Genomic DNA, 56,791 nt, shown 5'->3' with positions numbered 1-56,791 from the left:
GCAAGCATCTGCTCAAATTTATTCCTTTCAGCTTTTACGGTTTCTGCCTGCTGTGCCGCCTGGTTATATTTATAATACTGGAAACCTATGCCAAACATAAGTATAACTGCTGCCGCCCAGCCAATGTAACCGGATGTGCCACTGCGTTTTTCCATTTGTACAACCCCGTTGTGTTTTTCTATAAGCTTTTTCTTTATACGGTTATAATTGGCAGCAGAAAGGTGCGGCGATGCACTGTAGGAAAGGTTGATTACAGCCTTTTCTATAGCTAAAATCTCCTCCTGTACTGCCGGGTTAGCCTGTGCCATTTCCTGTATCTTACTATTTTCATTTTCCGGCAGGAGCCCGAAAACATAAAGCTCCAGCGTTCCTGATTCTATTAATTCCTCACTATTCATTTTACCTGTAATATTGTCCTAAGTTCTTTAATGCAGTTCCTGTTTTGTGTTTTTACTGTTCCCAGTGGTATTTCCAATTCTTCAGATGCTTCCTGCTGCGTGTAGCCTTTAAAAAACAAAAGGTCTATAAGCTGTATGCATTTGGGCTTAAGTTTTTTTATGAACTCTTTTATTCCTATGGCATCAATCCTGTTTATAACGGTACTATTGCTATCCAGAATATGTACGAAGTTATCAGATGACAGGTTTTTACGGCTGTTATTGTGGCTTTTGGAACGCAGCCTGTCTATAGAAGCATTGCGTGCTATATTTAAAATCCATGTAAAGAACCTGCCTTTGCTTTCATTATAGCTGTCCACATTTTTCCATATTTTTACAAATACTTCCTGCAAAACGTCTTCTGCTTCTTCCTTGTCCCTTATCAGGTTATAAATTATGCCATACAGGTTTTTGGCATACATATCATAAAGCAGGGTAAAGGCTTTCTCGTCTTTTTTGTAGATTTGCGGCAGTAACTCTTCCTGTGTCATGGTTAGGTTTTAGTTTCCCTAATTTAATAAAACATTTTTAACGGCAATACCTAAAATGAAAAATACTAACAACTCAGCATACCTTGAATACCTTGAAGGTTTTATAACAGAAAACAGGAAACAGGCTTTTTTACAGGTACTTTCAAGCAGGACAAAACATTTTACCGTAGCAATAGAGGATATTTTCCAGTTGCACAATACCAGTGCCGTTATGCGGACATGCGAGGTTTTTGGCATACAGGAGCTGCACGTTATAGAGGAGAAGTATGGTAAAAAAATAGATAAGGAAATAGCACTTGGTGCCCAAAAATGGGTTGATGCTTACCGGTATGACACTACTACTGCCTGTATTGAAACATTAAAAAAACAGGGATATAAGATTATTGCCACATCACCCCACCATAACTCTGCGCCTATAGACGATTTTGATATTAAGCAGCGTTCGGCTTTATTTTTCGGTACTGAAAAAATGGGCTTGTCGCAGGAGGTTTTACAACAGGCAGATGGCTTTTTGCATATACCCATGGCAGGTTTTACCGAAAGCCTTAATATATCCTCATCTGCTGCCATAGTGATACAAAATTTAACCAACAGGCTGCGTAAATCAGATATTGAATGGCAACTGACAGCGGAAGAAATTTTGGAAAAGCGTATTGACTGGGCCAGGAAATCAATTAAGGATATTGATTTTATAACCCGTAAGTACCTTGAAGGGGAAAAGGTTTAATCCCGGTTAAGTACTTTATATTCTTCATAACACCCGCTTATGGCATCCATAATCTGGAGGTCATTTGCTGTATTTATAAAGTCTTCCGAATAGTTACAGCGTTCCAGCAGCTGTACAATTTCGTCTTTGGAAACACCCAGCAATGCGGCAAGGGTTTCCCTGTCAAATTTGGAAGCCAGTGCGTTGCGTACAGTATCATCTTTTTTCATTTCCCTCAGCCTGCGCATTTCATTAGATTTTCTGCCGAAAATATTGTGCAGTAAGTCAGCAGGATTTAGTACTGAGCTGACAAGGCGCTTAAAGGCGTTAGGCGAGTTTTCGCCGCCTTCATAACCCTGTGGCAAACCGGATATACTATAGCGGTAATTTTCTTTTACAGGATTAAGTTTGGAGTCTATTGGTAAAAAACCTGTAAGCTCATACTTATTGATGACTATTTCCTCAAGTGTATAAGCACGTTGTGTTAAAGGTATTTTTGTTTGGGTTTTAAATTTAACCCAGTCATTTGTTACCCTTACTTTTAAGGATTGGTAACCTATAAAAGAAATATGAAGGGTATCATTAGGAGATGCTTCAAGGGTAAAGTTTCCCCTGTTATCGGTAACGGTTCCCTTAACTTTATTGATGTTTATTATATTAACCCCGGCAATGGGCAGTAATGTGCCATCATCTATAATTGTTCCCTTAACACTTTCAGGTTCTGAACTCTGCGCGAAGGAAAATGCCGTAATAAAAAGCAATAAAAAAACTACAAAATACCTCATTGAAAACTTATGTGATGTAAAAGTAATAAACAAACGTGATATTTTGTAGTTAGTATGCACTATAAATAAAATATTTACAAATTAGCTCCTTCTGGGCCTTCTTTCCCTTGAGCCGCCACTTTTTGAGTCGCTTCTTCTTGGCGAACGGTCAAAAGAATTATCCTTTCTTCTTCCGCCTCCAAATGAGTCGCCCCTGCGCTCGCCTTTACCACTGCTTCTGCCATTGTGGTCCCTGCGGCGGTTATTGGCACTTCCGTCATTTTTAGAAATTTCAACATTTATCCTGCGCCCTTCAAGGTGCAGGCTGTTAAGTGTATCTAATACCATTTGTGCATGTTCGCCATCGGTATTAAAAAAGGAGAATCCCTCTTTAACATCCACTTTAAAAATATCATCGCGGCCAAGGCCAAGCGTATCCCTAAGAAAATCCTTAAGGCTCATCCAGTCAAAGTTATCACGCGAACCGATGTTTATAAAGTAACGCACTGCGCTGCCACTGCTAAATTCGCGCTTATCGCCGCCTTTTTCGGCTGAAATATCCTTGTTCTTTTTGTAGTAGTTGATAAACCTGTTAAACTCTACCGAAACCATTTTTTTGATAAGTTCCTCTTTGCTAAGGTCTTTCATTACTTCATAAATGGCAGGAAGGTAAGAGTCTATTTCGTGGTCTATTTCCACATCCTTTATCTTGTTGGCAAGGTGGAAAAGCTGTATCTCACAAATTTCTATACCGGAAGGAATATTTTTTTCTTCAAACTTCTGCTTTATAACCTTTTCAATAGCATGTATTTTTCGAAGCTCGCTCTTGGTTATAATAACTATTGATGTACCCAGTTTACCTGCACGGCCTGTACGCCCGCTGCGGTGGTTGTAGGTTTCAATTTCGTCAGGCAGCTGGTAGTTTATAACGTGTGTTACATTATCAACATCTATACCCCTTGCAGCCACATCGGTTGCTACAAGCATCTGTATCTGCCTGCTGCGGAAAGACTTCATTACTGCATCACGCTGCGCCTGTGAAAGGTCGCCATGAAGTGCAGCGGCGTTATAGCCATTTTCAATAAGTTTTTCTGCAACAGCCTGTGTATCCCTTTTTGTACGGCAAAATACCACCGAGAAAATATCAGGATTGGCATCAGCAAGGCGTTTTAAGGCTTCATAACGGTCGCGTGCATTTACAAGGTAAAACTCATGCGATACTGTTGATGAACCTGAATTTTTATGGCCAACCGTTATTTCAAGCGGCTTCCTCATAAATTCGCGGGCTATCCTTGCCACTTCCTGTGGCATGGTAGCCGAGAAAAGCCATGTGCTTTTTTCATTTGGGGTTGTAGATAATATTGAAACAATATCATCATAAAAGCCCATGTTAAGCATTTCATCCGCCTCATCAAGTACGCAAAAATCTATACGCGAAATATCTACAAGCCTGCGGTTTATCATGTCCTGCATCCTTCCCGGTGTAGCAACAATAATCTGTGCGCCGCGCTTTATATCCTTAGCCTGTTCTGTAATGCTTGCACCACCATAAACAGCTACTGTATTAAGCCCTTTAACGTATTTTGAGTATAATTTTATTTCGTTTGTAATCTGCAGGCAAAGTTCACGTGTAGGAGATAATATAAGTGCCTGTGTATTCCTGTTTTCAGGATCTATTTTTTGTATCAGCGGAAAACCGAAAGCTGCCGTTTTGCCTGTTCCTGTTTGTGCCAGTGCAACTATATCGGTATCTTTTTCAAGTAATAGGGGAATCGCTTTTTCCTGTACTTCCGAAGGGGTTTCAAACCCCAGGTCGTTTATCGCCTTCACAAGCGGTTCGCTTAATCCTAATTGTTCAAATTTGTTCATATATAATTTTAAAATAGGTGCAAAGGTACTGATTATTAACGAGATTAGCTAATAGCGGTTTGCAGATTTATTTTAAAGTTATAAATTGGAAATCAGTGGGTTACTTTTTAAGGAACTGTATAAGCTGCGCAACAGCCCTGCCACGGTGGCTTAACAATGCTTTTTCTTCAAGCGGAATTTGTGCAAAAGTAAGGGTTTTCCCACCAGGGCAAAATACAGGGTCGTAGCCAAAACCTTTATCTCCTGCCCTATAATTGGTTATTTTTCCCTCTACTATCCCGGTAAAAAGGTGCTGACTGCCATCAAGGTTTAGGGTAATTACGGTTTTAAACCTTGCATTGCGGTTATCTTTTCCTTCAAGCTCATGCAGCAGCTTGTTTATGTTAGCATTTGCATCTTTAGCTTCACCGGCATACCTTGCCGAATATACACCGGGAGCGCCATTAAGGGCTTCTACCTCAAGGCCGGTATCATCTGCAAAGCAGTTATAGCCATAATTTTTGGTTACATAGTCAGCTTTTAATATGGCATTGCCTTCTATGGTTTCTGCGGTTTCAGGTATCTCTTCAAAACAGCCGATATCTTCCAGGCTCAGTAACTCAATTTCCGGAGGAAGCTGGTGCTTTATTTCAATTATCTTATTTTTATTATTCGAGGCAAAAACAAGTTTCATAGTTATATCCTGTAAGGGTCTCTTTCTTCTTTGCTGCAAAGGGAGTCCGTTAGGTCTGCAATTACAGCCCATCGCATATTGTGGCCATTTCGTACCCGTATTGCGGTTATTATTACAGTAACAAACTCAACAATATTTAAAAGGATAATAATAAACAGGTAGATGCCATAAAATAGTGTAGGCTGCCTGTCGCTGATTATTATTCCCAATGTCCACCCAAAAGCTACAGAGTTGAAAGGAACCATAATAGCCTGTGCAAGTATTGCCTGTATGCAGTGCCACCTGACAAAATATGATGATTTCCTTTGGGCCATGTAATAGCCGACAGATGCAATAACGTTGATTATAGGTAAAGGCAAACCTGCTATTACCGAAACCACACACATTAAGTAGCTGTTTGACGCGCTTTCATACTCATAAGGGTAAATATCCCTCTCTACAGGTTTTTGTATATATTCCATATCCAGTTTATCAACACTATTGCTATTAAAGGTGCTGCTACCCATTTTTTTAACAGCCAGATTTCAGCAGCTCTGTAATTAGTATATAAGGTGCTTTTTCCTGATGTTATATCAAAAAAAAGCCAAAGGGGTACGGCAATCATAATTGCTGTAATAACCAGCCCGAGCGGATTAATAAGCATTGCTTTTGCAATATCGCCCTGTACTATTGAAAGTACAGAGCGTGTACTGCCACATGAAGGGCAGGCTATACCGGTAGCGTTTTTAAAAACGCAGGGTGTAAACGCAGCGGGTTGTTTGTAAGTGTAAATACCATAAACCAGCCAGCCGTATCCGGCTGTTACTGCAATTCCCAAAAGCAGGTATAGCCTGTTCCTTGTCATGCTATATTATAAATACTGTTGTAGTTTTTCCATGTTTTTCTGGCGGGTTGCATCCATAATCAGGAACCAGTCCACAATGGCCCAAATACCAAGTCCACCGCAGGTTAATAATTTACCTACACCAAGCCCGGTATCGCCAATCATAAAACGGTCAATCCCTAAACCGCCTGCAAGCAATGAAACAACTAAAACAGTGGTAGGGTCTTTTAAATCAACAGACTGTATCATTCCCCATTTAGAATCATCAAGAAGCAATAAGCGCTCCCTGATATAATTTACATGATGCCCCTGAAAATATTTGGCGTTTGCCATTAGGTACATGTCAACTTTTTGTGCGTCCATTTTTGTAAATGTTTTTGGTTAATAATCGGTAAATCTATAAAAATAATTTAATGTTTCATAAGATTTAATATGTGGAATAAGCATATTTTTAACCTGAATACTGCTTATTGTTCTGCATAAACAGGCAATATGGATAAAAATTACAGGCAATTACTGTTTAATGCTAAGGTAATGTTATGCGTATTGTAAAAAATTATTATGAGAAAAGTATTTTAATAGTTACTTTTGGGGCGTTTTTAAAACAAACATTGAATATGGTAAAAGATCTATTTGAAAGGATCCAGAAAAATAAGGGACCTTTAGGGAAGTGGGCATCGCAGGCAGAAGGATATTATGTTTTCCCCAAGCTGGAAGGGCCTTTGTCAAACAGGATGATGTTTCATGGAAAAGAGGTTATTAACTGGAGTATAAATGATTATCTTGGGCTGGCTAACCATCCTGAAATAAGGAAGGCCGATGCCGAGGCAGCACAGGAATATGGTGCTGCATACCCAATGGGGGCCAGGATGATGAGCGGGCATACTTCATGGCACGAAAAACTGGAGCAGGAGCTTGCTTCATTTGTGCAGAAGGAAGCAGCCTACCTTTTAAATTTTGGCTACCAGGGCATGGTATCTATAATTGATGCGCTTGTTTCTAAAAACGATATAATTGTTTATGATGTTGATTCGCATGCCTGTATTATAGATGGTGTACGCCTGCATATGGGAAAACGCTTTACCTATAAGCATAATCATGTGGAAAGCCTTGAAAAAAACCTTGAGCGTGCAGTGAACATGGCAGAAACAACCGGAGGCGGTATCCTTGTAATTACCGAGGGTGTTTTTGGTATGCGCGGGCAGCAGGGTAAATTAAAGGAAATTGTAGCCTTAAAGGAGAAATATAACTTCAGGCTTTTGGTTGACGATGCACACGGCTTTGGAACTTTGGGTAAAACCGGTGCCGGGGCAGGAGAGGAGCAGGGATGCCAGGATGGTATTGATGTGTACTTTTCAACATTTGCAAAATCAATGGCCAGCATAGGTGCGTTTGTTGCTGCGGATAAAGATATTATTGATTTCCTTAAATATAACCTGCGTTCGCAGATGTTTGCAAAGGCATTGCCAATGATACTGGTTAAAGGGGCCTTAAAACGCCTTGAAATGTTAAGGACTATGCCTGAGCTTAAAAATAAACTTTGGGAAAATGTAAATGCACTGCAAAGCGGGCTTAAGCAAAGAGGTTTTAATATAGGTGACACCAATACCTGTGTTACTCCGGTTTACCTTGAGGGCAGTATCCCTGAAGCTATGGTAATGGTTAACGATTTAAGGGAAAACTATAATATATTCCTTTCTATAGTTGTATATCCTGTAATACCTAAAGGGATAATATTGCTTAGGATGATACCTACAGCCAGCCATACTATGGAAGATATAAATGAAACCCTTGCAGCTTATGAGGCAATACGCGAAAAACTGCAAAATGGTACCTACAAGAAAATTGCAGAGCAGACTACAGTTGATGTTTCTGCCGAGTAAAATATATGTTGTAAGTAAAAAGCCCGCTTAAAGCGGGCTTTTTTTATAAATCTTTTTTATAGGTTTTCCTGCGTTTGTGTATAACAGGGTTAAAGTTTTTCCAAAGGTTGTTCATAGCATAGTTTTCTTCAAGTTCCGGTGTCCTTATGCAGTTCCTTACTTTATTTTTAGTAAAAACCTTATAATATTCATCAAAAATAATTGCGGTTACACCCTTGTTTTGGTATTCGGGGTCCACACCTATAAGGTAAAAGGTTACATCTTTACTGTTTTTTTTAGCCCTGAGCAAATGGATAAAACCAAAGGGGAATAATTTACCTTTTGCCTTTATTAAGGCTTCTGCAAACGAAGGCATTACTATGGTAAAAGCTACAACATTGCCATTTTCATCTTCAACAAACTTTATATATTCAGGGTTGATAAGCCCTATATATTTATTTTTAAAATATTCCTTTTGCGAATCGGAAACTGCCACAAACGACGAAAGCCTTTCATACGACTTATTGAAAAGGTCAAACATTTTATCAACGTAAGGCATGACTTCCCTGGTTGAATTGAAATTAACAGCACGCAGGTTATACCTTTTCTTTATCATTTCACTGGCGCGCTGAAAAGGTTTTGGGTCAACATCATTCATGGTAAATATGCTTTCCCTGTATTCCTTTTCTACAGTTAAGCCCAGCTTTTCAAAATGTTCTTTATAATAAGGAAAGTTATACCATGTAACGGCTGTACCTATCCTGTCAAACCCTTCGGTAAGCACTCCTACCTTGTCAAGGTTGGAAAAGCCCATTGGGCCTTCCATATATTCCAGATTGTTTTCCCTTCCAAAATCGGCTGCCTTTTCCAAAAGTGCCTTTGTAACCTCAATATCATCAATTACATCAAACCAGCCAAAACGCACTTTTTTCAACCCCTGGCTTTTAACTTCCTGCCAGTTGATTATGGCTGCTGTTTTGCCTACCATTTTATTATGCCGCCATGCGGTATAAAACTTAACCTCCGCATTTTCAAAAGCGGGATTTTTAGTTTTATCAAAGGTTTCAAACTCTTCGCTTATTAATGGCGGAACCCAATAGGGATTAGCTTTGTATAACTCAAAAGGAAATTTTATAAATTCTTTTAATTCACTTTTGGTTATGGCTTCTTTTATTGTAATCATTGTTTAATCTTCTGAAGGGGTTTCCATATCATCAAGGCGTTTTTTGCGCCTTTCTCTTAATTCTTTCCTTCGTTTGGCTTTTTTATCTTTTTCCTTCTCCTGTTGTTGTTTCAGTTCTTCTTCCCTGTCACCTTCGCCAAACAGGACAATATCCTTATAATTGGCATCAAACCGCCAGGATATGCCTATACCGCCGTACAGGATAGAAGGCGTGGTTTTAAAATTGGTGCTTACAGAGGCATCAATCTGTAAATTGCTGTTTAAAAGATGGGCTGCACCTATGCGGCCGATACCATCGGCATAAAAATCACTCTTATAGCCCTGGAATTCCAAAAAGCCTGACCACCTTTCATTAAAACCCCTTGTAAGGGTAGAGATGAGGCCGATGCTTGGATAGTCTGTTAGGAATTTATCGGCAATAATATTATTAACCCATACCCATTTGCCAAAATGATTTTGCGTAATAAGCATAAATTTTGGGCTTATCCTGTCGGTTTTAAAAGTATAGGGGTTGTCATTCATTAAAAAGTTACCACCCACATATGCCGAAACAGCGGGTATTATTGACCTCCATTTAAACTTTCGGTTGGCTTTCCAGCTATAAATATTAATCTCCGGCTTATAATTTTTATCGGGGTCAAAAATCAGGTATTTTGCACCTATGGTAAATTGCCTGAAATCATTACGGTTAAAGGTTTCCAGAGCGTTGCTGTACTGGTCAAACTGATATTGCATATCAGCAATAAGCTCAAGTTCTTCCAATATAAGGCCATAACGCAGTGTAAGGTCAAAGCCCATACCTTTTGCTTCATAGTTCAGTACATCATGTTCTTCCATTATGCCATAAGTGCCTGCTTCAATCTGCGCCACGGTTTTACCCACAGCAAATGCCGACATTGATTCTCCCGGCCTGTTGGAATTAATCTGGTCAGTATATTGTGCCGAAGCTGCGGCAGTGCCCAGGAATACTAAAGGAAAAATTTTTTTCAGGAAAGTCATGTTTGGCTTGCTTATTGACGTTATTAGTCCAAAAATACTATATTTTATTATTATTTATGCCCGCTATTTTAAATTTTAAGGGCTATATTTTTTAATTTTGGAAAAAATTACGATATGGAAACGGCGTCATTTACAGGTGTACTGAAAACAATAGCAATATTATTCCTTATATATTATGCAGTTAAGTTTTTATTCAGGCTGCTGGCACCTGTTATTGTACAGCAGGTGGTAAAAAAAGCAGAGCAAAGCTTTCATCAGCAGCAGCAGTATAACCAACAGCAATATAACACCCAAAACAATTACAGCCAACCGGCACAAAAGCCGCAGGAAAAGAAAAAAGTTGGTGAATATATAGACTTTGAGGAAATAGAATAGTAGAATCCTGCCATATAAGCAGGATTTTTATTTTAAGGTGGAATTGTAAAAACGGCAATTGCAGTCTTATAGAAATTAAGTATCTTCACGGCGTTTATACAAAAGCTAAACGCCTAAAGTATTTATGAAAAACCTGAATAAAATTTATCCGCAGTTTCTTGCAATAATTGGCTTTGTACTTGTTTCACTTATTTATTTTTACCCTGTACTTCAGGGCAAAAAAATATACCAGTCAGACATTGCCCAATACACGGGAATGGCAAAGGAGCAAAATGATTTCCGTAGTGAAACAGGGGAGGAGCCTTACTGGACAAATAGTGCTTTTGGCGGTATGCCCACCTATCAGCTTGGCGCCAATTACCCGCACAATTATATAAAATCATTAGATTCGGTACTGCGTTTTTTACCACGTCCAGCCGATTATTTATTCCTGTACTTTTTAGGCTTTTTCATTTTACTTAGGGTCCTCAGGGTTGATAATCTCAAAGCGTTTTTTGGTGCGCTAGCGTTTGGCTTTTCAACCTATCTTATAATAATACTTGGAGTAGGGCATAATGCAAAGGCGCACGCCATAGCTTATATGCCAATGGTAGTGGCGGGAGTAATAATGGTATTCCGAAAAAATTATATTGCCGGCGGGCTGTTAACCCTCCTGGCTGCTGCACTGGAAATAAATGCCAACCATTTCCAGATGACTTATTACCTGTTATTGCTGCTGCTTGTTTTAGGTATTTATTTTATTGTTTGTATAATAAAAAATAAAGAGTACAAACACCTTGGTATTTCAATAGGTATTTTTGCTGTTGCTGCCATACTGGCAGTGGGCGCAAACGCTACCGGGCTTATGGCCACTGCTGAATATGCAGAAATAAGCAACCGAGGCAAAAGTGAACTGACTTTTAATCCGGATGGCTCACCAAATACTACGGAAGCCTCCATGGAATATGATTATATTACAGAGTATAGCTATGGTATTGCTGAAAGCCTTAACCTGATAGCCCCAAGGCTTTTTGGTGGCGGGGCGAGGGAAAATGTAGGGAAGGATTCTGCTTTGTATGAGTTTATACTTTCGCAGGGTGCAACACCGCATGAAGCCGAGCAGTTTGTTTCTTCAGTACCTACCTATTGGGGCGACCAGCCTATAGTAGAGGCTCCTGCCTATATTGGGGCAATAATCTTCTTTTTAGCTGTACTGGCATTGTTTAATGATAAGCGTAAAATAAAGTATGCTTTTTTAGCGGGGGCTGTTTTATCCCTTTTATTATCATGGGGTAAAAACTTCCCGGCACTTACAACTTTCTTTATAGATTATGTGCCCATGTATGATAAATTCAGGGCTGTTTCCTCTATACAGGTAATTTTGGAACTATGTATGCCGGTACTGGCTTTTATGGGCCTGCAATCTTTTTTTAGTACAGATAGTGATAACAGGCTTAAGCAATTGTATAATGCTGCCGGTGTGGTAATGGGGCTTGTTGTTGCACTGTTTCTTATAAAAACCCAGTTTAGTTTTACAGGAGGCCAGGATAATAATATTTTACAGGGATATGGTGATATAGGCCCTGCTTTTGTTGAAGCCCTTAAAGAACAAAGACAAAGCATGTACACGTCAGATCTTTTGCGTTCTGGTATATTAATACTGCTTGCTGCAGGTTTATTGTGGGCTTACGCAAAAGGAAAGCTGAAAGCTGTACCGGCTGTAGTGCTTGTGGGTATTTTAATGGTAGGCGATTTATTTTTTATTGATAAAAACTATGTAAACAGTACCGACTTTGTAAATGCACGCGAAGTTGATGTGCCTTTTTCTCCATCGCAGGCTGATGATTATATATTGCAGGACACTACCCATTACAGGGTATATGAAGCCTTTGGCAGGTTGCAGGGCAAAACATCTTATTTCCATAAATCGGTGGGGGGGTATAGCGCGGTACGCCCAAGAAGGATGGATCAGTTATTTACGCATGTTGTAGAACCAAAACTTACCGAGCTTTTTACCAACCTTGACAGGGAAAGTATGTTGCTTACCAAAAGCTTCCCCGTGCTTGATGTGCTTAATGTAAAATATGTACTACTGCAGGCTAATGACGGGCAGGATGTACCTGTAACCAATCCATCGGCAAATGGGCCGGCATGGTTTGTAAGCAACGTGAAAAAAGTGCAGAGTGCCGATGATGAAATACTGTCTTTAAACAAAATAGATACTAAACAAACAGCAATAGTAAACAGTAATGATTTTCCTGACGCTGTAAGCAAAACCACTTTTGCAAAAGACAGTACTGCTACTATTAAACTGACGTCATATGAACCTAATTATGCGAAATATGTTTCTGACAACGCAGATGATGGGCTGGCAGTTTTTTCTGAAATGTATTATGGCAACGGCTGGAATGCTTATATTGATGGTAAGTTAACTCCCCATTTCAGGGCTGATTTTGTGCTGCGTGCCATGCAGGTTCCTGCCGGAAAGCATACTATAGAATTTAAATTTGAGCCGCAAATTGTAAAAACAGGCAGTACTATAGCACTTGCCAGTTGTATAGTAATACTGTTATTGATAATTGGCGGAATTTACATCCACAATAAAAAGCATAAAGCTATAGCATAATTATGCCGCAAAGTTCAGCAGAAGTTACAAAGAAAGTACTTATTGTTACATATTACTGGCCGCCTGCCGGAGGGCCGGGAGTGCAGCGCTGGCTGAAATTTGTTAAGTATCTTCCTGAATTTGGTATTGAGCCTATAGTATATGTGCCGGAAAATCCAACTTATCCGTTGGTTGACGAAGGCCTTATGGATGAGGTTAGCCTTAGTTTACAAATTATTAAGCACAGGATAACCGAACCTTATGCCTGGGCTTCCGTTTTTTCTAAGGGTGATACAAAAAAAATAAGTTCCGGTATAATCCCGCATAAAAAAAAGCAATCGTTTGTGCAGCGTGCCATGCTGTGGATAAGGGGTAACATTTTTATCCCCGATGCCCGCGTGCTTTGGGTAAAGCCCTCGGTTAAATATCTTTCGCATTATATACAGCAACATAATATAGATACCGTTATAACAACAGGGCCGCCACACAGCCTTCATCTTATTGGGCTTGAACTTAAAAAGCAGCTGCAGGTTAACTGGTTTGCTGATTTTCGTGACCCGTGGACAACCATTGGCTACCACAAAGAATTAAAGCTGGGAGCTAAAGCAGCTAAAAAACATAAGGAACTGGAGAAAGAAGTGCTTAATTATGCTGATACCGTTATTGTAACCAGCCCTACAACAAAAAAAGAGTTTGAAGCAATTACCACCAGGCCTGTAGAGGTTATTACCAATGGTTATGATGTAGAAAAGACTGGCAGGCAAAAACCTGATGAAAAGTTTACACTGGCGCATATAGGGTCTTTTCTTTCGGAGCGCAACCCGCGCATTTTATGGAAAGCTTTATCTGAGCTTGTAAAGGAAAATCAACAGTTTAAAAATAATTTTGAATTAAAGCTGATAGGGGCTGTAAGCCAGGAAGTGCTGGATGCACTGGAAGAATTTAAATTGATGCCTTATTTAAATAATATGGGATATGTGCCCCACGCAGAGGCTGTGGTACAGCAAAGAAAATCTCAGGTATTGCTTTTGGTGGAAATAGACTCTGTTGATACTAAATGCATAATACCGGGCAAGCTTTTTGAGTATATGGTTTCAGAAAGGCCCATATTAGCTATCGGCCCGGAAGATGCAGATATCGCCCACATTATCAAGAGCACCAATACAGGCGTTTTTACTACTTATTATGAGCTTGAGAAAGTAAAAAATACTTTACTTGAATTTTTTAATGCTTACCGTAAAGGCGAACTGAAATCTCACGCCATAGGTTTGCAGCAATATTCACGCAAAAACCTTACTGCGCAGTTGGCCGCCTTAATTAAAAAGTAAATCCCGCCAGACTTAGGAGTACTGACGGGACTTAACAAACCAACCAACCAATTATTAACAAAATCCCAATCATGAGATTCTGTTTATTATATACGCAACTAATGTGCCAAAGGATTTATTTATAATGTTAAAATTTTCTATATAGAAAAATTATAACGTTTTTTGGCTATTCTTTTAAAACTGCAATTTTACGTAAAAAAAATGGATTCCCATTCGCCAGCTTAACTAATTTGTCATAAATAGCATTTTTATGTATTTCCTTAAGAAAAATACCTGAAATCAATATTTCATCAATAATAAGTCCTTTAGTGGCTGGAGCATCGGCAAATAATAAAAATTCGATATTCTTTTCGCAAAGTATATCGTCCATAACCATAAATAAGGCTTCTTTGTTAATATGACCGCCTGAATTAAATATTTTATTTTTTATTTTTTTAAATAACGTCAGGTAAGATGCAGGGGTTTCTTTAGCCGTTAAATAATGCTTGTAATCTTTAATATAACCAAGGGCATAATCATAAGCATTCCTTTTTGCAGGCTCACCTAAAATTCCGTAAGCTTCGGCTATTTCCTTAAATAATTCCTCGCTTTTATGGTTGCCACTATTTTTATCAGGATGATACTGTACAGCCAGTGTCCTGTAGGCCTTTTTTATTTCAGCCTGAGAGCATCCGGGTGTTACACCTAATATTTTATAATGGTTTTTCATTTCACTTTCATTCTATATGAATAATACAATTTATAAAAGTAATTATATATGGCTACAAAATAGCAATTGTAAGAATTTACTGTTTTAAATAATAAAGTTATATTAAATAATTGTTCTGCAAATATAAACTTATTAAATTGTGGCCTTTATTATAAACCAAAATGAGTATGAAAAAAATTACATTTTTATTAGCGATTTTATTTGGTATTACTGCCCAGGCTCAGCTGCCTGAAGATTTTGAAGGTGCTGTTTTTCCACCTGCGGGATGGGCTGTATATGCCGGGACAAATGGTGAGGGCCCTGAAAATAGCTGGGGCGTAACAGAAGAAGCCTACAATGGCACGGGAGCAGCCTATATTGAATATGAAGCTGCTTCGGATGGTACTGTAGCAGAAGACTGGCTTGTAACCCCATTGGTAACTATTAGTGCCAGTGCAAGTTCACTTTCTTTTTATCAATCCCAGTCTTATGGAAGTGAATATGGATCTGAATATACTGTAAGGATATCCACAACTTCGCAAACTGACCACGCAAGTTTTACTGTTGTTGATTTACAGTCAGAATCTGATTTCTCAAACACGTATTCACAAAAAATTGTTGACCTTAGTGCTTATGCCGGGCAATCGGTTTATATTGCCTTTGTAATGTCAAACAACGATGGAGATGACTGGTTTATTGACGATGTGGAAATGATTGACACAAGTTCTTTGGTTTTACCAACTTGTGCATCTAACCCTACACCTACAGATATGGCTACCAATATTCCTGTAGGCGATGTAGTTTTTGCATGGGATGCGCCAACAACAGGATCTGAACCTATTACTTATGATTTATATTATGGCTTAGAACCGGGTGAGGCTACAAACCTGATAGGTAATTTTGAAACTACATCTGCTGATATTGATTTATCAGGCTACAGTACAACTTTTTACTGGAAAATTGTACCGAGAAATACTTTAGGCCAGGCAGTAGGTTGTGTTGAGTGGAGCTTTACTACAGAGGCAGAGCCTGTTGTAGCACCTGATTACACCAATGATTTTGTAGAATTTCCAGGAGAGGGCTGGACTACTGCTTCCGGTACTTTGGCAGAAGGCCCTGTTTATGCAGGAAATTATTGGAGTGCAGATGCATTTGGAAATGATGAAACTTCAGGTTCTGAAAGTGCGGTTGTAAATATTTATGAAGGTTTTCCACTTTTTGGATCTCCGGCAACAAGTGACTGGCTTTTATCACCTTTGTTTAATTTAACAGCAGGAACATACTATATAAATTTTGATGCCGCACTTACAGGGTATAATGTTACCACGCCTGCCAGCTTTGGGCCGGATGATTTTGTAGCATTACTATATACTGCTGATAATGGTACAAACTGGACTGAAATTACCCGTTGGGATGCCACAAACCCTGTTACTGCAGGTGCAGTTCCTGAAATTGCATTTTCACAGACAGGTAACGTTAAATTTGCTTTTTATGCAGAAACAGTTGAAGCTTCTGGCACTGATGTTGAATTTTTTATCGATAATTTCAGCCTGACTCAAAGCTCGCTTAGTGTTGCAAATAACAATTTAGAGAATTTTGCTTACTATCCTAACCCGGTTAAAAATATTTTGAACCTTTCTTACACTTCTGATATTGAGGGTGTGGAAATATATAACCTTTTAGGACAAACCGTATTGCAAAAAGAATTAAATACAAGCAATGCCCAGGTAGATTTATCTACACTTGCTGCAGGAAATTACTTTGCCAAAGTTAAAGTAGGTAATGCAGTAAAAACTATTAAAATAGTGAAGCAGTAATATAACTTCAGTATAAATAAAAAAACCAGCCATTCGGCTGGTTTTTTTATTTATGGTAATCATTACATACCATCTTCTGTATTTTCCATAGCAAACTGTGAGTAATACAGGTTTTTATAATAGCCTGTTTCCCGGTTGATAAGGTCGTAGTGCGTGCCCTGCTCTACAATTTTACCCTTATCCATTACAATTATTTTGTCAGCATTTACAACTGTTGCCAACCTGTGGGCAATAACTATGGATGTCCTTCCCTGCGTAATGGTATCGGTTGCGGTGCGTATAAGTTCTTCAGAATACGTATCTACAGAAGAGGTAGCTTCATCCAGTATTAATATACTTGGATTGCTTACATAAGCCCTTAAAAAAGCTATAAGCTGACGCTGCCCTGAAGAAAGCATAACGCCGCGCTCCTTAACGTTATAATCATAACCGCCCGGAAGGCTCATAATAAACTCATGTACGCCTATGGCTTTGGCCGCGTTGATAACATCCTCTCGGGTAATATCAGGTTCATTAAGGGTAATGTTGTTTAATATAGTATCGGCAAAAAGGAAAACGTCCTGCAAAACAATGGCAATCTGTTTACGCAGGCTGTCCAGTGTAAAATCATATATATTAATACCATCAATAGTTATGCTGCCGCTGTCAATTTCATAAAAGCGGTTCAGCAGGTTAATTATAGTTGACTTACCTGCACCGGTAGCACCTACAATAGCAATGGTTTCACCGGCTTCTACTTTAAGGTTAATGCCCTTTATAACTTCTTCGTTTTCTATATAGCTGAAACGGACATTTTCAAAAATGATCTCACCATTAAAATGCCCTGCTTCCTGCTGGCCCGGCACCTGTATGTATTGTTCCATATCCAGGAGTTCAAATACCCTGTCTGACGCTACTATACCCATTTGCATTTCATTAAATTTATCAGCTATCTGCCTTAACGGGTTAAACAGCATACTAATCAGCATGGTATAGGCAAAAAGGTCGCCAAAGGTGGTCATATTATCACCGTTTAATATATTAAGTCCGCCATACCATATAACAAAACCTAATGTTAACGAAGAAATAATATCTGCAATAGGGAAAAAGATGGAGTTATACAGAATATTTTTTTGCCAGGCATCATTATGTTTTTTGTTTATCTGTTTAAACTTTTCATATTCTATGTCCTCACGGTTAAAAAGCTGGACTATTTTCATACCGGTAAGCCTTTCCTGAACAAAGGTATTAAGATTAGCCACCTGTGCACGTACCTCTTCAAACGCGCCTTTCATTTTTTTCTGGAAAATGCGTGTGGCATACAGCAGTATGGGCATAGCAAGTATAACTATCAAAGTAAGCTTCCAGTTCATATAAAACATAAAAGCCAGTACTACAATCATTTTCAGTAAGTCGCTTATTATCATGAACAATCCCTGGCTAAATATGCGTGCTATAGATTCAATATCAAAAACAGTACGTGTTACCAGCCTTCCCACAGCTTCATTATCAAAAAACTTCATTCGGAAAGAGGTAATATGCCTAAACAGTTTTTCGCGTATGTCTTTTACAATATCCTGTCCCAGCCAGTTGGCCCAATACACAAAGTAGTACTGAGATATTACTTCAAGAAGGAGCACGCCACCCATCAATAATATGTAATATAACAGTCCCTGCTTATCGGCATTGCTTATATAGCTGTCAACAGTCTGTTTTAATAAATAGGGGCGCAGTGCGGCAAATATTGATAATGATATTGCAAAAACAATTACCCATGTAAAACGGGTGCGGTAAGGCTTTGCAAATAGCATTAACTTTTTTAATGAGGATGACTTTATGGCTTTCATAACAATTTAAAACGGCTTAAATATACGGATAAATAACCTTTGTAAGGTATAACCCATGTGCGGGAACCGAGAAGCCTGCACGGCTCCTGTCCCGGCTTTTTATTATAATATGTAAATCTTCAACAGTAATTTTTCCGGTACCTATTTCCACTAAAGTGCCTACTATAGCCCGTACCATATTTCGCAAAAACCTATCGGCAGTTATGGTAAAAACAAGCCTGTTGCCATTTTTTTCCCAGTATGCTTCCGTAATATCGCAATTAAAGGTTTTAACGTCGGTATGTGTTTTGGAAAAACATTTAAAATCTTTATACTGCAATAATATTTTTGCTGCCTCATTCATTTTGTCCACGTCCAGGTGATGAAAGTTATACCAGCTCCCTTCATGTATAAAAGCATCCTTAAAGGTATGAATGTGATATTCATAAGTACGGCTTGTGGCATCAAATCTGGCATGGGCTTCATCATCAACCGGTATAAAACGATATACAACGATGTCTTTTGGCAAAAAGGAATTCAGTTTTTGTACCAATAAATCATTATCAATCTCCGGATAATCAAAATGGGCATACATACGTGCAGCATGCACACCGGTATCCGTCCGTCCTGCACCAACAACATCAATTTGCTGCCGCAGTAAAACTGACAATGCTTTATTTATAGTTTCCTGAACCGTAATGCTATTGGGCTGCGATTGCCAGCCGTGGTAGTTTTTTCCGTTGTAGGCAAATTCTATAAAATATCTCAAAACTGGCTGCTGAAAAATTACACGCAAAGATACTTAAATAAAGGCTGGTTAAAAAGTAAAATTATAATGCATAAGCTGCCTTATAACACGTTTTGTAACTTTGTTTAAAATGTAGTTTATAAATGAAAAAAATACTGCTCCTTTCCGATACCCATAGCTATATAAATGATACTATTTTAAAATATGTAAAACAGGCAGATGAAGTGTGGCATGCGGGCGACATTGGAGATTTATCGGTAACCGATACTATAAAGAATATAAAGCCGCTTAGGGCGGTATATGGCAATATTGATGATAATAATGCGCGACAGGAATTTCCTTTAAATAACAGGTTTATGTGCGAAGGCGTAGATGTATGGATAACGCATATTGGTGGATACCCGGGTAAGTATAATGTTGCGGTGCGTAATGAAATTATGCAGAATCCGCCAAAGCTTTTTATCTGTGGGCATTCGCATATTTTAAAAGTACAGTACGACCAAAAACTGGGATTGCTGCATATGAATCCGGGAGCAGCAGGTATTAAAGGCTTTCATCAGGTGCGTACTATGTTACGCTTTGTAATTGAAGGCGATAAAATACAACAACTGGAAATAATAGAGCTTGGTAAACGGGGCTAATAAAAAAAGCCGGGCTGTTAACCCGGCTTTTTCTCGCACTAATAAACTAAGTTAAAAGGTTTATCGTAATCTGTCAACAGATTTTACGAGATCTTCGTCCTTTTTGATAGCCTTATTGGCAAGGCTTAAAAAAACGATAGAAATAATCGGAAGAATCATCCCAATACCCTTCTCAGAAACAGCCTTTGCAGGATCTGCCTCTCCGGATAAATTTAGTGACCGATATACAAATAATCCTAATAAAATTAAATTCAATATTATATTCAGTCTGCCCATTACAAACTGTTTTTTCCTTTTTTTGTAAGTAAATATACTCACCAGCGATAGCGTTGTACTAAGCCCGAACAGCGCTACGAACGACAGGTCGAACATAAAAAAGTATTCCTGCCCATTTTCCGTTTTCCACAAAGGGAAAACAAAAGGCAGTACACCTGTTGCAATAAATGCTATAAAAAGATATATAGTTTGTATTCTTTGTAACATTACCGCTTGTTTTGCTCCACAAAATTATGTTTTCTTTTTAAAAAAATGCTATTGCATACTAAAAATAAATTTGTATTATTGCACTACAAAATCATAATTACTTCATTCCGCGAAGTATATAATGTTTTCCCAACAAAAAAGATTTTACACTTCCCGTTAACACACACTATAATTTAACTCTAAATTTTTACATGTTTGATATTTCTGAATTAAAAGAAATGAAGCTTCCTGAGCTTCAGGAAATTGCAAAAAAAGCGAAGATCAACAAATACAGAGGTTTAAAAAAAGACGATTTAATTTACCAGATTTTAGACCAACAGGCAGCAGACCCTGCCACAGTTAAAACGCTTTTTGACCCTGCTGCACCGGCAGATAAAGCTGATGAAAAAACAGCAGAAAAACCAAAAAGGGCAAGAATAAGCAAGCAGGAAAAGCCTGCTGCTGATAATAAACCGGCACCTAAAGCAGAAGTTAAGCAAAGGGAAGAAAAACCGGCTGCTAAAAACGATAAGCCTGCAGGGCAGGATACAGAAACAATCCGTACTGAAACTGCTGAAGTAAAAGAAGTTCCGGCAGTAGAGAAAAAACAGGAAAGAAATATACCACAAAACCTTAAAGACAGGAAAAAGAATACTCCTGTTAAGGAAAGCAAACCCAAGACTGATAATAATACTGATGCAAAGTCCGCAAGGCCGCAATTATCAGAGGAGGAAAGGCAGGCGCAAATAGAAAGGGCCAATGCCAACAACCCAAACCACCCGAGCTATAAAAAGAAACAGCAGCACCAGCAAAATTTCCGTGAGCCTGATTATGAGTTTGATGGCATTATAGAAAGCGAAGGTGTTTTGGAAATGATGCCTGATGGTTATGGTTTCCTTCGTTCATCAGATTATAATTACCTCGCATCGCCTGATGATATTTACCTTTCCAATTCACAGATAAGGCTTTTTGGGCTTAAAACAGGGGATACGGTTAAAGGAGTGGTAAGGCCTCCAAAAGAAGGCGAAAAATATTTTCCGCTTGTTAAAGTGCTTAAAATTAACGGGCATGACCCGCAGGTAGTGCGCGACAGGGTTTCATTTGAGCATTTAACCCCGCTTTTCCCTGATGAAAAGTTTAACCTTGCTGATAAGCAAAGTACTATTTCTACCAGGATTATCGATTTGTTTTCGCCAATTGGCAAGGGCCAGCGTGGTATGATAGTGGCACAGCCCAAAACAGGTAAAACCATGTTGCTGAAAGATATAGCCAACTCCATTGCCGCGAACCATCCTGAAGTGTACCTTATAGTATTACTTATTGATGAGCGCCCTGAAGAGGTAACAGATATGCAGCGCAGCGTTAGGGGTGAGGTAATAGCCTCAACCTTTGATGAGCCTGCCGACCGCCACGTTAAGGTAGCCAATATTGTGCTTGAAAAAGCCAAACGCCTTGTTGAGTGCGGCCATGATGTGGTAATACTGCTTGACTCAATAACACGTCTGGCAAGGGCATATAATACTGTACAGCCCGCTTCGGGCAAGGTATTGAGTGGTGGTGTAGATGCCAACGCACTACAAAAGCCAAAACGATTTTTTGGTGCAGCACGTAATATTGAAGGCGGAGGCTCGCTTAGTATTATTGCTACAGCACTTACCGATACAGGCTCCAAAATGGATGAGGTTATTTTTGAAGAGTTTAAAGGTACGGGCAACATGGAATTGCAGCTTGACAGGAAAATTGCCAACAGGCGTATATTCCCTGCCATTGACCTTACGTCTTCCAGTACACGCCGTGATGATTTATTGCTTGACGAAAAAACAATACAGCGCATGTGGATAATGAGGAAATACCTTGCCGATATGAATCCTGTGGAAGCGATGGACTTTATTAATGACCGCTTTAAGAAAACAAGGAATAATGAAGAGTTCCTGCTTTCTATGAATGATGATTAATTAAAAAAGTATAGTTACTATAAATAAAAAATCCCGCTTTAAGGCGGGATTTTTTTATTATTCGCCGGTAACTTCCTTAACCAGTATAACTGTAGCCTTAAATCCTGTTGCTAAATTCCACTGGTTTGATGATACTATATTTTCCTTATCATCATAAACCCGGAATTCGGCTGTATTGGGGCCGGAAGTCCCTTGGTTTAATGCCTCAAAATCTATTTTATTAAAGCCGGGCTCCAGTGTTATCTGTATCCCTCTAAAATCACTGTCTAAAATTATCTCAGGTACTATTATCCTGTCGTTATGCAATATTTTAATCCTGTCGCCATCTACGTATTCAAAATCGCGGGCAAGTATCTGTACATATTTAGCGTTAGTTTTATGTTCACCAAAAAACTGGTTGCCCCTGAAGGCCTCGTTGGATTCTCCACGCGGTTTAATAGTAGTCCTGTCGGCATATTCCTGGCTCCGGTTTACAAAATTATCTGTTTGCAGCAACACACTGGAATTATTTTCCTTTTCAGCACCAACTTCAATTTTTGGCAGGTGGAGGTTTTTCTTTTCGGGAGTAAGGTTAAAAGGGCTTTCCACCGGTGTTGTTGCCGGCGCTGTAGGTGTTATAGGCGTGTTGCTTCGGGGTATGGCAATACCGCCCGAAGGCTTTGTATCATATTGTGCCCAAAGCCTTGCTGAAGATAAAAAAAGGAATGCCAGTAAGAAAAAATATCTCATGTATAATACCCGATGATTTAAACAAAAATACAAAATTACAGTTTAAGCATATTTTTAATTAACGCCTGTAAAATCATATTATTTTACATCAAAGATAAAGCCAGAAATTTACAGAGCCTATTTATGCCTGCCCGTGCGGCTTTGCTCTGCATTCCAGTCGTCGGCACTTTTATTTTGGTCGCGTTCATCAAACTGTGCAGGTTTATCTTTCCCTTCGTAATGTGCATTATGGCTCACATCATCATTTGCCTGTGTAGTTTCTGTATTTGTTTTCCTGTTCTTTTCCATAGCAGTTTTTATTTTAATATTACATAAATATTATAAATCAGGCTGTTAAGGATATTGTAAAGTGCAGTTAGTAAATAAGTTCTTCCACATTTTTCCTGATGTTCTCGGCAATTATATCGGTAGGAAGGTCATTGGGGTCAGTTCCAAAAGGGTCTTCAATCTCTTCTGCAATAAGCTCAAGGCTGGCAAGTACATAAAAAATAAATACCACTACAGGTATTACATAATACCCCAACTGAAAAACATATCCAAAAGGAAGCGTCATTACGTAAAAGAAAATAAACTTTTTAATAAATGCACTGTAAGAATAGGGTATGGGTGTATTTTTAATACGTTCGCAGGCACCGCATATATCAGTAAAGGATTGAATTTCAGAATCCAGTATAATTAACTGGTCACCTGTAATTTTACCGGATGTATAAAATTCATTTACGCGGGCAATCATGTTTTTTGCAATCTGGTTGGGCTTATGTTTGTAATGGTCGGCAGATAGCGTTGCGTCTTCAAATAATTCATGGCTAATGTCGGCATTTTTAAGGTGCAGGCTTAAAACTGAAGCATAAGCCGGGATGAGTTTCTTCATAATTTCCTTATCCTCTTTGTCCTTTAGCATTATTGACATTTTTATGGCAAGGTTGCGGCTGTTGTTTACAAGCGCGCCCCACATTTTCCGCCCTTCCCACCAGCGGTCATAGGCAGTATTGGTGCGGAAAACCAACAGCATTGAAATAACAAAGCTAAGTATGGTGTGCACTACAATAATATTTTTTATCTCGCTGCTTTGGGAAAGCTGCCAGTACTCAAGTTCAAGATATGCAATGCCCCAGGAATATACAGCTATACCCGCCATAACCGGTAAAAGCTTACGGAAAGTATCGCCTTTATGAAACCTGAAGATAAAAGAAAACCACTCTTTAGGGTTGTAGGAAACCATGCAGTATATTTTATGTCAAATATAACGTAAGAATTATTATCAGGGGCCTTTTTTACTCAATTTCAATCCATACGGGTGCGTGGTCGCTTGTTTTTTCCCAGCCACGAACATGGCGGTCAACCCCGGCTGATTTAAGGCGGCCTTCAAGTTTTGGGCTTAGCAGGAAGTGGTCTATCCTCAACCCTGCATCCCTGCCATAAGCATTTCGAAAATAGTCCCAAAAAGTATATATTCTTTCGTCAGGATATAATTTTCGCAAGGCATCTGTCCAGCCCTGAGCCACGAGCGAATGGAAAGCTTCGCGTGTTTCCGGCCTGAAAAGCGCATCTTTTACCCAGCGTTCCGGTTTATATACATCAAGTTCGGTGGGCATTACATTAAAATCGCCTGCAAGCACTACAGGTATATTAAATTTCAAAAGTTCAGCCGAACGTGCTTTCAGCCTTTCAAACCACTTTAGCTTATAATCAAACTTGGGGCCTGGTGCAGGGTTGCCGTTTGGCAGGTACAGGCAGCAGATAAGCACATCATTTACCATAGCTTCAATATACCGGCTTTGTAAATCTTCCTCATCACCAGGCAGTCCGCGCCCCACTTCTTTTATTTCAATATTATGTGCTAATATTGCTACCCCGTTCCAGCTTTTTTGCCCATGCCATAACGCATTATACCCGGCATCATTAATGGCCTCCAGCGGAAATTTTTCCTGCGGTGCTTTCAGTTCCTGCAAACACACAACATCAGGCTGGGCCTCTTTAAGCCATTTTAATAAAACCGGCAGCCGGCCGTTAACACCGTTTACATTATAAGTAGCTATTTTCATTTTTGGGTATTATTAATAGTAAGTCCCATTTCACTTAATTTTTCACCGCCTTTAATACCAAAATCCAGTGTGCGGATAGGGAACGGAATCATTATGCCATTGGCATCAAATGCTTTTTTGATACTGATGATAGCCTCACTGCCTACTTTTTTAAACTCCAGTTGCTCGGCTGTGTCAATCCACATGCGAATGGAAAAATTAATGGAACTGTCACCAAACGATTCGTAAAAAAACGCGGTTTCAAAGGTTTTTGAAATGCCGTCTATATCCTTAACAGCATCAAGCGTTACCTGCCTTACTTTTTCAAGGTCTTCCCCGTAGGAAACACCTACCTGCAAGTCAAAACGCCTCTTTTTCAGGTAGGAGTAATTTTCTATAGGATTTTGAAAAACATCCTTATTGGGTATTATAACGGTTTGCCCGCCAAATGTGCTTATAACCGTATCGCGCAGGTTTACCTCAACTACTTTGCCCATAATCCTTTATATTTACAATATCCCCCACACGTATAGGTTTGCGGAATGAGATAAAAATACCCGACATAAAATTAGCGGCTATATCCTGGAAGGCAAAAGCCAGTGCCAAACCTAATATACCTGCTCCTGCAAGGGCTGTAGTTACTGCCCTGTCCAGCTTTAGGACAGATAGTGCCGTGAAAATTACAATGCCAATAAAAATGATATAAATAACTGAACTGAAAAGGTTATTGAGTGTTACATTGGCCGACATTTTACGTATTAACCGCAGGGACAGCCTGCGAACCCATTTAGCTATAAAGAAGCCAACAACCAGTATAATGGCAGCTATAACAATATTAGGCAGCATACTGATTACAGCCTCTGCCCAGTTTACCAGTTTTTCAGTAATAAGTTCGGAAAAGGAGTATATGTTAAACTGCATAAATCTATTTTTAATATTATGTTTGGTTATTAAAAATAGTAAATTCAGAAGAAGATATTTATTAATTGATGATTTATTTGCTTATTTTAAGTCATCAATTATATCAAAAAAGTCGTATTCATGTATTAGCATTATTGTATGTCCCTCTTTTCTATAGTTTAATGCTTTTTCTACTTTTCTGCCATAGCAGGCAAAAGCCCATGCTGGATTGCCACTATCTCCCACAATTAGATAATCAGTTTTTTTAGTGACACTATTTACTGTTATACCTCCAAGCTTTTCAATATCTTTTTTTAATTCGTTTCTATTCCCTCTATTTAAAACTCCTGTTATACAAAAAGTTTTTCCATCAAATATTACTTCAGGCTCGCTCGTACATAAGCCTCCAATATTAATACTTGTAGTTTCTTGAGTTATCTTATTTGAGATTTCTTGGTCATGCAATCTTATAAAATGTTTAAAGAACGCCTTTAAAACCAAAATTTCTTCTTCTTCAATTTTTTTATCACTAATAATAGACAAAATTAAACTTCTCAACTCATCGTAAGGATAATAAGATGTAAGGTGTTCATTTCTATTAAGCCAAGTATTTAAATTATAGATTTCAGTTTCATTAATAATTCCATCTGCCATTATTCCATGACATAATCCTTGTAAAGTTTGCAAGTCAGCCGTTACCGCATTATAGTAATAACTATCCTGCTCATATTTTTGACATAACCAATATAAATCTTCAATAGTTTCATGTATTGTATCTTGATTAAGTTCATCTACATCAATTAAAGAACTTTGTATTATATACATAAATTCTTTGAAAGGATTTCTTTTTATGAGAGCTTGATGCGTTAAAGCCCATTTATTAAGTTCATTGATTTCTGCTTTATTAACTACACCATCTAAATTTATTCCCTCTAATATACCTTTCAAAGAATTAATAGCTTTATCTGCTTCACTACGGGTAGTAAATATTCTGTATTCCAAAGTATTGATTGATTCCATGAATTAAATATTTATTTCAAATATAATTAAATATTTAACTAATATAATTCCAGATATTTTTCTTTTTGGTAATTTCTATGTAGGCATTTTTAAGTGCAGCATGTTCAGGTTTAGCTAACGATGGATCTTCCTTTAGCAGCTTTACGGCATGGTGGCGGGCAAGCGATAAAATATCACGGTCTTTAACCAAGTCGGCTATCTGCAGGTTCAATACCCCGCTTTGCTGTGTGCCCATAATATCACCAGGGCCACGCAGCTTCAGGTCAACTTCCGCTATTTCAAAACCGTCATTTGTACCGCACATGGTTTCCAGCCTTATTTTACTGTCATTACTTAACTTGTGCCCGGTCATTAATATGCAATAGCTTTGGTCGGCACCCCGGCCCACACGTCCACGCAACTGGTGCAACTGACTCAGCCCGAAACGTTCGGCACTTTCTATAACCATTACACTGGCATTGGGTACATTAACCCCAACTTCAATAACAGTGGTGGCAACCATAATATTGGTTTTACCCTTTGCAAAACGCTCCATTTCGCTGTCCTTGTCGGCTGGCTTCATCTTTCCGTGCACTATGCTTACGCTGTATTGCGGCAAAGGAAAATCGCGTGATATGCTTTCGTAGCCATCCATAAGGTCTTTATAATCCATGGTTTCACTTTCCTGAATTAACGGATATACTATATAAACCTGCCGCCCCTTGGCAATTTCCTCTTTAAGGAAAGCCCATACCTTTAAGCGGTTATTGTCAAACCGGTGTACTGTTTTAATAGGCTTCCGGCCCGGGGGCAGTTCATCTATTACAGATATATCAAGGTCACCGTAAAGGCTCATGGCAAGCGTTCTTGGTATTGGGGTTGCAGTCATTACCAGTATATGCGGCGGAATATCGTTTTTATGCCACAGTTTGCTGCGCTGTTCCACGCCAAAGCGGTGCTGCTCGTCAATAATGGCAAGCCCTAGGTTTTTAAATTGTACTTTATCTTCCAGCAGGGCATGGGTGCCTATAATAATATGCAGTGAACCATTTTCAAGTTCCTCATGTATTATTTTCCTGTCAGCGGTTTTGGTAGAGCCTGTCAGCAGGCTTATTTTAATCCCTAATGGTTCGGCAAGTTTAGTAAGCCCGTTATAATGCTGCGTGGCAAGAATTTCTGTCGGGGCCATTAAACATGCCTGGAAACCGTTATCAAGCGCAAGCAGCATGCTCATTAAAGCTACAATAGTTTTACCTGAACCCACATCGCCCTGCAAAAGCCGGTTCATTTGGGCAGGCTGCCCCATATCGTGCCTTATTTCCTTTAAAACCCTTTTTTGGGCATTGGTAAGTTCAAAAGGCAGGTGCCTCTCATAAAAAGAAGTAAAATAATCGCCTACAACATCAAATACATGCCCTTTTATTTTATGTTTCCTGATAAGGTTTTTGGTTATTAGCTGTAGTTGTATAAAAAAAAGCTCTTCAAATTTTAGCCTGAATTGCGCCCTTGCCAAAATTTCCTGGCTTTTAGGGAAATGGATGTTGAACAGTGCTGCGTTTTTAGGTATAAGGTTCAATTCCTTCAGGAGTGATTTTGGCAATGTTTCACTGAATAGCGCCTGCGTTTCTATAAAAAGCTGCTGCATTATTTTAGCCATAACCTTATTGGTAATGCCCCTTTGCGACAGCTTTTCGGTACTGGGGTATATAGGCTGCATGGCGGTGCGCAGGCTTTTTTCATGTTCTGCAAGCAGTTCCATTTCAGGATGCGGCATGCTGAACTGCCCGTTAAACTGGGTGCATTTTCCAAATATTACATAAGGTACATTTATCTTTATACTGTCGCGAACCCATTTTTGCCCCTGAAACCATACAAGTTCCATTTCGCCTGTACCATCGGTAAATGTGGCTACAAGCCTGCTGCCACGCTTTTGCTCAACTGTCCTTATATTGATAACCTTACCTACAACCTGTACTTCAGCACCACTGTTTACCAGTTCATTTATCCTGTAATAGCGTGTGCGGTCAATATACCGATTTGGGAATAAATGCACAAGGTCGCCATATTTATGGATGTTAAGTTCCTTGCGTAATAAATCGCCGCGTGCAGGGCCAACGCCTTTAAGGTATTCTATGGGAGTTTCAAGGAGGTTATTCATCCGGGCGCTTAAGTCCTTATATTTGTAAGACCGCCTGCTTAGAAGGCAGATGACCTATATACCAGTATATCGGTTACGATTTGAGATGCTAAGATAACAAAAGTTGTTAAATCATGATAACGCAACTTATACACTAATGGTCATTTCCCCGGTTGTGCATGGTATTTGCTTAACTTTGCAAAAACTTAGTTTATGAAGCACGCCTTAAAATACTTTTTTTACCTGTTTGTACCGTTAGCAGCGTTTTCTCAGCAAAAAGGAGTAGATTTTAAAACAGCGACTGTTGCTATTGCTTTTAATGTGCCTGATAAACAAGTGGAGGGCAGGGTAAAATATATTTTTGACGTAGCTGATAAACCCGATACCATATACATTGATGCACACAATATGGAGTTTAACGATGTAAAACTGAACGGTAAAAAAGCAGGTTGGGTAAAATCGGCAGCACAGCTTAAATTATTTAAAGGCTATAAAAAAGGCAGTAATACGGTTGAGTTTATTTATACAGCTAAGCCCCGCCAAACACTTTACTTTGTAAAGGATGGCAGTTACAACCAGATATGGACGCAGGGGCAGGGTAAATACACAAGCCACTGGCTGCCCAGTTTTGACGATGTTAATGAGAAGGTAATTTTTAATATTTCGGTAGCTTTTGAAAAGGGTTATACTGTATTGGCAAACGGTAAACTGAATAAACGCTTAAAAGGTAAAAACAATACTGAAGTTTGGCATTACGGAATGGAACAGCCTATGAGCAGTTACCTTGTTATGCTTGCCATTGGCAAATTTGAAAAGCGCAGTGAAACCTCCGCATCGGGTACGCCGCTGGAATTTTACCTGCGTAAAAAAGATACCGCAAAGTTTGAACCAACTTACAGGTACAGCAGGCATATTTTTAATTACCTGGAACAGGAAACAGGGATAAAATATCCCTGGGGCATTTACAGGCAGGTACCTGTACTGGACTTTTTATATGCAGGGATGGAAAATACAACATCAACCATTTTTTCACAGGATTTTGTGGTTGATTCCATAGGTTTTAACGACCGGAACTATATTAATGTAAATGCGCACGAGCTTGCCCACCAATGGTTTGGCAACCTGGTAACGGCCCAAAGCAGTAAGCACCATTGGCTGCAGGAAGGTTTTGCCACCTATTACGCCCTTTTAGCCGAAATGGAGTTATTTGGGGAAGACCACTTTTATTATGAGCTATATGAAATGGCCGAGCGAATACAGCGGGCTTCAAAAACAGATACAATCCCAATACTGAATGAAAAAGCCAGTTCACTTAGCTTTTACCAGAAAGGCGCATGGGCATTACATGTGCTTAGGGAAGGAGTGGGGCATGATGTTTTTAAAACAGCGGTAAAAAACTACCTTGAAAAATATGCGTTTAAAAATGCCACGACAGATGATTTTCTTGCTGAAATAAATAAAGTTTCCGGTTATGATACCGCAGCTTTTAAAAAGCGGTGGCTTGAAAGCGGAAATTTTGAAGTTGCCGAAGCCATTGAATTACTAAATAAAAACCGCTTTATGCAGCTTTATTTTAAGCTGGGCGAATTGGCGGACAAACGTTTTGAAGAAAAGAAGCCTATTTTTATGCAGGTGCTGGAAAGCGACCAGTTTCTGCCTGTAAAAGAGGAAGTATTGTTTCAAACAGCGGATATTCCTTTTGAGGAAAAGGCTGAGCTTGTGCGGTATGCAATGCAACATGGAAATATGAGGCTGCGCCAGGCAGTGGCACGCACCGTTACCACTATCCCCGAGGGGTTTGAGGATGAATATGAAACCCTGCTGTATGATAAATCATATATTACCAAAGAAATAGCACTTAATGTATTATACAGCCGTTTTCCTGAAAAGAGGACGGAACTGCTTACTATAGCAGACGGATGGATTGGATTTAATGATAAAAATTTAAGGATACTATGGCTTACACTGGCTTATAAAACAGACGGCTACAGGGAATCTGAAAAAGAGGATTTTTATGCCGAATTGCTGCATTACGCTTCTCCTGCCTATGAAAGTTCTGTAAGGCAAAATGCATTGGCAAACTTGTTGTATATAGGCAAGCCTGACCCGATAGTATGGGAAAACCTGATAAACGCCACACTGCACCATAAATGGCAGTTTGCAAAATTTGGCAGGGAAACCCTTAGAAAACTTTTAAAAAGAGAAGGTTACAGGCATTATTTTGAAACACTTTTGCCGGGGCTTCCTGAAGCTGAAAAAGCAAAGCTTAACCAGCTGCTTAATGAATAAAAAAAGAGGGAACTGTGAATAACAGTTCCCTTCTTTAAATATATGTATTTACCTGGATTTTTTAGGTAGTTGCCGGGTTAGTAGTTGTACCCGCCGTGGTTTTACCGGATGCATTTTCAGCTTTTGATAGTGTTCCAGCTATGTCCTCGCCTTTATGTACCACTTCGTCAAACCTTTTCTTTGCAGAATCTTTTACGCTCCTGAATTTATCTTTAAGGTTGCTGCCAAGCTCTTCAGCTTTATCAGAAAAACCGTCAAAATATCCTTTACGTTTGCAAATTACTCCTACTACTGCTAAGGCTGCAACACCAGCTGCAATGCCTAAAACTAATTTTTTGTTACTCATAACGTTTTTATTTTATTGTTCAACTATTATTCAATTTTATTCTATCTGTCACCACTGTTCGTGTCAGGACTTAGGTTGCTTCCTGTGCGTTTTTCGCGGTCCGGGTTTAAATTACTCCTTTCAAATTCCGGCCTTGTTCCCTGGGGGTTTTGCGCCCTGATTTCTTCTTCGTTCCAGTTTTGGGCGTGGTTTTCAATAGGGTTTGCACCTCTTTTCTCAATGTTTTTGTTTTGATCCTGTTGGTTTTCTCCAGGAATTTTTTCATCAGAATGTATCATAGCTTTTTAGTTTTTCTTACAGTTTGAATCTGTAATGATTGCAGTACTAAATTAGCTATATGATTATAGGAATTGTACTAACAATATCCTAAAATTGAGAATATTAACTTTATATTAGTTAATAGGAGCAGAAAGTGTGAAAATTGTTAAATAACTATTGGAAGTATGTATTTAAGCACAAAAACCCTGTACCTGTATAAAAAAGGTATGGGTTTTTAAAATATAGTATGGAAGATGTCGCTATACAAAAAGAGGATGCTCTTCTTCATCATAAATATCATATTCCTCTTCTTCATTCAACTCGGTTATATAACCGAAGAATTTTACAAGTCCGAAGCCTGCAAGAAGTGCCAATAAAAATTTCACCAGTTTCATAATCATTCTTTGTTAATAGGTTTGTAAATAACAATTATTAGGTTTTACCGTTAAATTGTGTGGTGAAATTAGCAATAATAAATTATTATGCCTGCATATTTAATATAACTTTAATATTTGTGAATGAAATATATAACTGGCTTATTTTTAGCTTGATATGTTATTAATATTGAAGTGCAGAATAAAAGCAGCAAACAGTTGTTTTAAATAGGATAAAACAGTACAAACAGCAAAACTCTGCAGGGCATAGAAAAGCCTGAAACAATTTAGTATATTTGTTGCTTTGTAATAAAAAACAAACAAACACCTATGAAATTATTAGAAGGCAAAACAGCTATTATTACAGGTGCAAGCAGGGGCATAGGCCGTGGCATTGCACAGGTTTTTGCAAAGCATGGTGCAAATGTTGCATTTACATACAGTGCTTCAGCAAGTGCAGCTAAAGAACTTGAAGATGAATTAAACGGGCTTGGCATAAAAGCAAAAGGATACCAGTCTAACGCTGCTGATTTTAATGAGGCACAAAAGCTTGTTGACGATGTGCTTGCTGATTTTGGAGCTATAGATATATTAATCAATAATGCAGGTATAACCAAAGACAACCTGCTTATGCGCATCTCTGAAGAGGATTTCGATAAGGTGATTGAAGTGAACCTTAAATCGGTTTTTAACATGACCAAAGCTGTGCAGAAAACCATGCTTAAGCAACGCCATGGCTCTATAATAAACATGAGCTCTGTAGTAGGTGTAAAGGGTAATGCAGGACAGACTAACTATGCCGCCTCTAAAGCAGGTGTTATAGGCTTTACCAAATCGGTTGCGCTGGAGCTGGGTTCAAGAAATATCCGCTGCAATGCCATAGCACCGGGCTTTATTGAAACAGAAATGACCGAAAAGCTGGGAGCGGATGTTGTTAAAGGGTGGACAGAGAATATTCCATTAAAAAGAGGCGGCACACCGGAAGATGTTGCCAATGCCTGTGTATATTTAGCATCGGATATGTCGGCATACGTTACCGGGCAAACGCTTAATGTTGATGGCGGTATGTTAACCTAAGCGGCAATTATAAATCAAATACATTGAAAGGATAACCATACAATGACTACAGGAACAGTTTTATTATTACTACTATCTGCAATTGTAGCTTTTGCGTTATCGTTTTACCAATATCTTTTTAAAGCCGGGAAACGTACAAAAACAGTATTTTTCCTGGCTTTTTTACGTTTTGTAACTTTCTTTTCCATTTTTATACTGCTTATTAACCCTGTAATTACAAGCAGGAGTTATGAAATTGTAAAAACACCCCTTCCTGTACTGGTTGACAATTCACAATCAATAGCAGAGTTAGGGCAGGATAGTATTACAAAAGTACTATTGGAAAAAATTCAGTCCTCAAAAAGCCTGCAGGACAAATTTGATGTACAGCTTTTTACTTTTGATGAGGGGTTTGAAACCGGTTCGGCACCAGACTTTAAGGGAAAGCAAACACATATTGACCAGGCAGCCCAAAACCTTAAACAACTGTACAGGAACAGGAACTATCCTGTAGTTTTACTTACAGATGGCAACCAGACACTGGGTAATGACTATATATACAGCTTTAATCAAAATACCACGGTTTACCCGGTAGTTTTAGGAGATACTACCGTTTATACCGACCTTAAGATAAGCCAGCTTAATGTAAACAGGTATGCGTTGCTAAAAAATAAATTTCCTGTTGAGGTTTTCCTGCAATATAATGGGGATAAGCCCTTAAAAGCGGTATTTTCAATTACAAAAGGTAATACTGTTGTACATAAGGAAAATGTACAGTTTAATGCAGGCAATAAAGCAAAGGCTGTTACTGTTTTACTTACTGCCGATAAAGTTGGTGTGCAAACCTATAAAGCGGTTATATCTTCTACAGAGCAGGAGCGAAACACCTATAACAACAGCAAAAACTTTGCGGTAGAGGTTATAGACCAACGTACAGAAGTAGCACTGGTTTCGGCCATTACACATCCTGACCTGGGCACAATAAAACGTTCTGTTGAAAGTAACAGGCAAAGAAAGGTTACTTTGCTCAAACCTTCTGAACTTAAAGCTATAGATGATTATAATGTTTTAATTTTATACCAGCCTGACGCATCCTTCAGGCAGCTTTTAGATCTGAATAAAAACGCAGGTCTTTCCACATGGATAATTACGGGCAACAGTACAGATTTTAGCCTGCTTAACCAGTACCAGCAGCAGTTAAAATTCAGGATGTCCGCACAGCGGGAAGATTATCTTGCCGATTTTAACAGCCAGTTTAATTTATTTGCACTTGATAATATAGGCTTTGAACAGTTTCCGCCGTTGGAGCACCCGTTCGGTACTATAACAGCAGGACAAAATATGGCAACGCTACTACAGGCAAGGATACGCAATGTGAAAACCGAAAATCCTCTTTTTGCTTTCAGCGAAACTAATGGTAAAAGAAATGCTTTTTTACTGGGAGAGGGGATATGGAAATGGCGTATGGAAAATTATATTGGCAAAAAGTCTTTTGATGAATTTGATGTTTTTATTGATAAAACAATTCAGTTTCTTGCCACCAATTCCAAAAGAAAATCATTAGTGGTAAACCATGAGAATTTTTATAATTCCGGCGAAGTAATAAGTATAACCGCGCAATCATTCAATAAGAATTATGAATTTAATGAAAACGCAAGGTTAACCATTCAATTAAAAACCAAGGCAGACAACAGTGTTAAAACATATGATTTCCTGAAAGGCACTAACGAATATAAGGTTAACCTTGATGGGCTAAGGGCAGGCAATTACAGCTTTACGGTTAAGGAGGCCTCATCCAACTCTGTTTACTCCGGTTCCTTTGAAGTATTGGATTTTGAAATAGAAAAGCAATTTGTGAATCCTGACGTTACAAGGCTGAAACAGTTGGCTGAAAATACCACCGGGGCAGTTTACTATCCTGATACTATTTCAGGGCTTATTGAAAACCTTATTAATAATGCCGATTATAAAGCAATACAAAAGGAAAGGATTATTAAGCAGCCACTAATTGACTGGATATGGCTATTGGTACTGCTTGCAGTATCGCTTGCAGCAGAATGGCTGATCAGGAAATACAATGGGCTATTGTAAGTAATCAGGTATTAAAATTATTATAAATAATATTTCACTCTCTTGCCATTGCAGTACCTTTAAGCTATATCTTAATATTATCGATTATGAAAAAAATAGCTTTATTTGCTGTATTGTTTACTGTAGTAATATTTACTTCATGCGGAAGTGCAAAAGGTGAGCAGCCGCAGCAGATATTAACCGGCAAAACCTGGCAGGTTAAATCAATAAACGGGACTGATGTTTCCATGACCGAATCAACTCCTTACATAAACTTTGGTACAGATAACAAAGTATCTGGCAAGGGAGGGTGCAACAGCTTTAGCGGTTCTTATAATTTAAACCAGGAAGGCGGTATTAATATGAGCCGTTTGGTTTCAACAAAAATGGCATGCCCGGGCCTTGATATAGAAGGCAGGTTTTTTAAAGCCCTGGAAAAGGCAAATATGACTAAAATAACTAATGATAAGCTGGTGCTTATGGATGGTGTAAAGGAAATAATGGTATTAACCCCAAAGCCTGAATAAGGAATAAACTCATAATACGGAATACTAAAAAAGGAGCTTAAAGCTCCTTTTTTAGTATTCCGGCATCAAAAGCTGCACATTATCCTTAAGCCTTTCAATAAGCATATTCATCATCCTCTTATTAAGATTGGATGAATTTTTTATATATTCCCTGAATTCCTCAATAGTAAACAAGGCTATAACCATGCCTTTTAAAGCATTACGGAACTTTATATCCTTGTGTATGGCATTTTCTATAAATACCAGTTTCTTTTCGGTTGTAAGGTTAAAAAAGTCATTTTTATGCTTGTTTACATAATTAAGAAACGATTCTATAAACAGGTCGTTTTGTAATTTAAGTATAGGGCGTATGGTTTTATTCTGAAATATCTCTTCTGAAGAAGATTGCGGGTGTATCTCTCCAATGGTACCGCCACGCAGGGAAAGTATTCCCTCATCTCTATTATTCATTTTCTTTTTTCTTAAAGATAAAAAAAACCTCTGCATTATGCAGAGGTTTTTTAAAAATTTATTTAAACTTTAATTAGTTTTTAAGTATAAATGTAACTCTTCGCACCACTTGGCGTGCATACTTGGAGTCTTTGTTTACAGAAGCATCCTCTCCGTTACCTACTATATTAAGCCTTGAGGCTTCAATACCTGAGTCAACAAGTATTTGCTTAACATTTTCAGCCCTTCTTCTTGAAAGCTCCTGATTGTAAGCCGTGTTACCCACTTCATCTGCATAGCCTATAACATCTGCGCTTACAGTTGGGTTGTCTTTAAGGTATTTAACAAGGAAGTTTATACCGTTAACAGACTGTGCATTCGGCTGGTCTTTATTAAAGTCAAAGTAAACATTAATATAACCACTGTTTATCAGGTCTGCTATATCAGAACTGATTCCTTTTCTAAGCTCTGTATCCCTTGTTTCAATGTAAGATTCAAGCTCATCCGGTATTCCGTTTTCATTTCTGTCAATTGTGCGCCCTTTGCTGTCCACAGCTACACCTGTAATAGTGTTAGGCTCGGCATCAAGATAATCAGGAACGCCATCTTTATCAGAGTCGTTCATCATTGTTTCAAGTTCCCCAATCCTGTCTTCCAGTTCTTCTAAGTCATCCGATTTTTCATCAATAAACCAGTCGGCATGTTTTTGGTGTTTTCCAAAATATACTGTAAGTCCAAGTGAAGCATTATACAGTGTGCTGTCAAACCCTTGCTTTGTACCCCTGTCATAAGATGTGCCATCCCAGTTTCTCTGCTGGGCAAAACTGTTTATCATGGTAAAGTCCGCATTTAAAACAACACGGTCAGATATCCTGTACTGCCCTGTTAAACCTATAAGGAAATTACCTATATTATCCTGCCCGTCAAAAAAATCGCCATTAGAAAGCTGGCCTACACCAACCCCCATATGCCCTAAAAGGTTAAGTCTTTGTGTCCAGTGCTCAAATTCCATAATACGCCCAAGGTTGGCATAACCCTGAAGGCCTATTCTTATCAATGTAGATTGCGTATCTTCAAGCCCTCCGCCGCCATCGGCATTTAAAACATCATAACCACCTTCCAGTTTAAAACCGAATTTTGTATTAAGCATGTACCTGAAACCCAGGTCTGCATGAAATAAATTGAAAGCCTTAATATTATAGCCTTCCATAACAGGGTTAGCTGCTTTGGAAAAACCACCGTTAGCTTCAACAGACCACCTGTTAAAGTCGTTACTGCCGACAGATTCACCTTCTTCCTGCGCACTTAGGTGAAGTGTGCCGAGGCAGAAAAATAAAAATGGAAGTACAATTTTCTTCATACAAAATCAAGTTAATTATTTTTAGGAGCTTTGAAATTTTCCGTAAATGTAATAATTTTAAAAATAGGCTATAACAGTCTTATTTTAACAAATAATCACAAATGTAAGTAATGTTTTCAATTTCCAATCCTTACGACTTAACTTTTTTAGCTGATTATCAGTATTTTACTGATAATCAAGTCATTCAAATGTTAAAATTAAGCCAAAAAACGCAACCTTCATGGCAAAAATTTAATATTAATGAAAGGCTGAAATTTATCAAAAATTTAATAATTAGTTTAAAAACCGGGCAGGATAAGCTGGCAAAACAAGCTACATTAGAGATGGGCAAGCCTATTATGCAGTCTGTAGCCGAGGTAAAAAAATGCCGGCTTTTATGCGAATACTATATTGAAAATGCTGAACAATTCCTAAAGGGCAGCCATATTAAAACCGATGCTGCCGAAAGCTATACTGTGCATGAGCCTTTGGGTGTTATACTGGGTGTAATGCCCTGGAACTTTCCTTACTGGCAGGTTTTCCGCTTTGCCATACCGGCTATTATAGCAGGAAACGTTGTGGTAGTTAAGCACGCATCCAATGTAGCAGGCTGCGGGGAGCTCCTTGAAGCCTTATTTAAGGATGCCGGATTTCCGGATGGTGTGTACCAAAACCTTTTAATTTCAGGCAGCCAGGTTGAAAAAGTAATCCAAAACCCTATAATTAAAGCAGTTTCATTAACCGGTAGTGAAAAGGCCGGGGCTGCTGTAGCTTCGGCTGCGGCTAAGGAAATTAAAAAATCTGTGCTGGAGCTGGGCGGCAGCAACGCATTTATTGTTTGCAGGGATGCGGATATTGATAAGGCTGCAAAAACGGCTGTAAATGCACGCATGCAAAATACAGGGCAAAGTTGTATAGCCGCAAAACGTTTCATAGTGCATGAGGCTGTATATGATGAGTTTGTAGATAAATTTAAAAAAGGCGTTGAAGCTTTAAAGTATGGCAACCCGCTGGATAAAGAAACCGAAATAGGCCCTGTTGCCCGCGTTGACCTTGCTGAAGATGTGGAAAAACAGGTTAACAAATCTGTAGAAATGGGAGCAAGGATATTAACAGGAGGCGAACGTAAAAATGCTTATTATAAGCCTGCCATAGTGGTTGATGTTACAACTGACATGCCTGTTTTTAAAGAGGAGGTTTTTGGCCCGGTTGCTGCCGTAATTAAATATAATTCATTTGAGGAAGCTGTAGCACTTAGCAATAAATCATCGTTTGGCTTGGGGGTAACGGTTTTTTCTACAGATGTTGAGGGCATAAAAAAACAGGTACACCTTTTTGAGGAAGGTGCGGTATTTATAAATGCAATGGTTAAATCCGATCCTGCTTTGCCTTTTGGAGGCGTTAAGCGTTCAGGCTATGGGCGGGAACTTGCAGAAAATGGTATTAAGGAGTTTGTAAATGTAAAAACAGTATATATAAAATAAAAGGTTGTTCAGGCAAAGAGCAAAGTGTGCTAATAGCACAAAAACCTTAAAGCATAGAGTTAATAATAACAAGAGTCCGAATTATCGGACTCTTGTTATTAAACTTCACTAAAGTTATTATTCTGTAATTTTAAAACTGATACCTCTCATTGTGGCCCAGCCCTGTGCATCTGTAAGCTGTATCATAAAATGATAATCTCCTGCATCAATGTCTTCAGGAATAGTAATTTGCTGTTCAGCAATAAATTCCTTACTGTTTTCAGGTATAGTATAGGTGAAAGTTGCAGCCCATGGATTCACCGGGGTTTTTACAGGGTCAAATTCGCATGAGCCAACTTCTGTGTCATGGGAATGGTGGTCAAAGTTATTGTGTATGTTAATGCTGTAAGCACCCAGTTCAACATTATCCTTAAATAAGGCTTTAAAATTTATTACCTGGCCTCTTGCAACTGTTGCACAACTGGTAGGGAATGCACCTTCAACAGATGTATCTATAACAGGTTTTACATCATCTACAGATGAGGATGAATCATCACTGCTGCAACTAAAGGCCAGCGCAATAAAAAAAAGGCTTCCTAAAATTTTTATTTTGTTCATAAATTTAAATTTATGTGCGGCGGCATACCGCCGCACAGATTATACCATTATTCTATTTCAAGCTCATATTCAGCCGTATGGGTGTGCCCTTCATCATCTGTTACCGTGATGTGGAAATGATAAGGCCCGGTTGGCTGTGAAGCCGGTATAGCTATATGCTCATGAAAGTTAACATTGGTCTGCCCTGCATAATTAGTAAATTCTGCTTCAATTTCAGGCGCAGAGGCATTAGTTTCATGATGTATTTCTATGGAAACTGTTGCTATAGCATGTACTGATGTAATTGTACCCTCTATATGCATTTCTTCACCTGCATGCGCATGAGAACTGCCAATTGAGCCATGGCCTATTTCCGTTAGGGCAATGCTTATTTCGCCCTCACTGTCAGCAGGCAGTATTTCGATTTCTGTCTCGGCAGTTTTAGTATTTCCATCCATATCTGTAACTGTTAAGTGCAGGTGGTACATACCTGCAGGCTGTGTTGCAGGAATATCTATATGCTTATGGAATGTAGCATTTATTAAGCCGTTATAGTCGTTGTATGTAGCCGTTATTTCAGGAGCCTCATTATTGTCCTCACTATGAATTTCTATTGCAACGCTTGCAATTTTAGCTTTGGCTATTATTTCAGCCTCAAGGTGAAGGTCTTCCCCGGCATGGGCATGCGCCGGTGTGCCGCCATGGCCAACCTCCGTAAGTGTTATATCAATATTAGGTGATATGGTTCCGTTATCGTCATCGCTGCTGCATGATGTTAATGGAGCAATTACTACCAGCGATAATAGTGTTGTTAATTTTGAAATATATTTTTTCATTGAAGTTGTTATAAATGTTATTCTTTTAATTGTATTATGTATCTATGCTGAAGTTTATAAAACAGGGGGTGCCCTGCCGGAGTTTGAGCCGTAAAAATTATTGCTAAACGTACTTTGTATATTTACGCCTGCTTCTTTTTTAAAGTTATGCAGTATATAAGGTGTATTGTATTCAATACCGGTTTCATTTATAAAGTGAAAGAAATGAAAATCACAATAGGCACAGTGGATTTCATCGGCTGAAAGTGTAGCTGTTTTATTGTGTACAATAGGTTTGTCATGATGATGCATAAAAACCATGTGCAATGGGTTCAGTAGCTGAGGGCTCATGAAAACCATTGCCATAAGTATTGAATAAATAGCTTTTATGTATCTTTTAGACTGCATTTAAAACGAGAAAGGTATTTTGGCGGTTATAATAATATTTCTGCCGGGATCTGGCACACCAATAATCCTGTAAAAACTGGTATGGTTTAAATTACTTGCATTAAACAGGTTTTGAACCTGTACATTTATATTGATAAGGTTATTATTAAGAGGGATGTCGCCCCCAAATGAAAAATTGAACAGGTTATATCCGGGAGTTTTATTTTCAGGCGGTACTATATTATTTTGTGCTCCAACAAGCTTATAATCTATACCTGCATACAGATTTTTGAAATTTTTAAAATCATCAGTATAGGTAAAGTTAAACAGCGCTGAAGGCGGAGGGGAGAAGGGGAGCGTAAAACCTTTTTTTGGCCCTGACTGCTGCTCGGAATAAACATATTCACCTACAACCCCAACAGTATAATGCGATGCAAAACTGTAATTTATTTTTACTTCACCGCCATACCGCAAAACCTTGCTTTGGGTGTATTTAAAAATCTGGTTACCGGCTCCATAGGCATAATCATACTCAGGAGTAGGGTTAAGGTAAATGTAGTTCGGGAAATAATTTACAAAGGGCGATACATCTACCATCAGGCCATAATTCTGCCATGTAGCACCTAAATCAAGTTGGTATGATTTTTCAGCACTTAAATCCGCATTGCCCAATTCATAGCTAAACTGGTGATAATTTACCCCGTTTGAAGCCAGTTCTTTTGCAATAGGCATCCTGAAGCTTTGCCCGGCATTAGCCCTTAAATTCCAGTTGCCGGGGTTATAGTTAAGCCCCACAGCCCAACTTGGGCTGTCAAAACTTCGTTTCATGGCAAATGCCCTTTGCAGGTATTGCGGTGTGCTGTTTGCGTCAGTAGTAAACCAGTCAAAATAATTCTCTGTTTTAATAGTGCCATAGTCATACCTTGCCCCTAAATAAAGTAACAGGTTTTCGGACAAAGCTATTTTATCGTAAGCAAAAATTCCTGTGGAAAACTGGTTATAAGCCGGTATGATAAAGCCCCAGCCACCAATATTGTTATCCTGGTATTCGGCATTTAACCCTATGGTTAAATCATGCCTATTAATTATAAAGCTATCGCGTAGGTTAAGCGAATAAACATTTTTGCTGAATTCTCTTTCCAGAGTTTCAGGTATAGTCATACTTTCAGGATAAACGGGTGGCATAAACCCATGGCTTATATAGTCGCTAAATTCCTGCCTGTAATTGTTTTGATACCCAAGTTCCATTTCAAAATTATGCCTGCCCATTTTGTAATTGGTACGGTTAATAACTTTAAAATGATTAACATCCTGATATGGGTTCTGGATATCCCTGTCGGATGCATCGTGCAAACCGGTATCTACATTTCTTGGCTCCAAGCCGTGGGCATTGGCAAACAATCCGCTTTTGGTTTTAAGATTGCTCACATAAAATACCGAAGATAAATCCTCTGAAACAAAGCCTGCCGTTAAATGTAGGTTAAGCTCATTGCCGGCAGTATTCCTAAGCCTGTTTTTATATAGCGGAGCCTTGTACGAATATATGTTAATGTAATCTACAGGCACTTTATAATCTGCATAATCAATAGCTGTTACACGTGCGTCAAAAAATAGTTTTTCCTTCCTGCCAAACAGGTTGAATGATGAGCCGTATAAATTATTGTTGGTTTTGCCAGTAAATTCAACTGAGCCGCCTAAAGTGCCGGGTAGTGGCGGCCTTGGTTTTTCAATTTCTATAATGCCCCCAATAGCATCAGAACCGTATAAAAGTGAAGCAGGCCCTTTAATAAGTTTTACACTGCCTATTGAATACTGGTCTATTTCCAGCCCATGGTCTGCGCCCCATTGCTGGCTTTCATGTTTTATGCCGTTTTCGGTAACTACTACACGGTTAAAGCCAAGCCCCCTTATCACTGGCTTGGATTGCCCAGAACCAATACTTATTGCACTTATACCGCCAATATTTTCAAGCGACTGCATAAGGCTGCCCCCCCTGTTCTTGCGCAGATAATTGCTGTTTACGGTTTCAGTGCCTAATGCTGTGCTTTTCCTGCTTTTTTCGGCACTACTTTCCGCTTTAACTATAACTTCTTCAAGTTTGGTACTTACAGGCATAAGCCTTGCATTTAATACCATATCCTCTTTTATGGTAATAATAGTATCAAGGCTTTTATACCCTATATAAGAAATTATAACACGATGACTGCCACGGGAGAGCCCATGAATTTCATAGTAGCCTGTAGGGCTGCTGTTTGCATGCAACTGCCCTATGTGTATATGTGCCCCGTCAAGAGGTTGTTTCGTTACAGCCTGTACAGTACCGCTAAGGGTATTTTGTGCGTATAGGCATCCGCCTGTTGCCAACAGGGCCAACAGGCATATTAAATATGTTTTCATGATTATTCAGTTCAGGAATAAATACATACCTGTAATGTTGTCCATTACAGAAGTTGGTATATTCTTAAACCAGTACAGGTGGGCCGCGGTGTGCAAAAAGGCTGCCGGCAAAAGAAGGTGAACCCTCTATAGTGCTGAAAGTGTAGTGTATTTGCTGAAAAGGAAAATCAAGCCTAAGACAAAACTGCTGTGGAGCCACGAAAAAATCAAAGTGAAAATCGCAGATTGAACAATCCTCATGTTCATGTGTATGGTTTGTGCCGAAATGCCTCACTTTTTCATCTTCATGCTTTTCATGGCTGTGCCCATATTGATTGCTATGGCTTAAAGCATGAAAAGACTGATAGGCGGTTGTAAGCAATACAACAGCCATAAGCAGCAGGTTTAATAAGGCAAACTTCCTTTTCATAAGCATGCAAAGATACATTTAAAAATTACAATAATGCAATACTGTTGCGATAATTACACCTTTAACGTAAGAAATTTTGTGATAATGTTAAAAGTAAATTTTAGCGATAGTGGCTAAATTTGATAATCAGTCTTTTTCCAGAACTTAAACTGTTTAAAATGAAAACATTTTTTTTCCTGTTTAGCCTTTTTTGTTTTGCCTCATGCTCTTTTCCTAAAGACCCTGAAAATTCTTATGCTACTGCCAAAAGCAGCGGACTGAAAGTTGGCTATGTGCACCACCCGCCATTTAGTTTTAAAGTATCAGATGAGCCGGCAGGAAGTGAGGTAGAAATGATTAATGAGTTTGCAGATGAACAAGGTTTAGAGGTACATTATATTTATGGTACTGAAAGTGAACTTATAAAGAAAATGGAAAATTACAAACTGCATATAATGGTTGGTGGCTTTAAGAAAAATACTATGTGGAAGGAAAAGGCAGGATTAAGCACTACTTATACCGATAACGATAACTGCATTTTAGTAGCACGCGGCGAAAACAAGCTGCTGTATGAACTTGAAACCTACCTGTTAAACTATAAAGAAAAGAAATGAAAATCAGGCAATTTGAACTTCCGCAGGAACTTAAACCTCAATTTGAAAGGGCTAAAAAACTGGAATGGATTACTTTTTTTTACCTGCTGAGCGTAGTAGTAATCATGTATATTGTAATGGGTACATCACAGGCAATGAAATCGGCAACGCTTGAAGATGCTTTAGGGCTTATACCCTGCATAAGTTTTTTAATAGGCTCAAGATACTTTGCCAAAAGCCCCAATAAAAACTTTCCTTATGGCTACCATAGTGTGTTCGGTATAGCATTCCTTGCCGGATCGCTGGCACTTTTTGCCATGGGCATTTATATAGTAGTTGACTCTGTTATTACACTTTTTTCTGCTGAGCATGCCACTATAGGCAGCACAGTAATTTTTGGCAGGCAGGTATGGATGGGCTGGATTATGATACTTGTTTTACTATACAGTGCCATACCCGCCATGATTTTAGGTTTTAAGAAATTACCTATTTCGGTAAATCTCCATAATAAAATATTGTTTACAGATGCTGATACACAAAAAGCCGATTATATGACAGCTTTTGCAGCCATTGCAGGCATTATAGGCATAGGCATGGGTTGGTGGTGGGCAGATGCTGCCGCTGCGCTTTTTATAGGGATATCTGTTGTAAAAGATGGTTTTACCCAGCTAAAAACGGCTGTGTTGGACTTAATGGACCGCCACCCTGTGCACACGAAAACAGGCAAAAAGGAAGAACTTGTAGAAAAACTGGCTGCCGAAGTACAGGCGTGGGACTGGGTACAGGATTCAGCCGTGCGGATGAGGGAGCAGGGACAGGTTTTTTTTGGCGAGGTTTTTATAGTGCCTGTTATTATGGAACAGCTTCCTGAAAAAGCGGAACTCGCCGTAAAGCACTTAAAGGCCGTTGACTGGAAGCTGTATGAAATTATAGTAAGTATAGTTGAAGAAGTACCTGAATGGGAATAATTTAAATAAATTTTATGGAGCTGCATTAACAGCCATCACCCGGAATAAATCGGCATTACTTATCAAAAAGCTGTTTTCAAGCGATATTTGCTGTATCATGGCCGATATTAGATTGTTTTCGCGGGAGTTGATTATAAATATGGAGCTTTCCCCAAAAGAAAAAAGCCTTTCCTCTGCTTCCAGCATTTTACGGTAATCATCCACAAGGTTATTAATCAGGCCTGACTGTTTTTTTAACGATGTCAGTTCTGTAATCTGTGCATCAATCTTGTTTTTAATCTGCAGCCTTTCCTGCAAAAGTTCATATTGCGTATCCTGCAACTTTAGTTTTGCCAGCTTAAGCGCACCCCGTTCTTTCCTCAGGAAAATAGGAAATGAAAAATTAAGCCCTATTTTATAATCTTCCGTACGGAAAGAATCAAATTGCGAAGGTTCTGAAAGGTAATAATAACCAAGGTCAATTTTTGGCAGCAGGTAGTTTGCTTTAAGCTTTCGCTCAATATTAAGCATTTCGATCTTTGTTTCCAGCATTTTAAGTTTAGGATGCCCTGCAATTATTTCTTCCGGGTTTCCGGACCGGGCTGTATTTAAAACTTCAGGAATACTTTCCATCAGGTTTATTTCTGGCTTTAAATTTTCTGCAGGCTCAACAGGTGTACCGTTTATCCACAGGTAGTTTGCCAGTTCAAGGCGTGCCTTGTTAAGTTTAAGTATTGCATTTTCAAGCCCCAGTTCCCGGTTTTTTACCGATATACCTGTTTCTATACTGTCAATGGCAGGTTTATCACCCTGTTCAATCAACTTCAATACGCCGTTATAACGCACCTTGGCATAATCAAGGTATTCCCTGTACATTTCAACTTCGTTATAATGCCTTAACCATGAAAAATAAGCAAGTGAAGCATTATATAAAACTTCCAGGCTTGCCAAACGCTGCTGCGACTCGCTAAGCTGTAACTGCAGCCTTGCCTGCCTTATGTCGGCCATCCTGCGGTTTATAAACAATCCCTGCCCAACGGGCACAGTTACGCCTAATGATGTAAGCCCCTGGTTTGGTGTGGTATTTTGCGGATTTACATAAATACCTTCGCTGTTATCAAAAGCGGCCTTAATTTCTATACCATACCAGGTGGGAATTTTAAAACTGCTGTTTAAAATAGAGTAATACTCTTTATCCTTAAACTGTTTTTTATCGAAATCCACTTCAATCTTAGGGTCAAAGCCGCCACGGGCTTCCATCAGCCCCGCCTGCGCCTTATCAATTTCCAGGTTGGCACGGCTTACAAGGGGATGATATTTTTTTACATACCCCAAATACTCCCTGAAGCTAAGCACATCCTGCTGAAACTCCTGTGCATTAACCGGGGCTTTTGCAAAAACCAGTGAAATTATAAGTATATAAAATGCTTTCATACTTATTTTTTGCTGTTATTTTGAGTTGCTGCCGCTGTTTTATCTATACCGGGAGCGGTATAATAATTAGGGGGGAAGCCGTTAAGGTTTCGCCATATTTCATACCATACCGGTACAACATCAAGCAGGGCGAGGGTTTGTGCCCCGGCACCTATACTTAGCTGTTCGGGCCAGGGTTCTTCATCCTTATCGGGTGAAACCAGTATCCTGTATTTGCCGTTTGGGCTTATAAAGTTTTCAATAGCCACTACACGCCCCCCAAAAGTACCGTAAGATATGCCAGGCCATCCTGAAAATACTATGGTTGGCCATCCGTCAAACCAAATCCTTATTTTACTGCCTTTTTTAATTAAAGGTAAATCTATAGGGTCAACAAAGGTTTCTACGGCAATGTCATATCCTGCCGGCATTATGCTTACAATGGGCGTACCCTCCTTAATGGTTTCGCCTATACCGCTAAGCAGGGCTTTGTTTACATAGCCGTTTTGTGGTGCTTTTATATAATACAGCCCATTGCGTATGCTGTAATTAACATATTGGTTTTCCAGCTTGGTAACCTGTGCATCAGTATCATACTGGCTGCTTAGCGCAGTATATTTATCACTGCTGGCTTTTGATATTTTTTCGGTGTATTCTGCACCTATTCGGTTTATTTCTACTTTGGCGTTTATCAGTTCATTTTTAGATGCCAGAAGGTTATTTTCCTGTGTAATTATTTTTGCCTGGGCTTCCTGTAGCTTCAGCCTTTTTTCCTCTACTTCTGTTAATGGTTTAAGTCCGTCTTTGTTAAGAGTTACTGCCCTGTCAAACTGTGTTTGTGCAATGGTTAATTGTGTTTTAACAGCGGCAAGGTCCATACTGTCGCTTTTAACTTTAAGCTGCGCCTGTTTAATTTTATTCCTTGCCTGCTCAAGTTTAAGTCCCAGTTCTGTGCGCAGCGATTGTATCTGCCCTTCAAGGGCTCCCACCTTATCGCTGTAGGATTCGCTCGCCATTTTTTTAGCGTCTACCTGCTGTTTTGTATTTTCTACAAGATTAGGGTCGAAATATTCTTCCTTGATTTCAGATATAAAAACAATGGTATCGCCTTTTTTTACAAAATCACCCTCCTGTACATACCATTTTTCAACACGCCCTGCAATAGCCGAGTGTATTGTTTGCGGGCGCTGGTCTGGCTTCAGCGTAGTTACGGCACCTGTACCCCTTATATTTTGCGTCCATGGCAAAAACAGCCCAATAACGCTTAAAAGGCATACAAAGCCTATTATCCTGTTAAGGATTTTATAGTGCGGCCTGCTGTTAAGCACTTTTATCGTCTCATAATCTGTACCGTTTTCTACATGCACAGGATTGTTGTCTGATATATTAAGCATTGCCGGTTATTTTTATATCGTTACTAATTTCACCATTATCCATTTCAATTTGCCTGTTGCAGGCTTTTTTCCAGTTGTCATCAACAGATGATACAATAATTGTCCAGTTGTTTTCGGCACTTACAAGAAAATCTATTATTTTTCGTGCTGACTCTGTATCCATGCTTATTGTAGGTTCTTCAAGAATCAAAACCTTTGGGCGGCTTACTATAGCTCTTGCAATCATTATTTTTTGCACAACCGACCTTGTTAACTGCCTTCCGTCAGGATTTACCGGGGTATCAAGCCCCTGCGGCAGCCTTTTTACAGTATTGGTTAAGCCAACTGCATTAAGTGCCCATTTTACGTCCTCACCATTTACATAAGGATTATTAAAGGTAAGGTTTTCCCATAATGTACCTTCAAACGGCGTGTCTTCCTGCATTACTATGCCCATAAAATTTTTATAGTATTCCCTTTCGGCCCTTTTCATTATATTATCATTAATATACAAAGTGCCGGAAGTGGGGGACAGGAAACCCGAAAACAGGCGCACTAAAGTAGTTTTCCCGGAATTATTTATCCCTGTAATGAATACCTTTTCGCCGGGTGTAATTTTTAAATTTATTTTCTTAATAATATCGGTATCGTTATCCGGATACCTGTAACTCATGTCTTCTGTTTCAATAGTTATGTTTTTTTCAGGAGCCTTATCTTTTAATTTCTTTTTGTTTTCATCAATCTCCATATCGGTAACATTACCAATTTTTTCAACAGCAGTCAGTACGTCATATAGTGTCTCTAATCCTATTATTAATTTTTCAACAGAGTTTATAACTAATAATATTATAATCTCGGCAGCTACAAACTGGCCTATATTCATTTTTTCGCTGAGTACCAAAAATCCGCCTACAGATAAAAGCCCCGCAGTTATAAAAACTTTATACAGTATGAGCTGCGAAAACTGCCTTTTAATTATATTGAAATGTTTTTCCCTGAAGGAAACATAATTGTTTACAAGCTGGTCATTTTTAGTAAGGGCATAATCAAAGCTTTTTTCCCTGTTAAAGCTTGTTTTATTTCGTGCTATTTCCTGCAGCCAGTAAGCAACCTTATATTTAAATGTTGATTCCTTAAGGCTGGTATTTAAGCCCTCCTGAAATGAAAATTTAAAAATAATATATAGTATAATAACAAGCAGCACACCAAATATTATAAAGAAGGGGTGATAAAGTGAAAGCAGTACAAGGCCGAGGCTTACCTGCAAAAGTGCTGTTGTAAAATCCAGCAAAAGCTTTGATGTACCTTTTTGTATGGTAAGGGTATCAAAAAAGCGGTTGGCAACTTCAGGAGGATATTTATCATACAGTGCGTTAAACGTTATTTTGGGCAGCCTGTATGCAAATTCGAATGAGGAGCGGATAAATATTTTTTGCTGGAGGTTTTCGGTTATCCTTAACTGCATAAGGGTTAATATGCCAACAAGGGCTACACCCAGTGTTACAATTACTATAAGTACAATCCAGGATACACTTGCCTGCCCACTTTGTATAAAGTTTACTATAGCCTGTATGCCTAAAGGTAATGAAAGGCTTATAAGCCCTGAAAAAGCTGCATATATAAAAATTTGATATACATCCTTTTTATCAAGCTTAAGTAAGTTATAAAATCGTTTTAGCGGAGTCATACTGTTATTTTAAAATTTTGCACACCATATCTATATAAAAATCTGCAGGTGAAACGGAGTTATTACAATTTGTTATTGTTTGAATGTGCTGCCCTAAAAAATGCTGGTGAAGCGAACCTTCCACAATATTACTTGATAAACTTTCAGGATAAGGATAGTCAGGATTTACTTCCTTAATAATGCCTGAAATACGTAAAATAACCCGTTTATATATCTGGAAAAAGCCATTCTTGTTTTCTTCATCCACCTCTTTAGTTAAAAAGGTTTTTGTAAAATCGGTTATTATAATCCTTTGTAAAACTGACTCATTTATGTGCTCGGTGGTTATATCGTCTTTAATTTCCTCGGTAAATAAAGTTATGGTTTTTTTTAGCCTGTCATGCGGATTTACAAGGTTGGCAGTTTCAAAAACCAGCCGGTATTCCATCCAGCTCCAGTACCATGAGGTGAGGTAGATTAAAAGCTTATGCTTATTTTCAAAATACCTGTAAATAGAACTTTCATTGCTTTGTATTTTTTGTCCCAGTTTCTTAAAAGTAAAGGCTTCAAAACCTACCTCGTCAATAAGCAAAATACTTTGGCTTAAAATTTTCCTGCCTAATGGGGTGGTTTCAGGATCTTTTAAGTAAATATTTTCGTTTATCCTTAATTTTACATTAGACAATATTACTCTCATCATTAAAACATTTGCTGACAAAAATAATAGTAATACTTTTAAATTTAAAATGAAATAATATTTTTTAACTTTTGTTCATCGAACTATTATAAATTATTCAGGTTATTAAGATAATAATCTGCTTTATTCAGTATATCAGCTTTATTTTTTATTTTATCCCATAGCCTGTACACCATCCCTAAGCGCGGGTTGTCCTTAAGTTTCTCCCTGTGCCTGTCATGAAAGTTCCAGTAAAGGCTGTTGAAAGGGCATGCTTTGTCTTCTGTTTTTTTGTTTTTGTCATAATAGCAGTCATCACAGTAATTGCTCATTTTGCTAATGTAATTGGCACTGCCTGTATACGGTTTGGTTGCTGTAATACCGCCATCTGCATACTGGCTCATGCCTCTTGTATTGGGCAGTTCAACCCATTGGATAGCGTCAATATAAATACCAAGGTACCACTCATCGGTATATTTAGGGTGAATACCTGCCAGCAGCGCAAAATTACCGGTAATCATAAGCCTTTGTATATGATGGGCATAGGCATGTTTTAATGATTGATTTATACAGTGTTTCAGGCAGTTCATTTTAGTATTGCCGGTCCAGTACCATTCTGGAAGCTGCCTTCTATGATTAAGAAAATTATTATTTTCAAATTCAGGCATGTTCATCCAGTAAATTCCGCGCATAAATTCGCGCCAGCCTAAAATCTGCCTTACAAACCCTTCAATCTGGTTAAGTGAAATATTTTTTCGGTCTTTTTTCCACGCTTTTAAGGCTGCATCAATAACCTCAAGGGGCGAAATCATTTTTGTATTAAGGGAGAAGGAAAGCCTGGAGTGGTATAATGACCATTCTGAAGTGTGCATACTGTCCTGGAAGGTACCAAAAAGCGGCAGGCAGTTTTCTGTAAAATAATCCAGCAGCTTTAGCGATTGTTTTCTGCTTACAGGCCATAGCAGGTTTTCAGGTTCAATTTCACCTATGGTTTTAATAGCTGCTTTTTCTATCCTTTTATACTGAGTGCTTACGTTATTAGATAATAAGTAAGGCGGTAGCGGCTTGTGGTTTTTTGGTAGCTTCTTCCTGTTTTCCGAATCATAATTCCATTGCCCGCCTTCCGGTTTTCCATTTTCAACCATTATGTTATGCCTGCGCCGCATCTCCCTGTAAAAGTTCTCCATTATTATGGATTTTTTACCTGAGAAGAATTTTTTTAAATCATCCCTTTTCGTAAAAAAGTGTTCAGAATCTGTAACCGAATATTGTATTTTTAGCTTATTGCAGTAATCATATAATGCAGCATCCAGCCTGTACTCATCAGGAAGCTGATATTCAAAGTTTTTTATACTGTACTTACTGATAAGCATGCTACAGTTTTTACCAAAATCCTGTTCATTATTTTTATCGTCAAGCTTTAAATAAGTTACTGCATGGCCTGCAGCTTTCAATTCAGTATAAAAATTTTCCATGGCTGCAAAAAAGGCAGTAACTTTTTGAATATGATGCCAGGCATAGTCGGTTTCAGTACGTACTTCCATAAGAGCATACAATACTGAATCATCCTGTTTACTGAACCAGGAATGATTTATATTAAGCTGGTCGCCCAGTATAAGGCGTAATGTATTATATACTTTTTTCATTTTTATTGTTCCTGCAACGCTCACTGCAGTATTTTACCTCATTCCAGCTTTTACTCCATTTTTTTCTCCACGCAAAAGGCCTGTTGCAAACAGTACATATTTTTACAGGGAGATGTTGCTTTTTCATACTTTCAGCGTTTGGAAATTTTATTTCCGGTTATATTTTTTTGCCTGCTGCATTTAAAGCGTGAAATACTGCTGTTGCGTTTGGCTGCATGCTTAGTCCTGCAGTTTTCAACCCGCTTGCGCCAAAGTTTGTAACTGCTGAATTTAAGCTCTGATTTCATAAAAGCCCTCACTTCATCTTCCTGCAATCCAAACTGGTATTTAATAGCTTCAAAGGGAGTACGGTCCTCCCATGCCATTTCAATAATCCTGTCTTTATCTTCCGCAGAAAAATTGCTATTCATTTTTCTCTGTAATTTTATTAATCATGCCGTTAAAAATAAAATAATGAAAGGGTAGTACTGCATACCAGTAAAGCCTGCCGGCCAGCCCTAATGGGCGGAAGGTGGCTGTTTGTGTAACAATGCCGTTTTTTACACTGAATTCCAGCCATGCTTCTCCCGGCAGCTTCATTTCCGCATATAGTAAAAGCCTTTTTTCTTCGCGGTTAGCATATAATACACGCCAAAAATCCAGCGATTCGCCTGCTGAAATCAATGCCCTGTTCTTGCGTCCTCTTTTAAGCCCCACTCCGCCAAATAATTTATCAAGAAACCCCCGGAAACTCCACAGCCAGTCGGCATAATACCAGCCGGCTTCGCCACCTATGGCAAAAATCCTGTCGGTAGCTACTTCGGGGTTATTGGTTTTAGCTGTTTTCCTGTCAACAAAAACGCCATATTCCGGTACTTTTATGTGCTTTGAAAGGCTTTTATATAACCTGCTTTTTCCAAAGGCATCTTTCCAGCTTGATAAAACAAGGTTTTGCTCAATTTTATCAAATGCAATTTTTATGGCTTCTTTATACGGTATCAGTTTTATACCCAATTTTTCCTGCAAATCATTTTGGTTTGCAACCACATCAATCTTCATGCTGTTTACCAGGTTTTTTGCCAGCGAATAGGATGTTGAGGTTACAAAATAAAGCCAGTAGGAGGAAAGCCTGGGCGACATAACAGGTACTGTTATTATACGCCTTTTAAGTTTGCGCACTTCGGCAAATTGCAAAAGCATCTGCTTATAGGTTAATATGTCAGGGCCGTAAATATCAAAATGCCTGTTGTAGGTTTCCTCTACATGCAATACACCTGATAAAAATTCTATAACATTGCGTATGGCTATGGGCTGGCATTTGGTATGCAGCCATTTTGGGGCAACCATTACAGGGAGTTTTTCTACCAAATCCCTTATTATTTCAAATGAGGCACTGCCGGAACCTACTATAATACCTGCCCTTAAAGTTGTTAATGGCACATTGCTGCTGCCCAGTATTTCTTCTACATTTTTTCTTGACGATAAATGTTCTGAAAGCTCTTTATCATTAATAATGCCACTTAAATAAATTATCTGTTTTGCAGAAGTTGAATTAATCGCCCCAACAAAATTGCGTGCTGATTTTTCCTCAAGTCTGCTAAACTTACCGTTAGAACTCATAGAGTGTACCAGGTAATAAGCAGCATCTATATTTTGAGGAAAGGAATTAAGGCTGTCCCTTTCCAAAAGGTCGGCCTCAATAATGCTTATCAGGTTCTTATTTTCAAACTTATTCCTGTTAAAGCGCTTTGCATCGCGCACTACACATACCACCTCATGCCCCTTTTCCAGGAGTACAGGCAGTAAGCGTTGGGCAATATATCCGGTAGCCCCTGTAAGCAATATTTTCATAATTATTTTATTATAGTCCCTAAACCGCCATTTAGCCCAAAAACCTGGCCTGTAGCCCATGTAGGCTGTGTAATCAGGTAATGTGCAAATGATGCTATTTCCTCTGCTGAGCCTATAGATTTTAAAGGATGCCTCAGCTTGTTGGCTTCTTTTTTTGCATCACTGTTTAGCAATTGTGCTGCAAGTGGTGTATTTGTTAATGATGGCGCAATGGCATTTACAGATATGCCGGGTGCCAGTTCTGCAGCCAGCGAACGCGTTAACCCTTCCACCGCACCTTTTGCCATTGCAATACTGGCATGGTAGGGCAGCCCTGCCTGTACAGCCACACTGCTAAATAAAAGTATAGTGCCATTATTGTTACTTCTTACATTGCCGAGGTATTTTTTTATAAATGTAAGCGCTCCTTTTGCGTTTATATGTAAATCCCTTTCAACATCTGCGGCAGACAGGCGCTCTACAGATTTTAAGGTAATGCTTCCGGGGCAATAGGCAAGTCCTTTTACATTTTCGGCTATATCCGGCAATGGTGCATCACTTAAAAAATCATGCCTGATATGCCTGTAATTTTCATTGCCTTTTAACGCGCCGGGTGTCCTGCTGATGCCATAAACAATATTATTGCCTATAAGTTTTTTTGCAAGCTCCAAACCAATACCGCTGCTGGCACCTGCAATTACGTAAATATTACCTGAAGTACTCATCATAATTATTTTTAACTGACTTAAAATATTTTGAATAGGAAGTGTACTGACTGTCAATTTTCGGGGCAAGCCATTCCCTGCATTCTGTTTCTGCTCCGGGATAACTGAATAGTGGGTGTTCCTTTGCAATGAACTTGTGGTTTGGAAACTGTTGCTTTAATTCCTCATATTCACCTGTAAAAACCTGCAACCCATTTATATTGCCTGCAAGCTGAAGTATAAATTCCATAACCTTTTCACTTACAGGATAAATTGAAAAATGGGAAGGTTCCAATAGCAGTACTCGGTTAATGTCTTCATCTTTATGCCAAATTGGGTCAAGATTATAAGAGTTATATATTGCTATAGGCTTTTCATTAAAGTTTACCTCTTTTTTTTCAGGTAGAATAGTATAAAACTGTATGATGCTGTTTTCTTCAAATTCAGTAATAGTGCTTATTCCTTCAAGCTCCTCATATGTTTTATCCAAAAAGGTATTTTGCTGCTCCGTGCCGCAAAACCTGTTTATATTTTCCTGGTTGGCAATATATTTTTTAGCTGTCAGTAATCCGTAAACCCATTGCCAGCTACTGTAGTTGCTTGCAACATCGCCATCCAGTAATTGGTAATACATCCATTGGGCGGGAGAGTGGAAATTATAACCCGCCATATGGCAAAGGGAAGAAGTGTACATTCTTATATGGTTGTGCATATAGCCGGATTGGTATAAATTATTTATGGCAACATCAATAGCTGCAATGCCTGTAGCAGCTTTTAATATTGCATTTGGGATACCTTTTTTTGTGTTTGTGTCGGGATAAAAGGCTTCCCTGTCACTGTTTTTATTATGCTGAAGCAGCCTTTGAAAATACTCCCGCCAAAGCAATTCCTTTAGAAAAGCCTCACATTCCTTTGCTGTATAATTTTGCCGTATAACATTATAAACATAGGATGTACTTATTACACCCCTCGATATATAAGGTGACAGCATGGAAACTTTTCCATTTGTATAATTCCTTGTTTCAGCATAAGCTACAGGATTAATAGCTTTTATCCTTTCAACTATTTCATTATATAAAACAGGAAACACCATACAAAATATTTGTTTAATATATTTCAAAAATAATTAAACAAAACATAATTTGTTTCATCCTTAACAAGAAACAATATTATTTTAACAAGTGTTGAAACTGAATGTTTTAAGTTTGGTTAAATAAAAAAGCCGCCCATTAGGGCGGCTTTTATTGTAAGGCTTTATTTTTATTTATCCTTTACAATTTTTTTGGTAATAGTTCCTTTATCCGAAGATATATTGAATATATATACGCCTGATTCCAGCGAAGATATATCAACCTGTTCCAAATTACCTGCAAGAGATTGTTCTTTTACCCTCCTGCCATTAATATCATAAATGCTTAAAGTTACATTTTTGAACATTGAGATATCTGAAATTTTAATATTCACAACTGTAGTTGCAGGGTTAGGGTAAACTGTTACTGCACCTTTATAAAAGTCCTCACGTGACAGAGGAGGGGATACAACAACAGTTACTTCAGCCTGGCTGCAGTTTGTAGCATTACCAATTTCGCAAATTGAATATACAATAGTGTAATTTCCTTGTGTTGCGGTAGCCGGAACTGTAAGGTTACCATCGGTGTCAATTGTTACACCTGTCATGCCTCCGTCATCTGTAATGGTAATAGTAATATCACCATCATTAACAGGATTGGCATTCATAAGATCGTTTCCGGTAACATCACCCGCTACGCCTCCGGTTCCCTGATTGATTACTGTAGTACTGAAATCATCATCTGCAGCAAGCAGGCTATTGCTTACAGTCAGTAATGCAGTTTCAGACTCAACAGTACATGTACCGTTGTTGGTTAGAACCACCCTGTACAGGTAATCATTAAAGCTGGAAGGCACATTGGTAAGCGAAAGCTCACTTGTAGTTGCTCCTGAATAAACAGGGTTTGTACCTCCGTCAGCAACATCATTCCAGATAGTACCGTTTGTACTTACCTGCCATTGATAGCTGTCAGCATTTGATGCGTTTACTGTAAATGATGCATTTCCACCCGCTGCAACTGTTTCATCTTCAGGTTGCGCACTGATTAGAATAGCAGCAGGCTCTGTAATAGTAAATGACTGCGTAGCTTCACAACCATTGGCATCCGTTACCGTTACGGTATAAGTACCTGCTGAAAGCCCTGTTGCTGTTGCAGCCGTA

The 56,791-nt window shown here is 38.7% G+C and carries 56 protein-coding genes and 1 pseudogene (1 of these 57 cut by a window edge); 15 read left to right on the top strand and 42 right to left on the bottom strand.

Annotated features, from left to right (window positions below; translation table 11 throughout):
• Nucleotides 1-398: the 5' portion of an anti-sigma factor domain-containing protein gene (locus tag GSF09_RS05720; protein ID WP_159799980.1), read on the bottom strand. Its footprint begins 388 nt before the window's first position; only the first 398 of its 786 coding nucleotides appear in the window; its start codon is at nt 396-398; the stop codon falls past the left edge of the window.
• Complete coding sequence (locus GSF09_RS05715) at nt 395-928, bottom strand: RNA polymerase sigma factor (RefSeq protein ID WP_159799979.1); 534 nt, start codon at nt 926-928, stop codon at nt 395-397. The genes GSF09_RS05720 and GSF09_RS05715 overlap by 4 nt, the downstream gene beginning before the upstream one ends.
• A 55-nt stretch (nt 929-983) precedes the next feature.
• On the opposite strand from GSF09_RS05715, the gene GSF09_RS05710 reads away from it, so the two are divergent.
• Nucleotides 984-1,655: an RNA methyltransferase gene (locus tag GSF09_RS05710; RefSeq protein WP_159799978.1), complete on the top strand. Its 672-nt coding sequence runs from the start codon at nt 984-986 to the stop codon at nt 1,653-1,655.
• Here GSF09_RS05710 and GSF09_RS05705 read toward each other — a convergent pair.
• From GSF09_RS05705 to GSF09_RS05680, 6 genes are all read right to left on the bottom strand, one after another.
• The gene (locus GSF09_RS05705; protein ID WP_159799977.1) at nt 1,652-2,419 is read right to left on the bottom strand and encodes a carboxypeptidase-like regulatory domain-containing protein; all 768 of its coding nucleotides are present in this window, start codon (nt 2,417-2,419) and stop codon (nt 1,652-1,654) included. The two genes, GSF09_RS05710 and GSF09_RS05705, sit on opposite strands and share 4 nt — an antisense overlap.
• A gap of 81 nt (nt 2,420-2,500) precedes the next feature.
• Nucleotides 2,501-4,267, bottom strand: coding sequence for a DEAD/DEAH box helicase (locus GSF09_RS05700; RefSeq protein ID WP_159799976.1), 1,767 nt, complete (start codon nt 4,265-4,267; stop codon nt 2,501-2,503).
• Nucleotides 4,268-4,367: 100 nt separating this feature from the next.
• The gene (locus GSF09_RS05695) at nt 4,368-4,940 is read right to left on the bottom strand and encodes a non-canonical purine NTP diphosphatase (RefSeq protein ID WP_159799975.1); all 573 of its coding nucleotides are present in this window, start codon (nt 4,938-4,940) and stop codon (nt 4,368-4,370) included.
• Between the two features lie 2 nt (nt 4,941-4,942).
• Nucleotides 4,943-5,401: a DUF4870 domain-containing protein gene (locus tag GSF09_RS05690; protein WP_159799974.1), complete on the bottom strand. Its 459-nt coding sequence runs from the start codon at nt 5,399-5,401 to the stop codon at nt 4,943-4,945.
• Nucleotides 5,377-5,784 carry a DUF2752 domain-containing protein gene (locus GSF09_RS05685; protein ID WP_159799973.1) on the bottom strand — a complete coding sequence of 136 codons (408 nt, stop codon included), beginning with the start codon at nt 5,782-5,784 and terminating at the stop codon, nt 5,377-5,379. The genes GSF09_RS05690 and GSF09_RS05685 overlap by 25 nt, the downstream gene beginning before the upstream one ends.
• A 6-nt stretch (nt 5,785-5,790) precedes the next feature.
• A complete protein-coding gene (locus GSF09_RS05680) occupies nt 5,791-6,126 on the bottom strand; it encodes a TM2 domain-containing protein (protein WP_159799972.1) in 336 nt (111 codons plus the stop codon).
• 254 nt (nt 6,127-6,380) lie between these two features.
• On the opposite strand from GSF09_RS05680, the gene GSF09_RS05675 reads away from it, so the two are divergent.
• The gene (locus GSF09_RS05675; RefSeq protein WP_159799971.1) at nt 6,381-7,646 is read left to right on the top strand and encodes a pyridoxal phosphate-dependent aminotransferase family protein; all 1,266 of its coding nucleotides are present in this window, start codon (nt 6,381-6,383) and stop codon (nt 7,644-7,646) included.
• Nucleotides 7,647-7,689: 43 nt separating this feature from the next.
• On the opposite strand, the gene GSF09_RS05670 is transcribed toward GSF09_RS05675, so the two are convergent.
• Together GSF09_RS05670 and GSF09_RS05665 are read right to left on the bottom strand one after the other, a co-directional pair.
• On the bottom strand, nt 7,690-8,808 hold the full coding sequence (locus tag GSF09_RS05670; RefSeq protein WP_159799970.1) for a GTP cyclohydrolase: 1,119 nt from the start codon (nt 8,806-8,808) through the stop codon (nt 7,690-7,692).
• 3 nt (nt 8,809-8,811) lie between these two features.
• Entirely contained in the window at nt 8,812-9,807 is a 996-nt protein-coding gene (locus tag GSF09_RS05665) for a transporter (RefSeq protein ID WP_159799969.1), read from the bottom strand.
• Between the two features lie 114 nt (nt 9,808-9,921).
• Between GSF09_RS05665 and GSF09_RS05660 the strand changes: the two genes are divergently transcribed.
• The 3 genes from GSF09_RS05660 to GSF09_RS05650 all read left to right on the top strand — a co-directional run bounded on the left by GSF09_RS05660 (nt 9,922) and on the right by GSF09_RS05650 (nt 14,094).
• Nucleotides 9,922-10,182 (top strand): DUF4834 family protein, encoded by a 261-nt coding sequence (locus GSF09_RS05660; protein ID WP_159799968.1) that lies wholly within the window; start codon nt 9,922-9,924, stop codon nt 10,180-10,182.
• A 124-nt stretch (nt 10,183-10,306) separates the two neighbouring features.
• Entirely contained in the window at nt 10,307-12,787 is a 2,481-nt protein-coding gene (locus GSF09_RS05655) for a YfhO family protein (RefSeq protein WP_159799967.1), read from the top strand.
• Nucleotides 12,788-12,789: 2 nt separating this feature from the next.
• Complete coding sequence (locus GSF09_RS05650) at nt 12,790-14,094, top strand: glycosyltransferase family 4 protein (RefSeq protein ID WP_159799966.1); 1,305 nt, start codon at nt 12,790-12,792, stop codon at nt 14,092-14,094.
• A gap of 166 nt (nt 14,095-14,260) precedes the next feature.
• Here GSF09_RS05650 and GSF09_RS05645 read toward each other — a convergent pair whose 3' ends face one another.
• Nucleotides 14,261-14,803, bottom strand: a complete 543-nt coding sequence (locus tag GSF09_RS05645) for a J domain-containing protein (protein WP_159799965.1) — start codon at nt 14,801-14,803, stop codon at nt 14,261-14,263.
• A 167-nt stretch (nt 14,804-14,970) separates the two neighbouring features.
• On the opposite strand from GSF09_RS05645, the gene GSF09_RS05640 reads away from it, so the two are divergent.
• The gene (locus tag GSF09_RS05640; protein WP_159799964.1) at nt 14,971-16,599 is read left to right on the top strand and encodes a T9SS-dependent choice-of-anchor J family protein; all 1,629 of its coding nucleotides are present in this window, start codon (nt 14,971-14,973) and stop codon (nt 16,597-16,599) included.
• A 62-nt stretch (nt 16,600-16,661) separates the two neighbouring features.
• On the opposite strand, the gene GSF09_RS05635 is transcribed toward GSF09_RS05640, so the two are convergent.
• A complete protein-coding gene (locus tag GSF09_RS05635) occupies nt 16,662-18,425 on the bottom strand; it encodes an ABC transporter ATP-binding protein (protein ID WP_159799963.1) in 1,764 nt (587 codons plus the stop codon).
• Nucleotides 18,426-18,441: 16 nt separating this feature from the next.
• The gene (gene truA, locus GSF09_RS05630) at nt 18,442-19,173 is read right to left on the bottom strand and encodes a tRNA pseudouridine(38-40) synthase TruA (RefSeq protein ID WP_159799962.1); all 732 of its coding nucleotides are present in this window, start codon (nt 19,171-19,173) and stop codon (nt 18,442-18,444) included.
• Nucleotides 19,174-19,295: 122 nt separating this feature from the next.
• Between truA and GSF09_RS05625 the strand changes: the two genes are divergently transcribed.
• Entirely contained in the window at nt 19,296-19,793 is a 498-nt protein-coding gene (locus tag GSF09_RS05625) for a metallophosphoesterase (RefSeq protein ID WP_159799961.1), read from the top strand.
• Between the two features lie 60 nt (nt 19,794-19,853).
• Here the strand turns inward: GSF09_RS05625 and GSF09_RS05620 are convergent, their stop codons facing one another.
• Nucleotides 19,854-20,276 (bottom strand): DUF4293 domain-containing protein, encoded by a 423-nt coding sequence (locus GSF09_RS05620; RefSeq protein WP_159799960.1) that lies wholly within the window; start codon nt 20,274-20,276, stop codon nt 19,854-19,856.
• 191 nt (nt 20,277-20,467) lie between these two features.
• Here GSF09_RS05620 and rho point away from each other — a divergent pair, with 191 nt between their 5' ends.
• Nucleotides 20,468-22,210 carry a transcription termination factor Rho gene (rho, locus tag GSF09_RS05615; protein WP_159799959.1) on the top strand — a complete coding sequence of 581 codons (1,743 nt, stop codon included), beginning with the start codon at nt 20,468-20,470 and terminating at the stop codon, nt 22,208-22,210.
• 57 nt (nt 22,211-22,267) lie between these two features.
• Here rho and GSF09_RS05610 read toward each other — a convergent pair whose 3' ends face one another.
• The 7 genes and pseudogenes from GSF09_RS05610 to recG all read right to left on the bottom strand — a co-directional run bounded on the left by GSF09_RS05610 (nt 22,268) and on the right by recG (nt 29,020).
• On the bottom strand, nt 22,268-22,939 hold the full coding sequence (locus tag GSF09_RS05610) for a hypothetical protein (RefSeq protein ID WP_159799958.1): 672 nt from the start codon (nt 22,937-22,939) through the stop codon (nt 22,268-22,270).
• A gap of 117 nt (nt 22,940-23,056) precedes the next feature.
• Nucleotides 23,057-23,227 carry a hypothetical protein gene (locus tag GSF09_RS05605; protein WP_159799957.1) on the bottom strand — a complete coding sequence of 57 codons (171 nt, stop codon included), beginning with the start codon at nt 23,225-23,227 and terminating at the stop codon, nt 23,057-23,059.
• Between the two features lie 67 nt (nt 23,228-23,294).
• Nucleotides 23,295-24,161 (bottom strand): bestrophin family protein, encoded by an 867-nt coding sequence (locus GSF09_RS05600; protein ID WP_159799956.1) that lies wholly within the window; start codon nt 24,159-24,161, stop codon nt 23,295-23,297.
• A gap of 52 nt (nt 24,162-24,213) precedes the next feature.
• Nucleotides 24,214-24,984 (bottom strand): exodeoxyribonuclease III, encoded by a 771-nt coding sequence (xth, locus tag GSF09_RS05595; protein ID WP_159799955.1) that lies wholly within the window; start codon nt 24,982-24,984, stop codon nt 24,214-24,216.
• Nucleotides 24,984-25,776 (bottom strand): annotated as a pseudogene (locus GSF09_RS05590) (mechanosensitive ion channel domain-containing protein); the annotation flags it as partial. The gene xth and the pseudogene GSF09_RS05590, both read right to left, overlap by 1 nt.
• Before the next feature lie 189 nt (nt 25,777-25,965).
• Nucleotides 25,966-26,883: a BRCT domain-containing protein gene (locus GSF09_RS05585; protein WP_159799954.1), complete on the bottom strand. Its 918-nt coding sequence runs from the start codon at nt 26,881-26,883 to the stop codon at nt 25,966-25,968.
• 34 nt (nt 26,884-26,917) lie between these two features.
• The gene (recG, locus tag GSF09_RS05580; protein WP_159799953.1) at nt 26,918-29,020 is read right to left on the bottom strand and encodes an ATP-dependent DNA helicase RecG; all 2,103 of its coding nucleotides are present in this window, start codon (nt 29,018-29,020) and stop codon (nt 26,918-26,920) included.
• Nucleotides 29,021-29,212: 192 nt separating this feature from the next.
• On the opposite strand from recG, the gene GSF09_RS05575 reads away from it, so the two are divergent.
• Nucleotides 29,213-31,288 carry a M1 family metallopeptidase gene (locus GSF09_RS05575; RefSeq protein ID WP_159799952.1) on the top strand — a complete coding sequence of 692 codons (2,076 nt, stop codon included), beginning with the start codon at nt 29,213-29,215 and terminating at the stop codon, nt 31,286-31,288.
• A 61-nt stretch (nt 31,289-31,349) separates the two neighbouring features.
• Here GSF09_RS05575 and GSF09_RS05570 read toward each other — a convergent pair whose 3' ends face one another.
• The 3 genes from GSF09_RS05570 to GSF09_RS13800 form a co-directional block, all read right to left on the bottom strand.
• Nucleotides 31,350-31,634, bottom strand: a complete 285-nt coding sequence (locus GSF09_RS05570; RefSeq protein ID WP_159799951.1) for a hypothetical protein — start codon at nt 31,632-31,634, stop codon at nt 31,350-31,352.
• A gap of 41 nt (nt 31,635-31,675) precedes the next feature.
• Nucleotides 31,676-31,912, bottom strand: coding sequence for a hypothetical protein (locus GSF09_RS05565; RefSeq protein WP_159799950.1), 237 nt, complete (start codon nt 31,910-31,912; stop codon nt 31,676-31,678).
• Nucleotides 31,913-32,152: 240 nt separating this feature from the next.
• Nucleotides 32,153-32,287 carry a hypothetical protein gene (locus GSF09_RS13800; protein WP_255457740.1) on the bottom strand — a complete coding sequence of 45 codons (135 nt, stop codon included), beginning with the start codon at nt 32,285-32,287 and terminating at the stop codon, nt 32,153-32,155.
• A 309-nt stretch (nt 32,288-32,596) separates the two neighbouring features.
• On the opposite strand from GSF09_RS13800, the gene fabG reads away from it, so the two are divergent.
• The 3 genes from fabG to GSF09_RS05550 all read left to right on the top strand — a co-directional run bounded on the left by fabG (nt 32,597) and on the right by GSF09_RS05550 (nt 35,919).
• Nucleotides 32,597-33,343, top strand: a complete 747-nt coding sequence (fabG, locus tag GSF09_RS05560; RefSeq protein ID WP_159799949.1) for a 3-oxoacyl-[acyl-carrier-protein] reductase — start codon at nt 32,597-32,599, stop codon at nt 33,341-33,343.
• A gap of 42 nt (nt 33,344-33,385) precedes the next feature.
• Complete coding sequence (locus GSF09_RS05555; protein WP_159799948.1) at nt 33,386-35,413, top strand: hypothetical protein; 2,028 nt, start codon at nt 33,386-33,388, stop codon at nt 35,411-35,413.
• Between the two features lie 86 nt (nt 35,414-35,499).
• Entirely contained in the window at nt 35,500-35,919 is a 420-nt protein-coding gene (locus GSF09_RS05550) for an META domain-containing protein (RefSeq protein WP_159799947.1), read from the top strand.
• 51 nt (nt 35,920-35,970) lie between these two features.
• On the opposite strand, the gene GSF09_RS05545 is transcribed toward GSF09_RS05550, so the two are convergent.
• Complete coding sequence (locus GSF09_RS05545) at nt 35,971-36,369, bottom strand: glyoxalase (RefSeq protein WP_159800040.1); 399 nt, start codon at nt 36,367-36,369, stop codon at nt 35,971-35,973.
• Between the two features lie 73 nt (nt 36,370-36,442).
• Nucleotides 36,443-37,708: an OmpA family protein gene (locus GSF09_RS05540; protein WP_159799946.1), complete on the bottom strand. Its 1,266-nt coding sequence runs from the start codon at nt 37,706-37,708 to the stop codon at nt 36,443-36,445.
• A gap of 110 nt (nt 37,709-37,818) precedes the next feature.
• On the opposite strand from GSF09_RS05540, the gene GSF09_RS05535 reads away from it, so the two are divergent.
• Complete coding sequence (locus tag GSF09_RS05535) at nt 37,819-39,171, top strand: NAD-dependent succinate-semialdehyde dehydrogenase (protein ID WP_159799945.1); 1,353 nt, start codon at nt 37,819-37,821, stop codon at nt 39,169-39,171.
• A 117-nt stretch (nt 39,172-39,288) separates the two neighbouring features.
• On the opposite strand, the gene GSF09_RS05530 is transcribed toward GSF09_RS05535, so the two are convergent.
• From GSF09_RS05530 to GSF09_RS05510, 5 genes are all read right to left on the bottom strand, one after another.
• Entirely contained in the window at nt 39,289-39,768 is a 480-nt protein-coding gene (locus tag GSF09_RS05530; protein WP_159799944.1) for a DUF4625 domain-containing protein, read from the bottom strand.
• A gap of 47 nt (nt 39,769-39,815) precedes the next feature.
• Nucleotides 39,816-40,583, bottom strand: coding sequence for a DUF4625 domain-containing protein (locus GSF09_RS05525; RefSeq protein ID WP_159799943.1), 768 nt, complete (start codon nt 40,581-40,583; stop codon nt 39,816-39,818).
• 54 nt (nt 40,584-40,637) lie between these two features.
• A complete protein-coding gene (locus tag GSF09_RS05520) occupies nt 40,638-40,970 on the bottom strand; it encodes a hypothetical protein (RefSeq protein ID WP_159799942.1) in 333 nt (110 codons plus the stop codon).
• Entirely contained in the window at nt 40,971-43,346 is a 2,376-nt protein-coding gene (locus GSF09_RS05515; RefSeq protein WP_159799941.1) for a TonB-dependent receptor, read from the bottom strand. It lies immediately after the preceding gene.
• A 64-nt stretch (nt 43,347-43,410) separates the two neighbouring features.
• Nucleotides 43,411-43,755, bottom strand: coding sequence for a hypothetical protein (locus tag GSF09_RS05510; protein ID WP_159799940.1), 345 nt, complete (start codon nt 43,753-43,755; stop codon nt 43,411-43,413).
• Between the two features lie 158 nt (nt 43,756-43,913).
• Here GSF09_RS05510 and GSF09_RS05505 point away from each other — a divergent pair, with 158 nt between their 5' ends.
• Together GSF09_RS05505 and GSF09_RS05500 are read left to right on the top strand one after the other, a co-directional pair.
• Nucleotides 43,914-44,348, top strand: coding sequence for a transporter substrate-binding domain-containing protein (locus tag GSF09_RS05505; protein WP_159799939.1), 435 nt, complete (start codon nt 43,914-43,916; stop codon nt 44,346-44,348).
• Complete coding sequence (locus GSF09_RS05500; RefSeq protein WP_159799938.1) at nt 44,345-45,295, top strand: cation transporter; 951 nt, start codon at nt 44,345-44,347, stop codon at nt 45,293-45,295. Before GSF09_RS05505 ends, GSF09_RS05500 begins: the two co-directional genes overlap by 4 nt.
• A gap of 12 nt (nt 45,296-45,307) precedes the next feature.
• Here GSF09_RS05500 and GSF09_RS05495 read toward each other — a convergent pair whose 3' ends face one another.
• The 11 genes from GSF09_RS05495 to GSF09_RS05445 form a co-directional block, all read right to left on the bottom strand.
• On the bottom strand, nt 45,308-46,708 hold the full coding sequence (locus GSF09_RS05495) for a TolC family protein (RefSeq protein ID WP_159799937.1): 1,401 nt from the start codon (nt 46,706-46,708) through the stop codon (nt 45,308-45,310).
• Nucleotides 46,709-46,710: 2 nt separating this feature from the next.
• Nucleotides 46,711-48,081: an HlyD family secretion protein gene (locus tag GSF09_RS05490; protein WP_159799936.1), complete on the bottom strand. Its 1,371-nt coding sequence runs from the start codon at nt 48,079-48,081 to the stop codon at nt 46,711-46,713.
• Nucleotides 48,074-49,747 carry a peptidase domain-containing ABC transporter gene (locus GSF09_RS05485; RefSeq protein ID WP_159799935.1) on the bottom strand — a complete coding sequence of 558 codons (1,674 nt, stop codon included), beginning with the start codon at nt 49,745-49,747 and terminating at the stop codon, nt 48,074-48,076. The genes GSF09_RS05490 and GSF09_RS05485 overlap by 8 nt, the downstream gene beginning before the upstream one ends.
• 4 nt (nt 49,748-49,751) lie before the next feature.
• Nucleotides 49,752-50,423, bottom strand: a complete 672-nt coding sequence (locus GSF09_RS05480; RefSeq protein WP_159800039.1) for a TetR/AcrR family transcriptional regulator — start codon at nt 50,421-50,423, stop codon at nt 49,752-49,754.
• Nucleotides 50,424-50,509: 86 nt separating this feature from the next.
• The gene (locus tag GSF09_RS05475) at nt 50,510-52,048 is read right to left on the bottom strand and encodes a cryptochrome/photolyase family protein (RefSeq protein WP_159799934.1); all 1,539 of its coding nucleotides are present in this window, start codon (nt 52,046-52,048) and stop codon (nt 50,510-50,512) included.
• A complete protein-coding gene (locus GSF09_RS05470; RefSeq protein ID WP_159799933.1) occupies nt 52,032-52,175 on the bottom strand; it encodes a DUF2256 domain-containing protein in 144 nt (47 codons plus the stop codon). The genes GSF09_RS05475 and GSF09_RS05470 overlap by 17 nt, the downstream gene beginning before the upstream one ends.
• 4 nt (nt 52,176-52,179) lie before the next feature.
• The gene (locus GSF09_RS05465) at nt 52,180-52,458 is read right to left on the bottom strand and encodes a TIGR03643 family protein (RefSeq protein WP_159799932.1); all 279 of its coding nucleotides are present in this window, start codon (nt 52,456-52,458) and stop codon (nt 52,180-52,182) included.
• Nucleotides 52,451-53,878 carry an SDR family oxidoreductase gene (locus tag GSF09_RS05460; RefSeq protein WP_159799931.1) on the bottom strand — a complete coding sequence of 476 codons (1,428 nt, stop codon included), beginning with the start codon at nt 53,876-53,878 and terminating at the stop codon, nt 52,451-52,453. Before GSF09_RS05460 ends, GSF09_RS05465 begins: the two co-directional genes overlap by 8 nt.
• 2 nt (nt 53,879-53,880) lie before the next feature.
• Complete coding sequence (locus tag GSF09_RS05455) at nt 53,881-54,585, bottom strand: SDR family NAD(P)-dependent oxidoreductase (RefSeq protein ID WP_236564853.1); 705 nt, start codon at nt 54,583-54,585, stop codon at nt 53,881-53,883.
• A complete protein-coding gene (locus GSF09_RS05450; RefSeq protein WP_159799930.1) occupies nt 54,566-55,654 on the bottom strand; it encodes an FAD-binding domain-containing protein in 1,089 nt (362 codons plus the stop codon). Before GSF09_RS05450 ends, GSF09_RS05455 begins: the two co-directional genes overlap by 20 nt.
• A gap of 167 nt (nt 55,655-55,821) precedes the next feature.
• A partial coding sequence (locus tag GSF09_RS05445; RefSeq protein WP_159799929.1) for a T9SS type A sorting domain-containing protein occupies nt 55,822-56,791 on the bottom strand: 970 nt, incomplete at its 5' end.

Source organism: Flavobacterium sp. MK4S-17 (genome assembly GCF_009848495.1).
In the GTDB taxonomy this organism is placed as follows: Bacteria; Bacteroidota; Bacteroidia; order Flavobacteriales; family Flavobacteriaceae; genus Flavobacterium.
Note: the sequence above shows the minus strand (reverse complement) of the source record. Positions and strands in the feature narration are given on the sequence as shown.

What these genes read in the sequence shown, in the direction of transcription:
- GSF09_RS05515 (WP_159799941.1), bottom strand. Translation starts at nt 43,346, where the DNA reads ATGAAAACATATTTAATATGCCTGTTGGCCCTGTTGGCAACAGGCGGA.
- GSF09_RS05680 (WP_159799972.1), bottom strand. Translation starts at nt 6,126, where the DNA reads ATGGACGCACAAAAAGTTGACATGTACCTAATGGCAAACGCCAAATAT.
- GSF09_RS05610 (WP_159799958.1), bottom strand. Translation starts at nt 22,939, where the DNA reads ATGAGATATTTTTTCTTACTGGCATTCCTTTTTTTATCTTCAGCAAGG.
- GSF09_RS05605 (WP_159799957.1), bottom strand. Translation starts at nt 23,227, where the DNA reads ATGGAAAAGAACAGGAAAACAAATACAGAAACTACACAGGCAAATGAT.
- GSF09_RS05710 (WP_159799978.1), top strand. Translation starts at nt 984, where the DNA reads ATGAAAAATACTAACAACTCAGCATACCTTGAATACCTTGAAGGTTTT.
- GSF09_RS05700 (WP_159799976.1), bottom strand. Translation starts at nt 4,267, where the DNA reads ATGAACAAATTTGAACAATTAGGATTAAGCGAACCGCTTGTGAAGGCG.
- GSF09_RS05650 (WP_159799966.1), top strand. Translation starts at nt 12,790, where the DNA reads ATGCCGCAAAGTTCAGCAGAAGTTACAAAGAAAGTACTTATTGTTACA.
- GSF09_RS05675 (WP_159799971.1), top strand. Translation starts at nt 6,381, where the DNA reads ATGGTAAAAGATCTATTTGAAAGGATCCAGAAAAATAAGGGACCTTTA.
- GSF09_RS05685 (WP_159799973.1), bottom strand. Translation starts at nt 5,784, where the DNA reads ATGACAAGGAACAGGCTATACCTGCTTTTGGGAATTGCAGTAACAGCC.
- GSF09_RS05550 (WP_159799947.1), top strand. Translation starts at nt 35,500, where the DNA reads ATGAAAAAAATAGCTTTATTTGCTGTATTGTTTACTGTAGTAATATTT.
- GSF09_RS05645 (WP_159799965.1), bottom strand. Translation starts at nt 14,803, where the DNA reads ATGAAAAACCATTATAAAATATTAGGTGTAACACCCGGATGCTCTCAG.
- GSF09_RS05565 (WP_159799950.1), bottom strand. Translation starts at nt 31,912, where the DNA reads ATGATACATTCTGATGAAAAAATTCCTGGAGAAAACCAACAGGATCAA.
- GSF09_RS05640 (WP_159799964.1), top strand. Translation starts at nt 14,971, where the DNA reads ATGAAAAAAATTACATTTTTATTAGCGATTTTATTTGGTATTACTGCC.
- GSF09_RS05520 (WP_159799942.1), bottom strand. Translation starts at nt 40,970, where the DNA reads ATGCAGTCTAAAAGATACATAAAAGCTATTTATTCAATACTTATGGCA.
- GSF09_RS05620 (WP_159799960.1), bottom strand. Translation starts at nt 20,276, where the DNA reads ATGTTACAAAGAATACAAACTATATATCTTTTTATAGCATTTATTGCA.
- GSF09_RS05695 (WP_159799975.1), bottom strand. Translation starts at nt 4,940, where the DNA reads ATGAAACTTGTTTTTGCCTCGAATAATAAAAATAAGATAATTGAAATA.
- GSF09_RS05600 (WP_159799956.1), bottom strand. Translation starts at nt 24,161, where the DNA reads ATGGTTTCCTACAACCCTAAAGAGTGGTTTTCTTTTATCTTCAGGTTT.
- GSF09_RS05655 (WP_159799967.1), top strand. Translation starts at nt 10,307, where the DNA reads ATGAAAAACCTGAATAAAATTTATCCGCAGTTTCTTGCAATAATTGGC.
- GSF09_RS05665 (WP_159799969.1), bottom strand. Translation starts at nt 9,807, where the DNA reads ATGACTTTCCTGAAAAAAATTTTTCCTTTAGTATTCCTGGGCACTGCC.
- GSF09_RS05490 (WP_159799936.1), bottom strand. Translation starts at nt 48,081, where the DNA reads ATGCTTAATATATCAGACAACAATCCTGTGCATGTAGAAAACGGTACA.
- GSF09_RS05480 (WP_159800039.1), bottom strand. Translation starts at nt 50,423, where the DNA reads ATGAGAGTAATATTGTCTAATGTAAAATTAAGGATAAACGAAAATATT.
- GSF09_RS05470 (WP_159799933.1), bottom strand. Translation starts at nt 52,175, where the DNA reads ATGAAAAAGCAACATCTCCCTGTAAAAATATGTACTGTTTGCAACAGG.
- GSF09_RS05575 (WP_159799952.1), top strand. Translation starts at nt 29,213, where the DNA reads ATGAAGCACGCCTTAAAATACTTTTTTTACCTGTTTGTACCGTTAGCA.
- fabG (WP_159799949.1), top strand. Translation starts at nt 32,597, where the DNA reads ATGAAATTATTAGAAGGCAAAACAGCTATTATTACAGGTGCAAGCAGG.
- GSF09_RS05465 (WP_159799932.1), bottom strand. Translation starts at nt 52,458, where the DNA reads ATGAATAGCAATTTTTCTGCGGAAGATAAAGACAGGATTATTGAAATG.
- rho (WP_159799959.1), top strand. Translation starts at nt 20,468, where the DNA reads ATGTTTGATATTTCTGAATTAAAAGAAATGAAGCTTCCTGAGCTTCAG.
- GSF09_RS05690 (WP_159799974.1), bottom strand. Translation starts at nt 5,401, where the DNA reads ATGGAATATATACAAAAACCTGTAGAGAGGGATATTTACCCTTATGAG.
- GSF09_RS05625 (WP_159799961.1), top strand. Translation starts at nt 19,296, where the DNA reads ATGAAAAAAATACTGCTCCTTTCCGATACCCATAGCTATATAAATGAT.
- GSF09_RS05485 (WP_159799935.1), bottom strand. Translation starts at nt 49,747, where the DNA reads ATGACTCCGCTAAAACGATTTTATAACTTACTTAAGCTTGATAAAAAG.
- GSF09_RS05525 (WP_159799943.1), bottom strand. Translation starts at nt 40,583, where the DNA reads ATGAAAAAATATATTTCAAAATTAACAACACTATTATCGCTGGTAGTA.
- GSF09_RS05635 (WP_159799963.1), bottom strand. Translation starts at nt 18,425, where the DNA reads ATGAAAGCCATAAAGTCATCCTCATTAAAAAAGTTAATGCTATTTGCA.
- GSF09_RS05715 (WP_159799979.1), bottom strand. Translation starts at nt 928, where the DNA reads ATGACACAGGAAGAGTTACTGCCGCAAATCTACAAAAAAGACGAGAAA.
- GSF09_RS13800 (WP_255457740.1), bottom strand. Translation starts at nt 32,287, where the DNA reads ATGAAACTGGTGAAATTTTTATTGGCACTTCTTGCAGGCTTCGGACTT.
- GSF09_RS05510 (WP_159799940.1), bottom strand. Translation starts at nt 43,755, where the DNA reads ATGAAAAGGAAGTTTGCCTTATTAAACCTGCTGCTTATGGCTGTTGTA.
- GSF09_RS05450 (WP_159799930.1), bottom strand. Translation starts at nt 55,654, where the DNA reads ATGGTGTTTCCTGTTTTATATAATGAAATAGTTGAAAGGATAAAAGCT.
- GSF09_RS05545 (WP_159800040.1), bottom strand. Translation starts at nt 36,369, where the DNA reads ATGAATAATAGAGATGAGGGAATACTTTCCCTGCGTGGCGGTACCATT.
- GSF09_RS05670 (WP_159799970.1), bottom strand. Translation starts at nt 8,808, where the DNA reads ATGATTACAATAAAAGAAGCCATAACCAAAAGTGAATTAAAAGAATTT.
- GSF09_RS05500 (WP_159799938.1), top strand. Translation starts at nt 44,345, where the DNA reads ATGAAAATCAGGCAATTTGAACTTCCGCAGGAACTTAAACCTCAATTT.
- GSF09_RS05585 (WP_159799954.1), bottom strand. Translation starts at nt 26,883, where the DNA reads ATGGAATCAATCAATACTTTGGAATACAGAATATTTACTACCCGTAGT.
- GSF09_RS05530 (WP_159799944.1), bottom strand. Translation starts at nt 39,768, where the DNA reads ATGAACAAAATAAAAATTTTAGGAAGCCTTTTTTTTATTGCGCTGGCC.
- GSF09_RS05455 (WP_236564853.1), bottom strand. Translation starts at nt 54,585, where the DNA reads ATGATGAGTACTTCAGGTAATATTTACGTAATTGCAGGTGCCAGCAGC.
- GSF09_RS05505 (WP_159799939.1), top strand. Translation starts at nt 43,914, where the DNA reads ATGAAAACATTTTTTTTCCTGTTTAGCCTTTTTTGTTTTGCCTCATGC.
- xth (WP_159799955.1), bottom strand. Translation starts at nt 24,984, where the DNA reads ATGAAAATAGCTACTTATAATGTAAACGGTGTTAACGGCCGGCTGCCG.
- GSF09_RS05495 (WP_159799937.1), bottom strand. Translation starts at nt 46,708, where the DNA reads ATGAAAGCATTTTATATACTTATAATTTCACTGGTTTTTGCAAAAGCC.
- GSF09_RS05475 (WP_159799934.1), bottom strand. Translation starts at nt 52,048, where the DNA reads ATGAAAAAAGTATATAATACATTACGCCTTATACTGGGCGACCAGCTT.
- recG (WP_159799953.1), bottom strand. Translation starts at nt 29,020, where the DNA reads ATGAATAACCTCCTTGAAACTCCCATAGAATACCTTAAAGGCGTTGGC.
- GSF09_RS05705 (WP_159799977.1), bottom strand. Translation starts at nt 2,419, where the DNA reads ATGAGGTATTTTGTAGTTTTTTTATTGCTTTTTATTACGGCATTTTCC.
- GSF09_RS05660 (WP_159799968.1), top strand. Translation starts at nt 9,922, where the DNA reads ATGGAAACGGCGTCATTTACAGGTGTACTGAAAACAATAGCAATATTA.
- GSF09_RS05540 (WP_159799946.1), bottom strand. Translation starts at nt 37,708, where the DNA reads ATGAAGAAAATTGTACTTCCATTTTTATTTTTCTGCCTCGGCACACTT.
- GSF09_RS05555 (WP_159799948.1), top strand. Translation starts at nt 33,386, where the DNA reads ATGACTACAGGAACAGTTTTATTATTACTACTATCTGCAATTGTAGCT.
- GSF09_RS05460 (WP_159799931.1), bottom strand. Translation starts at nt 53,878, where the DNA reads ATGAAAATATTGCTTACAGGGGCTACCGGATATATTGCCCAACGCTTA.
- GSF09_RS05570 (WP_159799951.1), bottom strand. Translation starts at nt 31,634, where the DNA reads ATGAGTAACAAAAAATTAGTTTTAGGCATTGCAGCTGGTGTTGCAGCC.
- GSF09_RS05535 (WP_159799945.1), top strand. Translation starts at nt 37,819, where the DNA reads ATGTTTTCAATTTCCAATCCTTACGACTTAACTTTTTTAGCTGATTAT.